The sequence below is a fragment of the Streptomyces sp. CRN 30 genome (genome assembly GCF_034105845.1).
In genome coordinates this window covers 1-53,967 of the sequence record NZ_JAVRHI010000105.1, presented here as the reverse complement: position 1 = coordinate 53,967, position 53,967 = coordinate 1, and the positions used below count along the sequence as shown (strand labels likewise).

The following is a 53,967-nucleotide window of genomic DNA, read 5'->3' as shown; positions in this document are numbered from 1 at the left end:
TGGCGATGTACCCGATGTCGTGCCCGGCGCGCGGTGCGAGGGGGCCGTCCTGGCCCCAGCCGGTCATCCGGCCGTACACCAGCGCGGGGTTGACGGCGTGGCACGCCTCGGGTCCGACGCCGAGCCGTTCGGCGACGCCGGGGCGGTAGCCCTCGATCAGGATGTCGGCGCGGGCGGCGAGGGCGCGCACGGTGTCCGGTCCGTCCGGCGCCTTCAGATCCACCAGCACCGACCGCTTGTTGCGGTTGGTGACGTCGTGCGCCGGGCTGAGCCCGAGGGCGGGGGCGGCGGGCCGGTCGACGCGGACGACGTCGGCGCCCAGGTCACCCAGGAGCATCGCGGCGAAGGGCCCCGGGCCGATGCCGGCCAGCTCCACCACCCGCACTCCGGCCAGCGGTCCGCATCGGGACGTGTCGTCACCCATCAGCTCCCCGTTCCTCGCGACCTACTTAGCGCTCGCTAAGAACGTAGGGGCGCCTTGAGTGCGCGGTCAATGAGCACGACGGAGGGACTTTACTGAGCGATCGATAAGTGGCGTACGATGCTGGTCGTCGGCCTCGCACCCAAGGAGCACCGTTTGAGCGCCCGGTCAGCCCAGGAGATCACCACCGACACCCCGCACTGGCGGGTGTACGGGCCGCTCGGCCTGCACCCGATCCTGGTGCACGCGATGGAGGCGTTCGACGAGCACGGCTACCACGGCACGTCGGTACGGGACATCGCGGGCCGGGTCGGGGTGACGGTCCCCGCGCTCTACTACCACTACGAGAACAAGCAGGCGCTGCTCGCCACCCTGCTGGAGACGTCCATCAAGGACGTCCTGGACCGCTGCCGGGCAGCCGCCGCCGAGGCCGGTGACGACCCGCTGCCCCGGTTCTGCGCGATGGTGGAGTCGATCGTTCTCTACATGGCCCACCGGCAGGGCCTGGCCTTCCTGGACACCGAGATCCGCAGCCTGGAACCCGACAACCGGGCCCGGTACGTGGCGCTGCGCGACTACCTCGAACACATGCTGCTCGACACGGTGGAGGCGGGCATCGCGCGGGGCGTCTTCACCACGCCGATCCCGGCGGACGCGGTCCGTGCGGTACTGATCATGTGTCAGGGCGTCGCCAACTGGTACCGCCCGGAGGGCCCCCTCACCGCCGAGGAGGTGGCGCGGCGCCATGTCCTGCTGGCGCTGGGCACGGTGGGCCGTCCGGGCGGGACGCCGGTCAGTGGTCGGTCGCCAGGTGCAGCCTGAGCAGGTCCACGCCGTAGTCGTTGCCGTTGGGGGTGCGGACGATGGTGTGGATGTGCTGCTGGGTGGGGTCGCCCATCTGTCCGGGGCCGCCCGCGCCGGGCCCGCCGGAGGCGGACGCCGAGGGGGACGCGGTGGCGGAGGCGGAGGGCGAGGCGGACGTGCCGTCCTCGTCCTCGTGGTAGGCGAGCGGCGACTCGGCGTCGTACTCGATCAGCACGACCGGGCTGTGGATCCGGTAGTAGAAGGCGGAGTCGTCCTCGTACTCGCCGATCCAGTAGAAGTACGTGTCGTCGAGGTGCTTCTCGATCTCCCGGAGCCGCACGCGCGCGTGGCCCTGGTCCTGGTAGCCGACGTAGACCTCGGCGAGGTCGAGCAGGAGCTGCTGCTGGCGGCGGTTCAGCTCGGAGCCCTTGACGCCCGCGTACGGGATCTCGGCGTTGTCCTGGCCCGCGCCGGCGATCAGGTCGGTGCCGGACTTCTCGTCGGTGGAGAGCGCGGCGGCGAGCTGTGTGCTGTTCAGCGAGCGCAGCAGCTTCAGGCCGGCGGCGGTCTCCTCGCGGAAGAGGTGGTAGTCGACGCCGTCGTAGGTGATCTTCGTCGGTTCGGAGCCCATGAAGGTCGGGGTCATCACGACCTGATCGCCGAGGACGAAGTAGTTGATGACGAGGTGGTGGCCCTCGAACTGGAAGCCCCAGGCGTCGGTCGCCGACGGGGTGCCCATGACGGTGAACCAGTAGGCGTCCTCGTTGAGCGCCTTGGAGGTGTCGCCGGAGTACTCGCCGAGGAAGTGGTTGAGCTTGCGGATGCTGTCGGCCTGCTTGAGGCCGCGCGCCGACAGCGCCGACTTCAGCAGCTTCGTGCCGAGGGCGTACTGCTTCTCCGTCAGGTCGCGCAGGGCGACGCCGTCGCGGTCGTTGGAGTCGACGTTGGTCCAGTCGAGCCACTGGTCGGCGTCGACGTCGAAGAGGGTGGCGGCCTTCTGGTCGTCGGTGAGCGAGTCGACGAAGGCCGCGGCGGCGCGGATCACCGGCGTGGTGGAGACACCGGTGGAGTGGACCGCGTAGAGGTCCTCGACGACGGTGCCGTCCGTCGTGACGCCGACGAAGTCGTCGTAGGCGATCGTCTGGCCGAAGCCGCCGCCGGCGGGCGGGCCGGACGGCGTGGCGCTCGCCGTGGCGTCCGCCGCGTCTGCCGTCGTCTCGGCGCCCGCCTGGGTGGCGGCGTAACCGCCCATGACCGCGACGGCGGAGACGCCGCCCGCGAGCATGGCCTTGTTCAAGAACCACCGGCGGGAGCGGTGGGCCGCCTGGGTTCGCGGCTTGTGTCCGTGCGTTCCGTTGACCATGAGTAGAACAATTTCGTCAACAATTATGAGAGCGATGGCAGTGACCTGTGCGGAGGGTAGGAACGCTTGCCTCAGCCGGTGCCGACCACGCCCGAATGCGGACGAGTCGGCTCGCGCGGTCTCACGCCGCGCGGGCGTACCACAGGAGCGGCCGGGGCCGTCGGGCCTCCGTGCGGGCGGACGCCGAGCGGGCGGGGACGGCCCGCACCCGGTAGGTGGTCTTCGCCGGGTCGACGACGGGGTCGCCGAGGGTGATCCGGCCGGCGGTGCGCAGTTCCTCGCAGACCTCGGTGGGCAGGGCGACGTAGCAGCCGCCCACGGAGCTGCCCGGCTCCATCGGCCGCCAGTAGCCGTATCTGCGGCGTCCCGTGGCGTACTCGGTGACGAAGACGGGGGTACGTGTGTCGGACATGACTCGCAGGACCTGGACTGCGCCCGTGCTGGACTGATCGGCGGTGTACGGCATCGACGACGGCCTTTCTGCGCGGCGGGACCCGAGACCGCCTACCCGGGTTGGCCGGAGTTGATCTCGCTGTCCCGCATTCTGCGTCACGGCACTGACAACGCCCGGTCCGCGCACTCGTCGAGCAGGGCGGCGACGGCCCGCGGATCGTGAGCGAGGACCACGGTGCCGTCCAGGCCGTGCGGCAGCCGCCCGGCCTCGGCGCCGGCGCGCCGGGCCGCCTCCTCGGGGTCCGCCCGGTCGCGCTCGCCGACGCACAGGACGGGGGTGAGTCCGTTGCGCAGGGCGGCGGCCGTCTTGGCGGCGACGAGCGTGTCGCCCTCGCCGTACAGGCGGCGGCGTTCGGCGTGGCCGACCGGGCCCGGCCTGCCGAACTCCGTCAACACCTGATTGACTTCGGACAGAGCTGCTGGCCATGCCGGTGGACGGCTCCCTCAAGCCCGGTGAGCCACTGCGCACGGAGACGCCGGCCCAGCAGCTCTCGGTGTCGGCGACGCCCGTGCGCGAGGCGCCGGCCCGGCTGGAGGCGACCGGGATGGTGCGCCGGCTCGCGCGGCGCCGGTACCGGGTCGCGGAGCTGCCGACCCGTGAGGAGACGGCCCGGTTCGTGGAGTTGCGGCTGGTGCTGGAGCCGGCCGACGCCGAGCGGGCGTGCGCCCGCGCCGACGACGAGAGCTGCGCGGAGCACGCGGCGGTCCTGGACGCCTTCCGCGACCGCTCCCGAGTGGTGGAATGTTCAACGACCTCGCGTGGTTGAACGCACCGAAAGGGAGGCCACGGTGAGCAAGAGCTACTACGACTACGGAACGCCGGCCGAGCGCTGGGAGCGGGCGGGGATCTTCTTCGGCGCGAAGAACTACACGGCCGCCGCCGGTCTGCTGGAGCGGCTGGTCGAGGAGGCGCCGGAGCAGACCGCGCCGCGGCTGCTGCTGGCCCGCGCCTACTACCACTCGGCGCAGCTGCGCCGCGCCGAGACCGAGCTGCGCGTCATCGTCGAGCGGGACCCGGTCGAGCACTACGCCCGGCTGATGCTCGGCCGGACGCTGGAGCGGCAGGGGCGGCAGGAGGAGGCGGACGGCCACCTGCGCATCGCCGGGGCGCTCGCGGGCGACTTCCCGGAGATCTGAGCCGGCCGCACCCGGGCCCGGTTCCGCGAGGAACCGGGCCCTTCGGCTGTCCTGCGGCGCACGGCGTCGCCGCACCGGACGTCGCCTCAACGGTAGGCGCGGCGGCCCCGGCGGTGGGCGATCTCGCCGAGGACGACGTCGGCGGCCAGGAACGCGGCCAGCGGGATGCCGAGCAGGGGCACGAAGTAGCCGACGACGGCGACACAGGCCAGCAGCGGCACCAGGACGTACGGCGGGACCTGCTGCCACGCGCCGCGCGGGACCGGCCTGCCGAAGGCGCCGCCGCGGCCGCGCTGCCACCACATGCGGTAGCCCAGGACGACGATCCAGATCAGGGCGAGCGCCAGTGCCATCAGGGCGAGCTGGTTGGCCAGGCCGAACAGGTTGCCGGTGTGCAGGTCGATGCCCCAGCGGGTGAGCTTCGCCAGCACGGGGTGGTCCGCGAACCGCAGGACGTCGGTGACCTCGCCGGTCGCCGGGTCGACCGCGACCGCGTCCTGCTTCTCCGGCCAGCTGCGCTGCACCTGCCGGACGACGTACGCGGTGGCCGCGTCGGCGGGCGGGACGATCTCGACGGGGTCGCCGAGGCCCTCGGCGCGCGCGGCGGCCAGCACCTTGTCGAGGCCGACGCCGTGCTCCGCGTCGCCGCCGGTGCCCGCCGCCGCGCCGTGGCCCGCGTGCTCGCCCGCGGCGGCGGCCGACGACACGACGGGGGTGGTCTGGCCGAGCGAGACGCGCAGCTTCTCGACGTTGGCGCCGGCATACGTCGACCAGGTCAGGCCGGTCGCCGAGAGGAAGACGAGCCCGGCCGCGATCCAGGCGCCGGTCGCGCCGTGCAGCCCGAGGGTGCGGCGCCGCCCGGCCGTGCCCCGGACCTTCCGCCGGGCCCGGCGGCGGGAGAACCAGAGCACCAGGCCGCCGCCCGCGATGACCCACAGCCAGCTCGCGGCGAACTCGCTGTACAGGCGGCCCGGTTGGCCGAGGTGCAGGTCGCGGTGGAACTCGTCGATCCAGGTGCGCAGCGGCAGCGCGCCGGTGGAGCCGTACTGTTCGAGGGCGCCGCGCACCTCGGCGGTGTAGGGGTCGACGAAAACGGCGAGGGTGTGCGCGGGGTCGACGCCGGCGACCCCGGAGAGCATGACCCTGGTGGTCGCGTCGTCCTCGGGCGAGGGGCGCACCGCGGCGACGGTCCCCTCCGGGTGGGCCGCGCGGGCGGCGGCCACCTGCTCGGATATCGGCAGCTTGGCGCCGTCGGCCGCGGGGACGGTGAGTTCGTGGTCGTAGACCAGCCTCTCGGCCTGGAAGGAGGCGGCGTAGAGGAGGCCGGTGACGGCGGCGACGAGGAGGAACGGGGCGACGAACACGCCCGCGTAGAAGTGCAGGCGCAGGATCAGGGGGCGCAGCGGGGACCAGCGGCCGGGAGCCGGGGGCGGGGCGGCGTCCGGCTGCGGGGCCTCGTCCGCGGTGGTCGAGGGGGCGGTCGTCATGGGCGGGCCTCCGGGGCGTCGTGGGGCGTGGCGCTCCAGTGGTCGGACGCGGGGTGTCCGGGGTTCCCGGCCGGCTATGTGACCTGCGTCACCCAGGAGTCGGCCGGTGCGACGGGGCGGCCGTGGCATTCTGGCGCGATGGGAATCGGGGCCGGTCGCACACCATTCGCCGAGCAGGTCGAGTCGCTGCTGTCCGCCGGGGGGCCGTTGCCGATCGTGGCGGCCGGTGATCCGGTGCTGCGGCAGGGGGCCGAGCCGTTCGACGGGCAGCTGGAACCGGCGCTGCTGGCCCGGTTCGTGGAAACGCTGCGGCTCACGATGCGGGCGGCGCCGGGGGTGGGCCTCGCGGCCGTCCAGGTGGGGGTGGCGCTGCGGATCGCGGTGATCGAGGACCCGGCGCCGGTCCCGGACGAGGTGCGAGAGGCGCGGGGACGGGTGCCGCAGCCGTTCCGGGTGCTGGTCAACCCGGTGTACGAGCCGGTCGGCGACGCGCGGGCCGCGTTCTTCGAGGGGTGCCTGAGCGTGCCGGGATGGCAGGCGGTGGTGTCACGGCACGCGGCGGTACGACTGACGGGTGCGGACGAGCACGGCCGCGCGCTGGACGAGGAGTTCCGCGGGTGGCCCGCCCGCATCGTGCAGCACGAGACGGACCACCTGGACGGCACGCTCTACCTCGACAGCGCCGAGCCGCGCTCCCTGTCCTCGAACCGGGCGATGACGGAACGCTGGGGCCAGCCGACGCCGGACCGAGCGGCGGAAGCACTGGGGTTCTCACTGGACTGAGACCCGCCCGGCGGGACCGTGTCCCACCGGGCGGGTGCCCGGTGGCCGGGGCGGATGCCCGGTGGCCAGGGCGAGCGCCCGGAGGCCGACACCCCCGCGCCGCCCCACGACCGCGCCTCACGCGTCGCGGACCGCGCCTCACGCGTCGCGGTACGGCCGCGCCTCACCCGTCCCGGTACGACCGTGCCTCACGCGTGCCTCACGCGTCGCGGTACGCCTCCAGCAGCCGCAGCCACACCTCGCTGATCGTCGGGTACGACGGGACGGCGTGCCACAGGCGGCTGAGGGGGACCCGGCCGGCGACGGCGATCGTCGCCGCGTGGATCATCTCGCCGACGCCGGGGCCGACGAAGGTCACCCCGCGGACGATCTCGTCCTCCAGGTCCACGACCATCCGGGCGCGACCCTTGTAGCCGTCCGCGTAGAGGCCGGCGCCGGCCACCGTGGACAGGTCCACGTCGACGGCGCGGACCCGGTGCCCGGCCTGTTCCGCCTCGGCCAGGGTGAGGCCGGCCGAGGCCGCCTCCGGGTCGGTGAAGACGACCTGCGGGACGGCGCCGTGGTCGGCGGTCGCGGCGTGCGCGCCCCACTCCCCCGCGTCGAGGTCGGTTCCGCCGGCGCGCGCGGCGATCGCGGCGCCCGCGATCCGCGCCTGGTACTTGCCCTGGTGGGTGAGGAGCGCCCGGTGGTTGACGTCACCGACGGCGTACAGCCAGTCGTGCCCGGTGACCCGCAGGCTGTCGTCGGTCTCCAGCCAGGAGCCCGGCTCCAGGCCGACGCTCTCCAGGCCGATGTCGTCGGTGCGCGGCGCGCGTCCGGTGGCGAAGAGGATCTCGTCCGCCTCGATCCGCTCCCCGCCGTCGGTGACGGCCACGACCGTGCCGTCCTCCCGGCCGACGGACGCCACGGAGGTGCCCGTACGCACGTCCGCGCCGGCCTCGGTGAGCGCCTCGGCGACCAGTTCCCCGGCGAACGGCTCCATCCGCTCCAGCAGCCCCCCGCCCCGGACGAGCACGGTGACCCGCGAGCCGAGCGCCTGCCAGGCCGTGGCCATCTCCACGGCCACCACTCCCCCGCCGACCACGATCAGCCGTCCCGGCACCTTCTGGGCGCTGGTGGCCTCGCGGCTGGTCCAGGGCCGTACGTCGGCGAGCCCCGGCAGCGGGGGCAGGGCGGCGCGGCTGCCGGTGCAGACGGCGACGGCCTGCCGGGCGGTGAGGACCCGCCGCTCTCCGTCGGGCCCGGTCACCTCCACGGTGCGCGGGCCGGTCAGCCGCCCCTGGCCACGGTACAGGTCGACGCCGATGCTCTCGACCCACTGGACCTGGCCGTCGTCCTTCCAGTTAGAGGTGTAGTAGTCGCGGTGGGCCAGGACCGCGGGAGCGTCGAGCGGCCCCTGTACCGCCCCGCTCAGTCCGGGGGTGCGGCGGGCGTCCGCCTGGGCGATGACCGGGCGCAGCAGGGCCTTGCTGGGCATGCACGCCCAATAGGAGCACTCACCGCCGACCAGTTCGCTCTCCACGATCGCGGTGGTCAGTCCGGCCGCCCGGGTGCGGTCGGCGACGTTCTCGCCGACCGGCCCGGCACCGATCACCACGACGTCGTACACGTTGGATTCCGTTTCCGTCATGACCTCAGTCTGGTGGGTGGTGTGCGCCGGGGCCACATGGGTACGTGCGCGGAATACCCACCCGGCCGGTGCTGTTCGCACGGACGGCCACCGCCCGCGATACGGAAGAGGGATCACGTCATGAGCGCCAGCACAGTGGAGCTGACCAAGGAGAACTTCGACCGGACGGTCACGGACAACGAATTCGTCCTGATCGATTTCTGGGCGTCCTGGTGCGGACCGTGCCGGCAGTTCGCCCCGGTCTACGAGAAGGCCGCGGAGGACAATCCCGACCTCGTCTTCGGCAAGGTGGACACCGAGGCCCAGCCCGAGCTGGCCGCGGCCTTCGGTATCCAGTCCATTCCCACGCTGATGATCGTCCGGGACCAGGTCGCCGTGTTCGCGCAGCCGGGCGCGCTGCCCGAGTCCGCCCTGACGGACGTGATCGGGCAGGCCCGGAAGCTGGACATGGACGAGGTCCGCAAGGCCGTCGCCGAGCAGCAGGCCCAGGCGGAGCAGAACGGCCAGCAGTAGGTGGACGACGGTGGCGGGGGCGGTGGGGCTCAGCTCGAATCGCGGTGCACCACCGACACCCCCAGCACCACCCGCCGCTCGGGAGCGGCACCGGGATCGCGCACCGCGCGGTCGACGAGCGCGGCCAGCTCGCGTCCGGACGGCAGTTCGAGACGCACGGTGCTCAGCCGCGGCCGCAGCAGCCGCCCCAGCATCAGGTCGTCGGCGCCGACGACCGCCGTCCGCGCGGGGATGCGGACGCCCCGGTCCTGGAGGGCGCGGGAGAGCAGCATGGCGTACTCGTCGTTGTACGCGAAGACGGCGTCCAGCCGCAGCGTGTCCCAGCGGGCGGCGAGCCGTCCGGCGGACTCCTCCTCGTAGGAGAGCGGCAGTTCGGTCAGGGTCGCGCCGGTGCCGCGCAGGGCGCGGCGGACCCCTTCGAGGCGCGGCAGCGAGAACGTCTCCAGGCCGGGTTCCTCCGGCATGACGACGCCGATGCGGCGGCGCCCCCGGTCGTGCAGGTGCCGGGCCGCGCCGTGGCCGACGGCCTCGTGGTCCATGATCAGCGCATGGGCGCCTTCGACGGCTTCCGGCCCGAAGGTCACCACCGCGCGTGCGCCGGAGCGCCGGAGCACCTCCACACCGCCCGGACCGAGGCCGGGGCCGGGGACCAGCACGGCGATCGGCCGTAACTCGGCCCAGGCGCGGGCGGCCGCGTCGCCGTAGGGGCCGGCGCCGCCGCCGTACTGCACGACGGTGTAGTCGAGGCGGCCGAGCGCCCCCTGGAGTTCGCCGACGAAGCGGCTGTAGAGCGGTCCCGCGGGGAAGACGGGCGCGGGCATGACGACGGTACGGCTGTGCCCGGCGCGCAGGCTGCGGGCGGCCGCGTGGGGGACGTAGCCGAGTTGTTCGGCGGCCTGCCGGACCCGGACGCGGGTGGGTTCGCTGATCCGGACGGCGCGGGTGTTGTTGAGGACGTAGGAGACGGTCGCGCGCGAGACGCCGGCGAGGCGGGCCACATCGGCGCTCGTGGGCACGGGGCGGGGCGCCGGGGAGGACGCGGGTTTCTCTGGTATCTGCACCATGACGTACGGCATCTTGGCAGAGCCCCCGAGCGGCCGGCCGACCGGGGACCGGTAGTCCGGATCGGACCAAGTCACGTCCGCTGCAAGGAAGTTGACGGAGCGACAGATTCCTCGGCTACTCCGTCGGCGCCGTGCCGGTGGTGCGGGCGACCAGGTCCAGCCAGGCCGCCTCGAGGCGGGCCAGGGGCAGTCCGCACTGCACGGTCAGATGGTGGACGAGCGCCGGGTCGAGGGAGGACATCAGGGTGTGCGCGAGCAGTTCGCTGTCGGCGTCCGGGACCGCCTGGCGCAGCAGCAGCGCCACGTGGGTGCGGTGGAAGCGGCGGGGCGCGACGGTGTAGCGGCGGTCGGGTGCGGGCTCGGCGGCGAGCTGCAGCTCCAGTTCGTCGCGGGTGCGGCGGAGCAGGGCGCTGCCGAAGGCCCGCAGCCGCTCCACGGCGGGCGCTCCGGGGCCCAGCGGCGGCGGGCCGCTGAGCAGCGCGGCCTGGAACTTGCGCTCCGAGTGGTCGAGGAGGGCCGTCAGCAGGCCGGTGCGGTCGCCGAAGCGACGGAAGACGGTCCCCTTGCCGACCTGTGCGGCCGCCGCCACCGCCTCCATGGTGAGGCCCGCCGCGCCGTGCTCGGCAACCAGGCGCGCGGCGGCCTCCAGGAGCCGGGCGCGGTTGCGGGCCGCGTCGGCGCGCAGGCAGGGCTCGTCCGCCGGTCCGGCGGTGCCGAGCTGCAGCAGCTCGGGCGGTTCGACCGGCTCCGGGGGCTTCGGGAAGGGCAGCTTCGAGAAGGGTGGGAGAGCGGCGGACATGTCGTCAGCGTAAAGCATCGGGAAGAAAACTGGACCGCGGTCCGCTTAAGGTGTTACAACTTTAAACGGACCTCGGTCCGGATCGTTTCCGCAGTGTTTCAGCGCCTGGAGTTCACCCATGTCAGTTCGCATCCTCGCCCTCGTCGGCAGCCTCCGTGCCGGTTCGCACAACCGCCAGCTCGCCGAGGCGGCAGGCAAGCTCGCCCCGGAGGGCGCCGAGGTGCAGATCTTCGAGGGCCTGGCCGAGATCCCCTTCTACAACGAGGACGTCGACGTCGAGGGCAGCGTCCCGGCCGCCGCCGCCCGGCTGCGTGAGGCCGCGCAGGCCGCCGACGCCTTCCTGCTGCTGTCGCCGGAGTACAACGGCACGATGACGGCCGTCCTGAAGAACGCCATCGACTGGCTGTCCCGTCCGTTCGGCGCCGGCGCCTTCGGCGGCAAGCCCGTCGCCGTCATCGGCACCGCCTTCGGCCAGTACGGCGGCGTGTGGGCGCAGGACGACACCCGCAAGTCCGTGGGCATCGCCGGCGGCAAGGTGATCGAGGAGCTGAAGCTGTCCATCCCGGGTTCGGTGACCCGCTTCGCCGAGCTGCACCCGGTGGACGACTCCGAGGTCGCCGGTCAGCTGACCGAGGTCGTCGCGCGCCTGCACGAGCACGCCGGCGAGATCACGGCCGCCTGAGCGGTCCCCTCTCCCTCGGCCCGCGGGGCCGGAACCCGACCGACCGGGTTCCGGCCCCGCGGTCGTACCGCCGTGCATCACCGCCGAGCGCCGTCGTACGTGGATTCCGGCGCCGTCGTACGTGGATTCCGGCGAGCCGCTCAGGTGACCACGGCGGAGGCCAGGTCGCGGAGTTCCGCCAGGGCCGCGGCGACCGCCGGGCGGCGGTGGGCGCCGCGCCGGGTGCAGGTCAGCAGCTTGCGGTGCGGGCGGTCCGCGCAGGGCAGCCGGGTGATCGGCAGGTGCGGGGTGAGGTGGGCGAGGCGCGGGATCAGCGCGACGCCCAGGCCGTGCGCGACGAGATGGGCGGTCACGTCCCAGTCGTGCGCGTGGTGGACGACGTCCGGGGCGAAACCGGCGGCGCCGCACGCCGACATCACCTGAAGCCGGCAGGGGCTCTCGGGCACGGGCGCGATCCAGGTCTCCCGCGCCGCCTCCCCCAGGTGCACGCTCTCCCGCGCGGCGAGCGGATGACCGTCCGGGACGACCAGGTCGAACGGGTCGTCCAGCAGCGGCCGCTGATCGAAGCGGGCGTCCGCCATCGACGGGTTCTGCGGAGTGGCCTCCACCACCGCGAGATCCGCCTCCCCCTCGAAGAGCAGGTCGAAGCTCTCCGGCACGACCGCCTCCCGGATGCGCACGGCCAGCCGGGGATGGCGGTCGCGCAGCCGGGCCGCCAGCGGGGCGAGCAGCACCGAGACCGCCACCGGGAACCCGATCACCTGGAGCGGGCCGGCCGGCGCCCCCTCCTCCGCGCGGAGGTCCCGTTCGGCCTCCTCCCAGCGGGCCTGGATGGCGTCGGCGTGCGTGAGCAGGCTCTCCGCGGCCGTGGTGAGCCGCACCCCGCGGCCCTGCGGCTCCAGCAGGTCGACGCCGAGGTCCCGGGCGAGCTGCCGGATCTGCTGCGAGGCGGCGGACGGCGTGAAGTGCAGGGCGCGGGCGGCGGCGGTGACCGTGCCGTAGTGGGCGACCGCCCGCAGGACGTGCAGCCGACGCAGGTCGATCATGAGAGCCCCCCTCGTGCGTGACGCGTGCTCCTCACGCGATCCGCACTGTTAAGTCCACGCTTCACGGTGCCGTGCACAAAGTCAACCTGGACGTGAACGGTGGTCGCGCCGCACCCTGGTCCATGTCGCGACGATCAGTCAGTCATCATGGTCGTCATGGCCATGCCGGTCATTCCGGCCGTTCACCGACAAGGAGCCGCCATGTCCAGCACGACCGGTGCCCTCTGCCCGCACTGCGGGTGGCCGGACGGTGCCGAGCCCTACCAGGTGGTGTCGCGACACCCCACGGCCACCGGGCACACGCTGTGGTCCCGCTGCGCCTGCGGCTCGCTGCAGATGCGGGTCGCCGACGAGCGCGGCACCCGGGTCGTCTCCCGCGGCGGCCCGGCGGCGGCCCACCCGGGCCCGCCAGTGCGCTGACGGGGACGGGGACGGGGACGGCGGAGCGTGCGCGTGGAGCGGGCGGACGGGGTAGGAGTGCCCACGTGCACGCGTGTGAGGGAGAACGATGACCGACGCCCCGCCCCCGTTCGATCCGGAGCTGACCGCCGCGCTCGGCCGGCTCGGACCCGACTCCGGTCCGGGACTCGCCGCGCGGGACATTCCCGGCCACCGGGCCGTCGGCCGGGAACTGGCCGCCGCGCTGGACCCGACGCTGGGCGGGGCGTTCGCGGCGGAGGACCGCCGGGTGCCGGGGCCGCCCGGCGGACCGGACCTCTCCGTGCTCGTCTGCCGTCCCCTCGCCCCGCCCGTCCCCGGGCCGCTGCCCGTCCTGTACCACGTGCACGGCGGCGGCATGGTCGTCGGCACCAACCGGGCCGGCCTGGACGAGCCGCTCGGGTGGGCGCGGGAGCTGGGCGCGGTCGTGGTCTCGGTGGAGTACCGGCTGGCACCCGAGCACCCGCACCCCGCTCCCGTGGAGGACGTCTACGCCGGCCTGCTGTGGACCGCCGGACACGCGGCGGAGCTGGGCGGGGCCCCGGAGCGGGTGGTGACGGTGGGGACGAGCGCCGGCGGCGGGCTGTGCGCCGCGGTGGGGCTGCTCGCCCGGGACCGGGGCGGGCCCCGGGCGGCCGGTCAGATGCTGCTGTCCCCGATGCTCGACGACCGGGACGACACTCCCTCCGCCCGCCAGATGGAGGGGCGCGGCACCTGGGACCGGTCCGCCAACGAGACGGCGTGGACGGCGCTGCTGGGTGAGCGGAAGGGCGGCCCCGACGTGCCGCCGTACGCGGCCCCGGCCCGCGCCACCGACCTCTCCGGGCTGCCCCCGGCCTTCCTCGACGTCGGCTCCGCGGAGACCTTCCGCGACGAGACCGTCGCCTACGCCTCCCGCCTCTGGCGCTCCGGCGGCGTCGCGGAACTCCACGTGTGGCCCGGCGGCTACCACGGCTTCGACGCCATGGCCCCCACGGCGTCCCTCTCCCGCACGGCCCGCGCGAGCCGCCTCGACTGGCTGAGACGGCTGATGGCGGGGTGGTGACCGGGGTGATGACGGGGGTGGTGACGGGGGTGGTGGCCGGGACGGGACGCCGGCCCCCGGCGGACTTTCCGGTCAAGACGGGTGAAACAGGTTGTTTCCGGGTGGGTGGTGCGGGCAACCCGGGTGCCTGCGCAGGCCCGCCCGCCTGAGCACGGACACGGCCGGCGGTCCGGCCGCCCCGAAGCGACGGGAGCCCCCGGATGACCTCAAGCCCTTCGCGTCCGCAGCCCGCCCGGCCCGGCCCCCGCATCGGCGTGCTCGGCTCCTACGGCGGTTTCAACACCGGCGACGAGGCGATCCTCACCTGCGTCCTCGGCTGTCTGCGCGCCCACCGGCCGGACGCGCACCTCGTCGTCCTCAGCCGGAACGCCGAGCACACCCGCGCCCACCACCCCGGCGCCGACGAGGTGGTCGACTGGGAGGGCGTCAGCCGCCGCCGCGTCCTGGACGTACTGACCCACCTGGACCTGCTGGTCCTGGGCGGCGGCGGCATCCTCTTCGACGGCGAGGCCCGCCGCTACCTGCGGCTGGTCCGCGCCGCGCAGGACCGGTCCGTGCCCACCTTCGCCTACGCCATCGGCGCCGGCCCGCTGCGGGAGGCCGACGACCGGGAGGCGGTACGCACCGTGCTGGCCGACATGGACGACGTCGTGGTGCGCGACGAGGAGTCCCGGCTGGTCCTTGAGGAGGTCGGCCTGGAACGCGAGGTCACCGTCACCGCGGACCCGGCGCTGCTGCTGGAGCCCGAGCCGTTCACCGAGTCGATGATGCGCGACGAGGGCGTGCCCACCGGCGCCCGGCTGGTGGGGATGTCCGTGCGCGAACCGGGCCGGGCGGCCGAGAAGCTCGACGAGAGCGACTACCACGCGCTGCTCGCCACGGTCGCGGACTTCCTGGTGCGGCGCCTGGACGCGCACGTGCTGTTCCTGCCGATGGAGCGGCACGACGTACGGCACGCGCACGCCGTGCTGTCGCACATGACCGCGCCGGACAAGGGCCGCATCCTGCACGGCGCCTACAGCCCCGGGCAGGTCCTCGGGCTCATGCGCCACCTGGACCTCGCGGTCGGCATGCGGCTGCACTTCGTCATCTTCGCGGCGCTGACCGGCGTACCGGTGCTGCCGCTGCCGTACTCGGGGAAGGTCTTCGACTTCGCGCGGCGGCTCGGCGCGCCCGCCCTGGTGGGGGTGGCGCGGGAGCAGGCCGGGCTGCTGCTGGCGGAGGTCGACCGGCTCTGGGACGAGTACCCGCGGCGCGAGGAGGACCTGCGGTCGCGGATGCGGGAGCTGTCGGCGGCGGCCCGGGAGACCTGCGTGCGGTGCGGTTCGCTGCTCGACGCGGTGGACGGCGCGCGGGGCGCGGAACGGGCCGGGCAGCCCCCCGCCGCATCCGCGTCCCACCACCCGCTGCGGGTCTGACCGGCCCGGACCCCGGTCCCCGACCACCTCCGCGGCCCCCGATCGCTTCCGCTTGCCGAGGAGAGCGTGATGCCCGTCCTGCGAGAGCCCGGCGAACCCCGTACCGTCACCCTGCCGCCGCCGCGGAGGCCGGTGCCGACGTGGTGCTGGTGGAGCGGTACGGGTTCCTCGGCGGCAACGCGACGGCGGCGCTCGTGATGCCGCTGATGTCGTTCCACAACGAGCACAGGCAGGCGGCGTTCACCGACGCGGGGGACGCCCCGTCCGCCACGGCGACGGTCCGCGGGGTGTGCCGTACCGGTCGGAGCCGTCCGGGGGTGGGTGAGCGAGGTGGTTCGTCCGCGGCGCCGCGGTGGCCGTTCGCGCAGTTCCCCGCGCCCCTTGAAGGGGCGCGGGGAACTGCGCGAGCAACCACGACGGGTGCGCGCCGCGTCACCTGCGGGAGGCCGTCAGACGGCGGTGCACCACCGCCAGATCCGCCGCCGCGATGACGGCGAGCGCCGCGCACGCCGCGGCCAGGGCGATCAGGACGTCACGGTCGGGACGGTCACCGGGTGTCCAGCGGGCCGCCCCGACCGCGAACCCCGCCGCGCCCAGCGCGAAGAGCGGCAGGAACACCGCCGCCAGCACGCGGCGCAGCCGCAGCGGGCTCCGCGCGGTGCGCGGCTCGGTACCGGCGCGGTCCCGCACGGGCGGACGTGCCGCCCGGGTCGAGCCGTGGGCGTGGTGGGCGCTCATGCCGCCGCCTCCCCGAGGAGATCGGCGGCACCGACGACACCGACCGGCGCGCCGTCCGGCTCGACGACCGGAAGGCGGCGGACGGAGTAGCGCCGCATGAGTTCGGCCGCCCGGTCGGTGGTGTCGTGCGGGGCCAGCGCCACGACGGCAGGCGGCGGGCACACGGAGCCGACCCGCGTGCGGTCGGGGTCGTGGCCGCCGGCGACGGCGCGCAGGACGATGTCCCGGGCGGTGAGCACGCCGAAGAGGTCACGTTCGTAGGCGACGAGGACGTCCGTGGCGTCCAGTTCGCGCATCAGCGCGGCCGCCCGGGTCACGGTGGTCATGGGCTCGACGGTGGCCGTCGAGGGCGACATCACGTCGCGGACGGTGCGGTTGGTCATGGCGCCTCCAGGGCGCTGCGGGTACGGGGTTCCTGGGCCGCGTAGCCCGCATCGCCGGCGGTAAACCGGCGGTCAGGGGGCGCTCAGGAGCCCAGCCACGCCCCTTCCAGCAACCGCGCGACCGCGTCGGCCTCCACCGGGCGCGGCGCGGGGTGGGGCCGGGCGGCGACGCGCTCGGCGACGTCCCGCAGTCTCTCGCGGGGGACGCCCAGCGCGGCGAGGGTGGTCGGGCCGTCGTGCGCGCGGGCGATCCGGGCGGTCACGGCGGCGGGGTCGGCGCCGCCGGTGACGCGCCGCAGCCGCGCGTCCGCCTTCGGCGCGGACGGCAGGGTGAACGCCATGACGTGCGGCAGCAGCAGCGCGTGCAGTTCGGCGTGCGGCAGCCCGAAGGTCCCGCCCAGGGCGTGGGCCAGCCGGTGGTGGAGGCCCATGCTGGTCCCGGCGAGGCAGAGCCCGGCCAGCCAGGCCGCCTCCTGGAGGCGCGTCCGGCCGGCGAGGCCGGCCGGGCGGGCGAGCACGGCGGGCAGCGCGTCGAGGATTCCGGCGGCCGCCTCGGTGGCGAGGGCGTCGCTCACGGCGGTCGCGTCCGGCGCCCACAGCGCCTCGACCGCGTGGGCCAGCGCGTTCAGGGCGCTGGTACGGGTCAGGCCCGGCGGCATCGTCAGGGTCAGCTCGGGGTCGTACACCACCGTGCCCGGGACGAGGGAGCGGTCGCGGCGGGTGGTCTTCACGCCGTTCTCGGTCTCGCCGAGGACGGGGGTCACCTCGGACCCGGCGTAGGTGGTGGGGACGGCGAGCTGCGGCAGGCCGGTGCGCGCGGCCAGCGCCTTGGCGAGCCCGACGGCCGAGCCGCCGCCGAGCGCCACCACGGCGTCGGCGCGGGTGTCGCGCACGGTCCGCATCGCCTCGTCGGTCACGGCCACCGGCGTGTGCGCGGCCGGGCGGCCGAAGCGTCCCGCCAGCCGGCCGGCGAGCCGGGCGGCGAGGTCGTCCGCCGCGGTCTTCGCCGAATTGGTGGAGATCAGCAGGACCCGCCGGGCGCCGAGCCGTTCGGCCTCCTCGGGGACGCGGTGCCGGGCGCCCGGACCGGTCAGTACGCGGGACGGGTACGTCTCGTGGACGCTCACGCCGTCGTCGGCGGTCATCTCAGCCCTCCCGGCGGACGGTGACGGGGAAGTCGACGTGCCGGAAGGGGTTGGGCAGGCCGTGCTCGGCGGCCCGCTCCGCGTCGTCCACCTCGGCGAACTCCCTCACCAGGCTCTCCTTCACCCCGAACACGGCGTCGGAGTCCAGGTGGGGCGAGCCGGCCACGAAGAGGTGGGTGGTGAGCGTGACGACGCCGGGGGCGCTCACCTCGACGTGGAGGTGCGCCGCCCGGTAGGGGTGGCGTCCGGTGGCCGCGAGCAGTCCGCCCACGGGGCCGTCCGTGGGGACGGGGTAGTAGCGCGGTACGACGCTGCGGAACCGGAACCGGCCGTCGCCGTCGGCGGTGAACAGGCCGCGCAGGTTGCGCTCGGGGACCTCGCCGGGGCGCTGCACGTCGTAGAAGCCGTCGGCGTCGGCCTGCCACACGTCGATCCGGGCGCCGGCCACCGGTCTGCCGTCGCCGTCGGTGACCCGGCCGGTGACCAGGCACGGGTCACCGCCGCGGGCCGCCTCGTCGATGGTGTCGCCGAGCGCGCGCGGCGGTGACGCCACCAGGTGGAAGGGGCCTTCGACGGTCGACTCGGTGTACGCGCCGTCCGCCGGGTGGGCGAGCGTGTCGACCAGCATGGACACCCCGAGGACGTCGGAGAGCAGGACGAACTCCTGCCGGACGGCGTCGCACTTCTGGCCGGTCCGGGTCAGGAAGTCCACGCCCGCCGCCCACTCCTCGGGGGTCAGTCCGACCTCCTTGACGAAGGCGTGGGTGTGCCGGACCAGGGAGGTGAGCAGCTCTCTCAGCCGCGGGTCGGCGGTGCCGGCCAGGGAGGCGGCGACGATCTCGCCGGATCGCGCCGCGTCGAACGCGCCGGGGGCGGTGGCGGCTGGGTGCTCGGTCATGTCGGCTCCTCCCGGTGCGGCCAGGGACGCCGCCATTGCTTCCCTCCCACCGCCGGACGAAACGACGTCGGCGTCCCGCGTCCCGCGCCCCGCTCCCCACGCCCCGCGCCCCGCGCCCGTCACCCGTCACCCCCGGCCGTCAGGTCCCCCTCCACCCCGCGTGCCGCCGCCTCCAGCGTGCTCACCAGTTCCCGCAGCCGGCGCGGCTCGTACCGCACGCTCGGCATCGACACCGACAGTCCCGCCACCGCCGCGCCGTCCCGGCCGTGGACCGGCACGCCCACGGCCACCAGGCCCCGCTCGGAGCGTTCCCGGTTGACGGCGAAGCCGCTGCGGCGGACCCGGGACAGCTCGCGGCGGAGCACGGCGGGGTCGGGCCGGTCGTCGGGCCGGTCGGCGTGGCGCTCGGGGGCGTAGACGTCGTCCAGTTCCGCCGGGTCGAGGTCGGCGAGGAGGAGCAGCCCGGCCGTGGTGCGGTGGGCGGGGAAGACCATGCCCTCGCGGGAGCCGACCCGCAGCGCCCGGGTCGACTCGACGCTGGCGATGAACCGGGCGGTGTCGCGGGTGCGCACCGTGAGGTTGGCCGTCTCGTCGATCAGGTCGACGACCCGGTGCAGATGGGGCAGCGCGGCGGCCCGCAGCCGGGAGACCTGCGAGCGGGAGTACGCCGCCAGTTCCAGGACGGGTCCCGCGTGGTAGACGCGGTGGTCGTCCTGGACGGCGAAGTCCCGGTAGACCAGCATCGCCAGCAGCCGGTGGGCGGTGGAGCGGGCCACGCCGAGGCGCTCGGCGATCTGCGAGACGGTCTGCCCGCCCTCCAGCTGGAGCAGGGTCGCGGCACGCAGGGCGTGGTCGACGCTGGCGATGGCGTAGGGCGGCGGGTTCTTCAGCGGTTTGTCCACGGGGGTCTCTCTACGGGTGTCTCTCCGACTGTGACGCCGACTGTGACGCCGACTGTGACGTGATTCTGCACTCCAGAATTTACATGTCCGCCCTGCGGACGCGGGAGCACGCTGAGCGCGTGACTTCCTCCATCGCTCAAGACACTGTCGCGGGCTCCCCCGTCCGGCTGAAGGCCGTATCGGCGGCGGACCAGCCCGAGGTCACCCCGGCGCTCGAAGAGCTGTACCGGGGCTTCGAGAAGGAACTGCTCGTCCCGCTGTGGACCGAGATCGGCGACCTGATGCCCGCCCACCCGCGCTCCCGTGCCGTGCCGCACGTGTGGCGCTGGGAGCGGCTGCGCGAACTGGCCGACCGGGCGGGGCACATCGTGCCGGTCGGCCGGGGCGGCGAACGCCGCGCGATCGCGCTGGCCAACCCCTCGCTCGGCGGCCGGCCGTTCGCGACGCCGACGCTGTGGGCGGCGATCCAGTACCTGATGCCCGGCGAGGACGCGCCCGAGCACCGGCACACCCAGCACGCGTTCCGCTTCGTCGTCGAGGGCGAGGGCGTGTGGACGGTCGTCGGCCGGGACCCGGTGGCGATGCGCCGCGGCGACTTCCTGCCGCAGGCCGGCTGGAACATGCACGCCCACCACAACGCCACGGCCGAGCCGATGGCCTGGATCGACGGTCTGGACATCCCGTTCCAGTACACCTCGGAGGCGCAGTTCTTCGAGTTCGGCCGGGACGAGATCAGCGACGCCGAGCGGATCACGCCGGAGCGGTCGCGGGCGGAGCGGCTGTGGGGCCACCCGGGGCTGCGCCCGGTCTCCGCCGCCCCCGGCTCCACCGGTCCGGGCTCGCCGCTCCTCGCCTACCGCTGGGCCCACACCGACCGGGCACTCGCCGACCAGCTGGCGCTGGAGGCCGAGGGCTTCGCGGGGACCGTCGAGCACGGTCACGCCGCCGTCCGGTTCAGCGACCCGGCGACCGGCGCCGACGTGCTGCCGACGATCCGCGCCGAGATGCACCGGGTGGCGCGCGGCACCGAGACCGCGCCGGTCAAGGAGACCGGTTCCTCCGTCTACCAGGTCTTCGACGGCTCCGGCACGGTCACCGTCGGCGAGCGGTCCTGGTCCGTGACGCGCGGCGACCTGTTCACGGTGCCGTCCTGGGAGCCGTTCTCGGTGCGCTCCGAGGCGGGCGCGACCGACTCCGACTCCGGCGCGCTGGACCTGTTCCGGTTCAGCGACTCCCCGATCTTCGAGGCGCTCCGTCTCGACCGTACCCATGTGGAAGGAACCACCCGATGAAGCTCGCCACCCTCCGTGTCGACGGCGCGACCCGTGCCGTGAGGCTCGACGGCGACGTCCTGGTCGACCTCGGCGCCCCCGACCTCGGTGCCCTGCTGGCCGAGGAGGGCTGGGCCGGGCGGGCCGCCGCGGCGACGGGGACGGCGTACCCGCTGGCGGGCGCGGACTTCGCGCCGGTCGTGCCGCGGCCGTCCAAGGTGGTGTGCGTCGGCCTCAACTACCGCAACCACATCCAGGAGATGGGCCGGGACCTGCCCGAACACCCCACCCTGTTCGCGAAGTTCGCGGACTCCCTGATCGGCGCGGGTGACGACATCCAGCGCCCGGTGGAGACCGAGAAGTTCGACTGGGAGGTCGAGCTGGCCGTCGTCGTCGGCGCCCCGGTGCGCCGGGCCCGGGGCGAGGAGGCCGAGCGGGCCATCGCCGGGTTCACCGTGCTGAACGACATCACCTGCCGGGACTGGCAGTTCCGCACCCGGGAGTGGCTCCAGGGCAAGATGTGGGACTCCTCCACCCCCCTCGGCCCGTTCCTGGTCACCCCGGACGAGCTGCCCGGCGGGGTCCGACCCGCCCTCGACGTCACGCTGAGCGTCGACGGCGAGGTCATGCAGTCGGACTCCACCGGTGACCTGCTGTTCGACCCGGTCGACCTGGTCGAGTACGTCTCCACCGTCGTCCGCCTCAACCCGGGCGACATCATCGCCACCGGCACGCCCGGCGGTGTGGGCCACGCCCGGAAGCCGGAGCGGTACCTGCTGGGCGGCGAGACGGTCGTCACCGAGATCGAGGGCATCGGCCGCCTGGAGAACAAGGTCGTCGAGGAGAAGTCCGCCTGATGACCGCCACGCCCTCCCGTACGTTCGAGGAAGCGCGCGACTGGGCGCGGCTCGGTACCGCCCTGCTGATCGGGGCGGCCGACGCCGACGCCGCGGTGCTGGACGCGCCGAGCCTCCTGCCCGGCTGGACCCGGGGGCACGTCGTCGCGCACGTCGCGGCCAACGCCGACGCGCTCGGCAACCTGGTGCACTGGGCCGCGACCGGCGAGAAGACCCCGATGTACGCCTCCCCCGAGGAGCGCGCGGAGGGGATCGCCAGGGGCGCGGTGCTGTCCGCCGCCGAGCTGACGGCGTGGCTGCGCGAGTCGGCCGCGAAGCTGGAGGCGGCGACGGCCGCGCTGGACGCCGGAGCGTGGGCGGCCGAGGTCGTCACCGCGCAGGGCCGGACCGTGCCCGCCACGGAGCTGCCCTGGATGCGCTCGCGCGAGGTCTGCGTGCACGCCGTCGACCTGGGCCGGGGCGTGTCCTTCGCCGACCTGCCGGACCGGTTCCTGGCCGCGCTCTGCGACGACGTCGCGGCCAGGCGGGCCGCCGCCCCCGGCCCGGCCGCGGTGCTGGTCCCGACGGACGCCGAGGTCCGCTGGGAGCTGCCCGGCACCGGCGACCCGGTGGAGGTGACCGGCCCGCTGCACGAACTGACGGCGTATCTGACCGGCCGGCCCGCCTGGCCCACGACCCGCTACGGCGCGCCGGTGCCGGAACTCGGCCCCTGGCTCTGACCTCCCCCTCCGTCCGGCTCCGCGCTCAAGGAAGAGACTCAAGGAAGAGACGATGAAACCTGCACAGCCCTCCACCTCGGACACCCCCGACGTCATCGTCGTCGGCGGCGGTATCGGTGGTCTCAGCACCGCGTTCGCCCTGGCCCGGGAGGGCCTGCGGGTACGCGTCCTGGAGCGGGCCAAGGAGTTCGGGGAGGTCGGCGCCGGCATCCAGATCGCGCCCAACTGCACCCGCATCCTGCACGAGTACGGTCTGCTGGACGAGGCCAAGAGCCTCGGTGTGCTCCCCGAGAACATGGTGATGCGCGACGCGCTCGACGCGCGCGAGCTGACCCGTCTCGACCTCGCGGACCTGGAACGGCAGTACGGCTTCCCGTACATGGTGATCCACCGCAGTGATCTGCACGGCATCTTCCTGCGCGCCTGCCGCGCGGCCGGGGTGGAGCTGGTCAACGACCAGGCGGTCACCGGGTACGAGCAGACCGACGGCGGGGCCCGGGTGCGGCTGGCGGACGGCCGCACCGAAGAGGCGCCGCTGGTGATCGCCGCGGACGGGCTGCACTCGGTGGCCCGCCGGGACCTGATCGGCGACGACGTGGTCAGCTCGGAGTACGTCGCCTACCGGGCGGCCGTCCCGATCGACGCGGTGCGGGGACACGGCGTCGCGGAGAAGGACGTCACCGTGTACGTCGGCCCGCGCTGCCACTTCGTCCAGTACGCGCTGCGCGGCGGCGACATGTTCAACCAGGTCGCCGTCTTCCGGTCGCCGAAGGCGTCGGCGGGGCGGGATGACTGGGGCACACCGGACGAACTGGATGCGGCGTTCGAGGCGACCTGCGACACCGTGCGCAAGGGCGTCCCGCTGATGTGGCGGGACCGCTGGTGGCAGATGCTCGACCGGGACCCGGTGGAGAACTGGGTGCACGGGCGGATCGCGCTGCTCGGCGACGCCGCGCACCCGCCGCTCCAGTACATGGCGCAGGGCGCGATCATGGCGATCGAGGACGGCTGGGTGCTGGCCCGGCACGTCGCCCGGCTCCGCGCCGAGGGCGGCCTGGACTGGGACGCCGCGCTGGCCGCGTACGAGGCGGTCCGGGTGGAGCACTGCCGCCGGGTGCAGACCACGGCCCGCGCCTGGGGCGAGCTGTGGCACCTGGAGGGCGGGGAGCGGCTGCGGCGCAACGCGGTCCTGCGCGAGGTGGACCCGTACGGCTACGCGTTCACGGACTGGGTGTACGGGCCGACCGCGCTGTTCCCGGACGAGGAACCCGCGATGTTCGCTCCCGTCCCGCTGGCGTCCGCCCGGCTCGACGAGCCGTCCGCCGCCGACACGCCGGCCACCGCCGACGCGCCCTCCGTCGCCGACGCGCCCTCCGCCGCCGGGAGCGCCCGGTGAGCGAGGCGTATCTGTACGCGGCGGTCCGTACGCCGTTCGGGCGGTTCAACGGCGCGCTGGCCGGTGTCCGCCCGGACGACCTGGCCGCCACCGCCCTGACCGGTGTGCTGGCCGAGGCCCCCGGTCTCGACCCGGCCGCCGTCGGCGACGTGGTGTGGGGCAACGCCAACGGCGCCGGGGAGGACAACCGCAACGTCGGCCGGATGGCCGTGTTGCTGGCCGGACTGCCGGTGAGCGTGCCCGCGACCACCGTGAACCGGCTCTGCGGTTCGGGTCTGGACGCGGCGATGACCGCCTCGCGCACGCTGGAGTCCGGCGACGCGGACGTGGTCGTCGCGGGCGGCGTGGAGTCGATGACCCGCGCGCCGTGGGTGCTGCCCAAGTCCGACCGGCCGTTCCCGGCGGGGAACGTCACCGCCGTGTCGACGACCCTCGGCTGGCGGCTGGTCAATGAGGCGATGCCCGCCGAGTGGACGGTGTCGCTCGGCGAGAGCAACGAGCTGCTGCGGGAGCGGTTCGACATCTCCCGGGACCGGCAGGACGAGTTCGCGGTCCGCTCCCACAAGCTGGCCGCCGCGGCCTGGGACACCGGCTTCTACGACGGCCTGGTGGTGCCGGTGGCCGGACTCGACCGGGACGAGGGCATCCGTCCCGGCACCAGCATGGACAGGCTGGCGGCGCTGAAGCCGTCGTTCCGGCCCGACGGCACGATCACCGCGGGCAACGCCTCACCACTGAGCGACGGTGCCGCCGCGCTGCTGCTCGGGACCGGGGCGGCGGCCGACCGCATCGGCCTGGAACCGCTCGCCCGGATCGCGGGGCGCGGCGCGCACGCCGTGGAGCCGCCGATGTTCGGATACGCGCCCGTCGAGGCGGCCGAACGGGCCCTGGGCCGGGCCGGGATCGGCTGGGGCGACGTGGGCGCGGTCGAGCTGAACGAGGCGTTCGCGGTGCAGTCGCTGGCCTGTGTGGACGCCTGGGGGATCGACCCGGAGATCGTGAACACGCGCGGCGGCGCGCTGGCGATCGGGCATCCGCTGGGCGCCTCGGGCGGCCGGCTGCTCGGCACCCTCGCCAAGGTGCTGCGCGAACGCCGGGAGCGCTGGGGCGTGGCGGCGATCTGCATCGGCGTCGGCCAGGCGCTGGCGGTCGTCCTGGAGAACGTCACGAACGAGGTGGACCGAGGGATGTGGACCCGAGCATGACGACGACCTTCGCCGACAGCGCCGACGAGGCGGTGGCCGGCATCGCGGACGGCTCGACCGTCCTGGTCGGCGGGTTCGGCCTGGCCGGCATGCCGTTCGAGCTGATCGACGCGCTGATCCGGCAGGGCGCGGGCGACCTGACCGTCGTGTCGAACAACGCCGGCAACGGCGACGTGGGCCTGGCCGCGCTGCTGAGGGCGGGCCGGGTCCGCAAGGTGGTCTGCTCCTTCCCGCGGCAGAGCGACAGTCACGTCTTCGACGGGCTGTACCGCGCGGGAAAGGTGGAGCTGGAGGTGGTCCCGCAGGGCAGTCTCGCCGAGCGGATGCGGGCGGCCGGCGCGGGCATCGGCGCGTTCTACTGCCCGACGGGCGTCGGCACGCCGCTCGCCGAGGGCAAGGAGACCCGGGTCATCGACGGGCGGACGTACGTCCTGGAGTACCCGATCAAGGGTGACGTGGCGCTGATCTCGGCCGACCGCTCCGACGGCATGGGCAACCTTGTCTACCGCAAGACGGCGCGGAACTTCGGTCCGGTCATGGCCACCGCCGCGACGACCGTGATCGCCCAGGTCACCGAGGTCGTGCCGACCGGTGGCCTGGACCCGGAGGCCGTGGTCACGCCCGGCATCTACGTCGACCGTGTCGTGCGGGCCGAGGCCCGCCGGCTGACCGTGCGGGGGGCCCGCTGATGAGCAGCGCACCGACCGAGCCCGCCCGGCTGGGCACCGACGCGCTCGCCGCGCGCATCGCCCGGGACATCCCGGCGGGTTCCTACGTCAACCTCGGCATCGGACAGCCGACCCGGATCGCCGACCACCTCGACGCCGGTGCGGGGATCGTCCTGCACACCGAGAACGGCATGCTCGGCATGGGCCCGGCCGCCACCGGCGACGGCGTCGACCCGGACCTCACCAACGCGGGCAAGGTCCCGGTGACGGAGCTGCCGGGGGCGGCGTACTTCCACCACGCCGACTCGTTCGCGATGATGCGCGGCGGCCACCTGGACGTGTGCGTGCTGGGCGCGTTCCAGGTATCCGGGGCGGGCGACCTGGCCAACTGGCACACCGGCGCCGCCGACGCGATCCCGGCCGTCGGCGGCGCGATGGACCTGGCGATCGGCGCCAAGCGGGTCTACGTGATGATGACGCTGTTCGCCCGCGACGGCACCGCCAAGCTGGTCCCGGAGTGCACCTGTCCGCTGACCGGCACGGGCTGCGTCTCCCGCGTCTACACCGACCACGGTGTCTTCGACACCGGCCCCGACGGGGTGCGGATACGGGAGACGTTCGGCATCACGCACGAGGAGCTGCGGGAGCGCCTGGCGGTGACGTTCCTGGACTGACCTGACCAGACCTGACCGGAGCCGGCCGGTCGCGGTTCAGGCGGGGTGCGTGGCGCCCGGGACCTCTTCGGTGACCCCGTTCAGCGGCGAGGCCGGGTCACTGCCGTACGGGCGGGTGAGGAGTTCCAGGGCGTGGCCCGCGGGGTCGCGGAAGTACACGCCGCGCCCTCCGTCGTTGCGGTTGATCCGGCCCGGGTGCCGGCCGTGCGGGTCGGCCTGGATCGCGATCCCGTCGTCGACGAGCCGGGTGAGGGCCGCGTCGAACACGTCCTCGGAGACGAGGAACGCGTAGTGCTGCACGGTGATGTCGGTGTCGACGGTGGCGAAGTCCAGGGTGACGCCGCCTTCGAGTTCCACGGGGAGGAAGGGTCCGGCCGGTGCGCCGACCTCGAGTCCGAGGAGCGCGGCGAGGAAACGGGCGGACTCCTCCCGGTCCCGGGAGTGGACGATGGTGTGGTTCAGTTCGACTGACACGGTCAATGCCTCCAGGGCATTCCCACGGCGCCTCCATGCCTCACCCTGCCGGTGACCGGCACGCGATGCCGCGGACAAGGAGTGTACGGGAAAGCCGTACCGCGTAAAGGCGTTGGAGCCGTCCGGCCCCGCGTGCTTGCATGGCCGCATGGTGTCCACCGACCGTCTGCTCGCCTTCGCGGCCCTGTCGGCGCTGATCGTCGTGGTGCCCGGTCCCAGTGTGCTCTTCGTGATCGGCAGGGCGCTGGCGCTGGGCCGCCGGGCCGCGCTGACCACGGTCCTCGGGAACACGTCCGGCGCCTGTGTCCTGGTCGGCGCCGTCGCCCTGGGCGTCGGGCCGGTCGTGGAGCGCTCGGTCGTGGCGTTCACCGTGCTGAAGCTCGCGGGCGCCGCGTACCTGGTGCACCTCGGGGTGCGGGCCTGGCGGGACCGGGGTTCGCTGCGGGCGGCGCTCGCCGTCCCGGCGGCGGCTCGCGAGGACCGGCGCACCTTCTGGGAGGGGTTCACGGTCGGGGTGACCAACCCCAAGACGATCGTCTTCTTCACGGCCGTGCTGCCGCAGTTCGTCGACCGCGGAGCGGGGGCCGCCGCCGGACAGCTGCTGCTGCTCGGGCTGGTCTTCAACGTGATCGCGGTGGCCTGCGACAGCGTCTGGGGGCTGCTGGCGGCCACCGCGCGGAGCTGGTTCGCCGGCTCGCCCCGCCGGCTGTCCGCGGTCGGCGGGGCGGGCGGCCTGACGATGATCGGCCTCGGCGTCACGGTGGCCGCGACCGGCCGCGAGGGCTGAGGACGAGGGCCGAGGAGCTAGCTGGACGCCTGGTCGCTGTCCTTGTGGGCGCCCCAGCCGTGCCAGCGCTCGACCTCGATGAGGGCGCTGACCCGGGAGCGCACCCGGTCGGGGTAGGCGTCGCCGGTGTAGTGGGTGGAGAGCCGGTCGATGTCCTTCAGGCCCTCGTCGTCGCGGGTCTCGACCACACGGCCGAGGAGCGTGACATGGGTGTACCAGTCGTCCTCGGCCAGGACGGTGAGGGTGACCCGGGGGTCGCGGCGCAGGTGCTTCAGACGGACACGGCCCTCGTCGAGGCTGATCAGGACCCGGCCGTCGTCCTCCCAGAGGTACCAGGTGGCGGTGGAGACGGGGGCGCCGTCCGAGCGGAGGGTCGCCATCACACACGGGTTGGGGCGGCGCAGCATCTCGACGGCGTCGGCGGGCAGCGGCGGCTTGGACATGCGAACTCCTTGATCGTTTATGGTGCTTCGAGGCTACTCGTCCCGGGCGGGCTTCTCGTCCCGGCCGGCCCTGGCGGGCCGCTCCTCCCGGACGTCGCCGCCGGCCTCGGGGAAGCTGGCGAAGTACGCCGCGGCCATGTCCTCGTCGCCGTGTCCCTGTGCGGCGGCGCGGGCCAGCCGCTCCGCCCCGGCGGCGGCCACGTCGAGGCGTACGCCGCCCCGTTCCCCGGCCTCGACGATCAGCCGGGCGTCCTTGGCGGCCGTACTGACGGCGAACTGCGCGGGGGTGAGCCTGCCTTCGCGGATCAGGGCGGCCTTGGCCCGCAGGTACCCCATGTCGAGTCCGCCGCCGGCGATGGCGTCGAAGAAGTGGTCGGGGTCGACGCCCAGCGCTCCGGCGAGGGCGAGTACCTCGCCGGTGGCGTTGGTGGCGGCGATGACCCAGCTGTTGGCGACGAGCTTCAGCCGGGTCGCGCTGCCGGCGGCGCCGTCCTCGCCGGTCCACACGGTGCGGGAGCCGACCGCGTCGAAGACCGGCGTCACCGCGGCGCGGGCGTCGGCCGGTCCGGCCGCGAGGACGAGCAGCTGTCCGGCCTCGGCGGGCTGCCGGGTGCCGAGCACCGGGGCGTCGAAGAAGACCAGGCCGTGGTCGCGGGCGAAGCCGGCCAGGTCGTCGAGGGCGGTGAGGCCGGCGGTGGTGGACTGGATCCAGGCGGTACCGGGCCGCAGGGCGGGCGCGGCCTCGCGCATGACGTCCAGGGCGGCGGGGCCGTCGTAGAGCATGGTCAGTACGGCGTCGGCGTCCTGGACCGCCTCCTCGGGGGTGCCGGCGACGCGGACGCCGTCGGCGGTGAGGGGTTCGGCCTTGGCGCGGGTGCGGTTCCAGGCCCGGACGGTGTGTCCGGCGCGGGCGAGGTTGCGCGCCATCGCGGCGCCCATGATGCCGGTGCCCAGGACGCTGACGGTGAGCTGTGCGGTCATGAGGTGATCCTCCTCGTCGGTCGGCCGTGTTCGGCGAGGGGAGTCAGCCTGCCACCCGGCCGCGGGCGGCGCGGACCAGCCCGTCCAGCCAGGACTGGTGGCCGTTGAGCATGGGGTTGGGGGTCTGCCCGGCGAGGTCGGCGGCGGGCTTGCCGAACTGCGACTCCTGGGTCAGGACGCGGACCCGGCCGCCGGGCAGGTCCTCCACCAGCCAGGCGTGCAGCACGTCGAGGCGCTCGTCCGGGCCGCCCTCCTGGAGCGCGGTCCACGACAGGCGGCCCGGGGTGCCGTCGCCGGGCTCCTCGCAGGCGATGACGTGCGCGTCGAGCGGCGGGAAGCCGAAGGTGCCGAAGCCGAAGCGGGTGCCCTCGGCCAACCGGGGGCCGCCGCCGTCCGGGAAGGAGATGTCGGAGACGTTGTCGTAGTACGACTCCCAGGCGGAGGTGTCGACGAGGAGCCGCCACACCCGGTCGGCGGTGAGGCCCTGGACGATCACCTCGTTCGAGACGAAGTTGTCGCCGGTTCCCGGCAGGTACTTCTCGGGCCAGTCGATGGCGTGCTGGGTGCTCTCTCCGGTGGCCATGGGTATCTCTCCTTCGTGCTCCTGGCTGCATGCTGGCCGCCCGCGCGGCGCGCTGCCACTCGGCGGTCCGTCCGACGGTAGGCCGGTGGCCATCGGCGTACCAATAGGAAGACCGATCGCTGCCATCGGAGCACCGATGAAGGAGTTGATCATGACCGGGGGGCGTCCCGTACGGTACGCCCCGTGACGACCTTCACCGATGAGAACGTCCCCGGCCGCCGGGGCCCCACCGCCACCACCGAGGCCGACGCCCGGTCGGTGGGCCGGGTACGCACCGAGTACTCCCCCGCGCACGACGGCGACCCCGACCCGGGCGAGATCGTCTGGACGTGGGTGCCCTACGAGGAGAACGACGGCCGGGGCAAGGACCGGCCCGTCCTCGTGGTCGCCCGCGAGGCGGCCGGGACCGTGCTCGCCGTGCAGCTCTCCAGCAAACGGCACGACGCCGACCGGGACTGGGTGCCGATCGGCAGCGGCCCGTGGGACCGTTCGGGGCGGGACTCGTGGGTGGACGTCGACCGGGTGCTGCGGCTGCACGAGGACGGGATGCGCCGGGAGGCGTGCGCGCTGGACCGGATGCGGTTCAACCTCGTGCGGCACCGGCTGCGGGAGCGCTACGGCTGGAGCTGAAGCTCGTCGAACGTCCGCTCGAAGGCAGTGCGGACCCCGGCCCCCGGGGTCCGGTCCAGGACCGCGAACGCCACGTGCGCGAACGCGGACGCGAACCGTCCGCCCGGCCCGAGCAGCGTCCGGAACGCCCCCGCCACCCGGGCGGGGTCGTTGCGGAAGACGCCGCAGCCCCACGCCCCGAGGACCAGGGTGCGGTGCCCGTGGGCCGCGGCCGTCTCCAGGACGCGCTCGGCGCGGACGGCCAGCGCGGACGGCAGCTCCGCGGCCCGCTCGGGCGCCGTGCGCAGCACCACCCCGGCGTTGGGCGCGGCGGCGGTGAGGAAGGCCGCGGTGAACGGCTCGTCCAGCAGGCGGCCCCGGTCGTCCCGGAAGACGGGCACGCCGGGCGAGTGGACGACGCGGTCGGAGTAGAACGGGTCGCGGTGGGCGCGGTGGTGGTCGTAGAAGTCCCGGGCCCGCAGCAGGCAGGTGTAGAGGGCGGAGGCCCGGCAGAGCGCCTCCTCCTGGGCCTGGGCACCGCCCAGGTAGCCGCCGCCGGGGTTGCGGGCCGAGGCGAAGTTCAGCACCGCGACGTCGCCGCCCAGACGGCGGGCCGCCTCCAGGCTGCTCTCGCCGGTCACCTCGAACGAGGTCCGCAGGGAGGGGAGGCCGACCGGGCCGACGGGCCCCGGACCGTGCGTCCGGGTGCCCGCGCGGGCCGCGTCGACGGCCTCCGCGATCCGTACCGCGCGACCGTCGGACGCGCGGTACGCCCCCGCGGCGACGATCTGTTCCGTCATCTGTGCGATGCCCCGCAGGCGCGCGCTCACGGCGCCACCCCCGTGGGTGCCGTGGCCGCGCGCCGTGCGGCCTCCCCCGTCGTGCTCATAGGTCCATCGTGGTCGATGCTGGTGTCGCGCCGCAACGCGGTTTCCGGCAGCGGAACGTCCCGGTATGTCCCCTTGTCCCGCGGCGCGTGAGGGTCTTGGGTGGGACGAGTGTGCCGACCCGGCCGGCCAGGCCGGACCCGGCGGCATGGTGGAATCTCAGGAAGGTCCCGACATGTCAGATTCGGTCGGCGGCTGTAGCAGGCCGCACACCGCCATGAGCGAGGCGGAGGTCGCGGCCCTGGTACGCGGCATCGCCTTCAAGACCGGCCCGCCCCGGCGCCTCGGGGTGGAAGTGGAATGGCTCGTCCACGAGCTGCGCGACCCGCGGCTCCCGGTCACCTCCGAACGACTCGACGCGGCCTACGCCGCACTGCGGTCCGTGCCACTGAAGTCGGCACTCACCGTGGAACCCGGCGGCCAGCTGGAACTCAGCTCGCCGCCCGGCGCCTCCCTCACGGAGGTCGTCCGCACCGTCTCCGCCGACCTAGACGCCGTACGCGCGGTCCTCGACGCGCGGGACCTCACCCTGGTCGGCCTCGGCCACGAACCGTGGCACCTCCCCCGCCGCTTCCTGCGGCAGCCCCGCTACGACGCCATGGAGGCCTGTCTGGACCGCACCGGTCCCGGCGGGCGTTCCATGATGCGCGCCACCGCTTCGGTGCAGGTGTGCCTCGACGCGGGCCTTGAGGAACCCGGCCCGCTCGGCCACGTACGGCGCTGGTGGCTCGCCCACCGGCTCGGTCCTGTGCTCGTGGCCGCGTTCGCCAACTCGCCGCTCGCCGGGCGGCGGCCCACCGGCTGGCGGTCCACCCGGCAGCTGCGCTGGGAGCAGATCGGTCCGGGCCGGGCGGGCGCGCCCGTGCTGGACGCCGACCCGGCCGGCACCTGGGCGCGGCACGTGCTGGACGCGCCGGTGATGTGCGTACGGCGGGCCGAGGGCCCGTGGGAGGTCCCCGAGGGGCTGACCTTCCGGGAGTGGACGCGGTCCTCGCCGCCGCCCACCAGGGAGGACCTCGACTACCACCTCACCACGCTGTTCCCGCCGGTCCGGCCGCGCGGCCACCTGGAGCTGCGCATGATCGACGCGCAGCCAGGGGACGACGGCTGGATCGTCCCGCTCGCCGTGACGGCGGCGCTGTTCGACGATCCGGAGGCCGCCGAGACCGCCTACCGGGCGGTGAAGCCGCTCGCCGAGCGCACCGGCGGTCTGCCCGCTCCGCACAACCCGCTGTGGCGGGACGCGGCGCGGCTCGGCCTGACCGACCGGGAACTGCGCGACGCGGCCACGGCGTGCTTCACGGCGGCGCTCGGCGCGCTGCCCCGGCTGGGCGCGGGCACCGAGGTGACGGACGCCGTCGCCGGGTACCTGGACCGCCATGTCGCGCGGGGCCGCTGCCCCGCCGACGACCTCTTGGACGAGCTGGACGGCGGGAGCCGTCACGACCACGGGAAGGACGTCCGCCCATGACCGACCCCGCTTACGACGCCGAGTCCCTGCGCGAGCGGGCCCTGACCCACCTGCTCGCCGCCCGCGACCGCACCACGCTGCTGACGAGCTGCGTGGAGGAGCCCGACCTGACCGCGCAGCACTCGCCGCTGATGTCCCCGCTGGTGTGGGACCTCGCCCACATCGGCAGCCAGGAGGAGCTGTGGCTGCTGCGGGCGGTCGGCGGGCAGGAGGCGATACGCCCCGAGATAGACACCCTGTACGACGCCTTCGAGCATCCCCGTGCGGAGCGTGTGAAGCTGCCGCTGCTGTCGCCGGAGGAGGCCCGGCGGTACGCGGCCGACGTGCGCGGCCGGGCCCTGGACGTGCTGGAGAAGGCCGCGTTCCACGGGACGAGGCTGACGGAGGCGGGCTTCGCCTTCGGGATGATCGCGCAGCACGAGCAGCAGCACGACGAGACGATGCTGATCACGCACCAGCTGCGCCGGGGGCCGCGGGCGCTCACCGCGCCCGACCCGGAGCCGGTGCCGCTGTTCACCGGGCCGTCCGAAGTCCTGGTTCCGGGCGGCCCGTTCACGATGGGCACGTCCGGCGAGCCGTGGGCGCTGGACAACGAGCGGCCCGCGCACCGGCGGGAGGTGGCGCCGTTCTTCATCGACACCACCCCGGTGACCAACGGCGCGTACCTGGCGTTCGTCGAGGACGGCGGCTACGACGACCCGCGCTGGTGGACCGCCGACGGCTGGGACCACGTCCGCCGGGCCCGGATCACGGCCCCGCTGTTCTGGCGCCGCGACGGCGGTCAGTGGCTGCGCCGCCGGTTCGGCGTGACCGAGGCGGTGCCGCCCGAGGAGCCGGTGGTCCACGTGTGCTGGTACGAGGCCGACGCCTACGCCCGCTGGGCGGGGCGGCGGCTGCCCACCGAGGCCGAGTGGGAGAAGGCCGCGCGGTACGACCCGGCCACCGGCGGCTCCACGCGCTACCCGTGGGGCGATGCCGATCCGGGTCCGGAACACGCCAACCTCGGGCAGCGGCACCTGCGGCCGGCGCCCGCGGGCAGCTACCCGGCCGGCGAGTCGCCGCTCGGGGTACGGCAGTTGATCGGCGACGTGTGGGAGTGGACGGCGAGCGACCTCGCGCCGTACCCGGGGTTCCGGGCGTTCCCGTACAAGGAGTACTCGGAGGTGTTCTTCGGACCGGGGCACAAGGTGCTGCGCGGCGGTTCGTTCGCGGTGGACGCGGTGGCCTGCCGGGGGACGTTCCGCAACTGGGACCTTCCGGTGCGGCGGCAGATCTTCTCCGGGTTCCGCACGGCCCGCTCGGAGCGCGGCTGATGTGCCGTCATCTCGCCTACACGGGACCGGCGCTGACCCTCGGCGAGCTGCTCGTGGCGCCGGCGCACGGTCTGTACCGCCAGTCGTGGGCGCCCAGGCGGCAGCGGTACGGGACGGTCAACGCCGACGGTTTCGGCGTCGGCTGGTACGCCGAGGGCGACCCGGTGCCCGCCCGGTACCGGCGGGCCGGGCCGATCTGGGCGGACCGGTCCTTCGCCGACCTGGCACGGGTGGTGCGCTCCACGGCGGTGCTCGGCGCGGTGCGGGACGCCACCCTGTCGGGGGCGGACGCGGAGGCCGCGGCGGCGCCGTTCGCCGCGGACACCTGGCTGTTCAGCCACAACGGGGCGGTGCCCGGCTGGCCGGGTTCGCTCGCCCCGCTGGTCTCCTCGCTGGCGCCGCGGGACCTGCTCTCCCTGGAGGCCCGCAACGACTCGGCGTTCGTGTGGGCGCTGGTCCTGCGGCGGCTGCGGGCGGGTGTCCCGGAGGCGGAGGCGCTGGCCGGGACGGTGCTGGAGATCGCGGCGCTGGCCCCCGCCGCCCGGCTCAACCTGCTCCTCGCGGCCGGTGACACGGTCGCCGCCACCGCCTGGGGCGACTCCCTGTGGTACCTGGCCCGGCCCGGCGGCGGCACCGTCGTGGCCTCGGAACCGTACGACGACGATCCGCACTGGCAGGAGGTGCCCGACCGCACCGTACTGGCGGCGAGCCGCACGGACGTGCTGCTGACGCCGCTGAAGGAGCCCTCGCCCGAGGCGCCGGACGACGCCTTCACCCCCGCACCCGCCGAGGAGTCCCGCCCGTGAGTCCGTTCCGTGTCACCCGCATCATGCCCGAGGACGCCACGGACGCCGCGCTCCGCGCCGACGTCCTGGCCGGCCTGACGGGCACGCCCCGCGCCCTGCCGCCGAAGTGGTTCTACGACGCGCGCGGCAGCGACCTGTTCGAGCGCATCACCGCGCTGCCCGAGTACTACCCGACGCGCGCCGAGCGCGAGATCCTCGCCGTCCGGGCCGGGGAGATCGCGGCGGTGTCCGGCGCGCGCTCCCTGGTGGAGCTGGGTTCCGGTTCCTCGGAGAAGACCCGGTACCTGCTCGACGCGCTGAGCGGGCTGTCGGCCTACGTGCCCGTCGACGTCAGTGAGAGCGCGCTGCGGCAGGCGGGGCGGGCGATCACCGCCGAGCGTCCCGGTCTGGACGTGCACGCGCTGATCGCCGACTTCACCGCCGACCTGGAGCTGCCGGAGACACCGGGTCCGCGGCTGGTGGCGTTCCTCGGCGGCACCGTCGGCAACCTGCTGCCCGAGGAGCGCTCGGCGTTCCTCACGTCCGTGCGGGTGGCGCTCGCCCCGGGCGACACGCTGCTGCTCGGCACCGACCTGGTCAAGGACGAGCGGGTGCTGGTCCGGGCGTACGACGACGCGGCGGGCGTGACGGCCGCGTTCAACCGCAACGTCCTGTCCGTCATCAACCGGGAGCTGGCGGCCGACTTCGACCTGGAGGCGTTCGAGCACGTCGCGCGGTGGAACGCCGAGCGGGAGTGGATCGAGATGCGGCTGCGCGCGCGGACGGCGCAGACCGTGAAGATCAAGGAGCTGGACCTGGCCGTGGACTTCGCGGCGGGCGAGGAGCTGCGCACCGAGGTGTCGGCGAAGTTCCGCGAGGAGCGCGTACGCGCCGAACTGGTGGCGGCGGGCCTGGAACCGGTCCGCTGGTGGACGGACGAGGCACACCGCTTCGCACTGTCCCTGGCCCGCCATCCGTGAGCGGGGCACCGCCGGGGCCCGGGGTACGTCCGGGGCCCGGCACGCACCCCGGGTCCGGCACGCGTCCGGAGGCTGGCACACGTCCGAAGTCCGGCGCGCGCCCAAGGTCCATCGCCCCGCCGGGGCCCGGCATGCGCTCGGAAACCGGCGCGCATCCGGAAACCGGCGCGCGTCCGGAAACCGGCGCGCGTCCGGAGACCGGTGCGCGTCCGGGCCCCGGGCCCGGGGGCGTGGTGCCCGGGGCTCGGCGCGTGGCCGAGGGCCGAGGGCCGGTGTTCGGGTTTCAGCGTGTGTCCGGGTCCAGTAGGGCCGTGATGCGGGACGAGGCACGGCGGGCCTCCGTCGCGGGGTCGGCCCCGGTGAGCACCGCCGTCATGTAGTCCTTGATCGGGTTGTCCGCCTCGACCGCGCCCCACCGGGCCGTGGTCGGGGTGGCCCGCCCCCGCGCGGCCCCGGCGGCCATGGCGGCGACGCCCTCCTCCCCGGTGACGGCCTTCGCTAGGGACTCCTTGTTCGGGACGCAGTTCATGGCGCGGGCCAGTTCGGTGTTCCACTCCGCGCCGGTCAGCGCCTCGACCACGGCGACGGCGGCGTCCCGGTCGTCGGTGTTCTTCGCGACGACCAGGTCGGAGCCGCCGGTGAAGACGGCGCCGGGCGTGCCGGCCTTCTTCCCGGGGACGGGGAAGAAGCCGAGCTTCCCCTTGAGGTGGGGGTTCTCCTGGACGATGGTCGCGGCGAGCCCCGGCACGGCCACGATCTGCGCCACACCGCCCTCGGCGAACACCCCGGCCTGCGGCGGGTGTTCCTCGTCGGCGGCGGCCGGCCCGTCGCCGAGCGCCTGGAGCCGGCGGTAGAAGTCCATGCCGCGCAGGGCGGCCGCGCTGTCCAGCGTGCCCTCCCAGGAGCCGCCGCCGCGCTGCCGGGCCAGGTCGCCGCCCTCCTCCCAGATGAATCCGGCGAGGGTGTACCAGTCCTGTCCGGCGAGGTAGATGCCCTGGTCCCCGTCGGCGCCGAGCCGTTCGGTGATCTCCAGCCACTCGTCCCGGGTGCGGGGCGGTTCGCTGATCCCGGCCCGCTGGAAGAGGTCCTTGCGGTAGATGACGACGCGGTTGGCCGCGTACCAGGGGATGCCGTACTGCTGGGACTGCCACTGGCCGGGCTCGGCGAGGCCGGGGAGCCAGTCGTCCTTGCCCCAGTCCCGCATCGACTCCAGGGTCAGGTCGAGCAGGCCGCCGCCCTCGGCGTAGGCCGGGACCTGGGTATTGCCGACCTCGATGACGTCGGGGCCGCCGCCCTCGCCCTTCAGCGCGTTCTGCACCTTCTCGCCGACGCCGGTCCACTCCTGGACGCGCACGTCGAGGTCGATGCCGGGGTGGGTGTCGGTGAAGTCCGCGGTGAAGCGGTCCAGGTACTCCTGGGTGGCGCTGCCCTTCATCAGCCACACCGTGACGGTGTGCTCTCCGGAGGCGGTGCCGTTGTCCGGGAGGAGACCGCAGCCGCCGAGCAGGAGGGCGGACGCGGGGACGAGGGCGAGGAGGCGACGACGTCTCACGGGGTGTCCTGTTCTGTCCGGCGCACGGCGAAAAGAGGACCCGGCGTGGGGGACGAGCGAGTGGCTCGTGCGGGTGCCTGGATTTTGGTATGTACCAATGCTTTGGTCAAGGGTTTCCGGAGCATCACGGGTTTCCGCGGCCCTCGCCCGCCGTCTCGCGCACCCGGACCGGGTGAGGCACCGTGGAGTGACCCGCGACACACAAGGAGCATGCGATGTCGAACCACACCTACCGCGTCACGGAGATCGTCGGCACCTCGCCCGACGGGGTCGACCAGGCCGTGCGCAACGGCATCTCCCGGGCCTCGGAGACCCTGCGCAACCTCGACTGGTTCGAGGTGACCCAGGTGCGCGGGCTGATCGAGGAGGGCCAGGTGGCGCACTGGCAGGTCGGCCTGAAGGTGGGCTTCCGTCTGGAGGACTCCGCCTGAGCAGCCGACGGGCGGGAATGCCGCGCCCCGGCCGGTGTTGAACCGGGTGTGACCCCGACGATCTCCCGGACCCGTTTCTCCGTCCTCGACCGCTCCCGCACCCGGGCCGGGCGTCCGCCCGGCGAGGCGCTGCGGGACACCGTGCTGCTGGCCCGCGAGGCCGAGCGGCTCGGGTACCACCGGTTCTGGGTGTCGGAGCACCACGGCGTGCCCGGGGTGGCCGGCTCCGCGCCGACGGTGCTGGCCGCGGCGGTGGCGGGCGCGACCCGCACGGTCCGGGTCGGCACCGGCGGCGTGATGCTGCCCAACCACCGGCCGCTGGTCGTGGCCGAGCAGTTCGGCGTGCTGGAGTCCCTGTTCCCGGGGCGGATAGACATGGGGCTCGGCCGCTCGGTCGGCTTCACCGACGGGGTGCGCAGGGCGCTGGGCAGCGAGAAGGACGCCGCCGACCGCTTCGAGGAGCAACTGGCCGAGCTGCTCGGCTGGTTCCGCGGCACCTCCCCCACCGGGGCGCACGCCCGCCCCGCGGAGGGACTCGACGTGCCGCCGTTCGTGCTGGCCATGGGCGAGGGCGCGGCCGTCGCCGCCCGCGCGGGCCTGCCGATGGTCATCGGCGACCTGCGCGACCGCGACCGGATGCGGCGCGGCATCGACCGCTACCGCGACCTGTTCCGGCCCTCGCCGTGGGCGGCCGAGCCGTACGTCGTCGTCTCCGGGACGGTCGCCGTGGCCGGAACACCCGAGGCCGCGCGGCGGCTGCTCCTGCCGGAGGCGTGGTCGATGGCGTACTCCCGCACCCACGGCACCTTCCCGCCGCTGCCGCCCGCCGAGGAGGTCGGCTCCCGGCCGATGACCGCGAAGGAGCGCGGCTTCTACGAGGCGGGGCTCACCGGGCACCTCGCGGGCACCGAGGACCAGGTCGCCGACGCGCTGGAGACGCTGCTGAAGGAGACGGAGGCGCAGGAGGTGCTGGTCACGACGAGCACGTACGACCGTACGGCGCTCCTCGACTCCTACCGGCGGCTCGCGCGGATCTTCACGGCGGTCGACGCGTAGAATCGCGGCGTTTGTCCCCCGGTACCTGGTACGGAGTTCCGCATGCACGACCCCCGCCACGCTCATGACCCGTACGTCCGTGTCCGCGGCGCCCGCGAGCACAACCTCAAGGGGGTCGACGTCGACGTGCCGCGGGACGTGGTGGCCGCCTTCACCGGGGTCTCCGGCTCGGGCAAGTCCTCGCTGGCGTTCGGGACGGTCTACGCCGAGGCGCAGCGGCGCTACTTCGAGTCGGTCGCGCCGTACGCCCGCCGGCTGATCCACCAGGTCGGCGCCCCGAAGGTCGGTGAGATCACCGGGCTGCCGCCCGCCGTCTCGCTCCAGCAGCGCCGCTCGGCGCCGGGGTCACGGTCGTCGGTCGGCACGGTCACCAACCTGTCCAACTCGCTGCGGATGCTGTTCTCCCGCGCCGGGAGCTATCCGCCGGGCGCGGAGCGGCTCGACTCGGACTCCTTCTCGCCCAACACGGCGGCCGGCGCCTGTCCCGAGTGCCACGGCCTCGGACGCGTCCACCGCACCACCGAGGAACTCCTCGTCCCCGACCCGTCGCTGTCGGTCCGGGACGGCGCGGTCGCCGCCTGGCCCGGCGCCTGGCAGGGCAAGAACCTCCGCGACGTGCTGGACGCCCTCGGGTACGACGTCGACCGGCCCTGGCGGGAGCTGCCCGCCGAAGAGCGCGAGTGGATTCTCTTCACCGACGAGCAGCCGGTCGTCACCGTGCACCCGGTCCGCGAGGCCGGCCGCATCCAACGGCCCTACCAGGGCACGTACACGAGCGCCCGCCGGTACGTCCTCAAGACGTTCTCGGACTCCAGGAGCCCGGCGTTGCGGGCGAAGGCGGAGTCGTTCCTGACCAGCGCCCCGTGTCCCATCTGCGGCGGCGGGCGGCTGCGGCCGGAGGCGCTGGCGGTGACCGTCGGCGGCCGGAACGTCGCCGAGCTGGCCGCGCTGCCGCTCACCGAACTGGCCGCCGCGCTCCCCCGGGACGGCGAGACCGCCCGGGTCCTTTCCGACGACCTGACCGCCCGGATCGCGCCCGTCGTGGAGCTGGGCCTCGGCTACCTCAGCCTGGACCGCGCCACGCCCACCCTCTCCGCCGGGGAGCTCCAGCGCCTCCGCCTCGCCACCCAGCTGCGCTCCGGCCTGTTCGGTGTCGTCTACGTCCTGGACGAGCCGTCGGCCGGGCTGCACCCGGCGGACACCGAGGCGCTGCTGACGGTGCTCCAGCGGCTGAAGCGGGCCGGGAACTCGGTGTTCGTGGTCGAGCACCACCTGGACGTGGTGCGCGGCGCCGACTGGATCGTGGACGTCGGTCCGGGGGCGGGCGAGCACGGCGGACGCGTGCTGCACAGCGGCCCCCCGGCCGGGCTGGCGGACGTGCCGGAGTCGGCGACCGCGCGGTTCCTCTTCGGCCGCTCCCCCGCCCCTGCCCGTGCTCCGCGCACCCCGAGCGGCACTCTGAAGGTCGGCCCCGTCACCCGGCACAACCTGCGCGGGGTGACCGCCGAGTTCCCGCTCGGCGTGTTCACCGCGGTCACCGGCGTCTCCGGCTCGGGCAAGTCCACCCTGGTCGGCGAGATCACCGAAGGGCTGCCGGGCGTGGACCGGCTGGTCTCCGTCGACCAGCGGCCGATCGGGCGGACCCCGCGCTCCAACCTGGCCACGTACACCGGCCTGTTCGACGCGGTGCGCAAGGTCTTCGCGGCCACCGACGGCGCGCGGGAGCGGGGGTACGGCGCGAGCCGCTTCTCGTTCAACGTCACCGGCGGGCGCTGCGAGACCTGCCAGGGCGAGGGGTTCGTCAGCGTGGAGCTGCTGTTCCTGCCGAGCACCTACGCGCCGTGCCCGGAGTGCGGCGGGGCGCGGTACAACGCGGCGACGCTGGCGGTGACGTACCGGGGGCGGACCATCGCGGAGGTGCTGGACCTGACCGTCGAGGCCGCAGCGGAGTTCTTCGCGGACGTCCCGGCGGCGGCGCGCAGCCTGGCCGCGCTGCTCGACGTGGGACTCGGCTATCTGCGGCTCGGCCAGCCGGCGACGGAGCTGTCCGGCGGGGAGGCGCAGCGCATCAAGCTGGCGAGCGAACTGCAGCGCGGGCGCCGGGGCCACACGCTGTACCTGCTCGACGAGCCGACGACCGGTCTGCACCCGGCCGACGTGGAGGTGCTGGCGCGGCAGTTGCACGGGCTGGTCGACGCCGGCCACACGGTGGTGGTGGTCGAGCACGACATGTCCGTCGCCGCGGGCGCCGACTGGGTGATCGATCTCGGTCCCGGCGGCGGTGACGCGGGCGGCCGGATCGTCGCGGCGGGGCCGCCCGCCGAGGTGGCGGGGGCGGCCGGCAGTGCCACCGCCCCCTACCTGGCGCGGGCCGTGGGCGGCACGGCACACCTTTGAGGGGTGCCGTGCCGCGGGTTCCGTGCCACGGGTTCCGTGCCGCCTACAACGGCCGGGTCATTCGCGTCCCGGCCGTCGCCGGACGTCCTCGTCCAGGTCGATGCCCTCCGTCTCGATGCGCTCCTTGCGGACCTGACCGCGCACCGTCCGGTCGTCGACGTGTTCCTCGGTGGTCAGCCGGACGCGTTCCACCGCGACCGCCTCGGTCTCCACCACGGGGGTCTCCTCGTGGAGGGTGACCTCGTGCTCGGCCTCGGTGAACTCCGGCCCGGCGTACGCGGCGTCACGGTTGGCGTCCGTGATCGGCTCGCGCTCCACGCGTACCTCCTCGTGGCGCACCGGGACAATCTGCTGCACCTCCTCGGTGACCACGTACTTGCGCAGCCGGGCGCGCCCGGTCTCGCGCCGCTCGACACCGACGTGCATGCGCTCCTCGGAGAGCGTCATGGCATCGTCGTCGTCGCGCAGCGACCTGCGTCCGGTGCCCTCGTAGCCGGCAGTACCGGCAACACTGGCCGTTCCCGCGACACCGGCCGTGCCGGCCGCCGCGGTGGTGTCCGTGGTGGTCGTGTCCGTGCCCATGCCGCCGTCGCCGGACATCCCGTCGTCGGACAGTACGTTGTCCCAGTTGACGCCGTAGTACTCGTAGAGGCGGTGTTCCTCACTCGCCGACAGGTGCCCGCCCGCGTCGATGTCGACGTTGGGCGCGCCCTTGACCTGGTCCTTGCGGTAGGGAACCTCGAGGTGGTCCTCAACCAGGGTCGCGTCGTGAATGGGGATGAACGACTCGTTGGAGCCGAACATTCCGGTCTTCACGCTGACCCACTCGGGGCGCCCGGTCATGTCGTCGAAGAAGACGTGCTTGGCGTCGCCGATCTTGTGGCCCTCGCCGTCGTAGACGGGATGGTCCAGAAGCATCGTGATCTCTTCGCGGGTGATCATCTGGCCTCACCCTCCTTCCGAGTGACACTCCTACGGCTAACCTCATCACCGGGAAAGAAACGGGACATATGCCTTAAATTCCATTTATTTTTCCATTTCCTCGGCGGCCCGTGCGAGGGCGCGCCGGTCGGGACAGGTGCCCGCGCGCAGGGCGGGCCGCACCCGTGCCTCGGCCACCAGACCCCGCGCCGACACCACCCGCCACACCGAGGCGAGCAGCGTGTCCTCCCCGACGAAGGCGGGCGCCGTGCTCACTGTCCGGCCGTCCGCCAGGTACCGGATGCGCACCGGCTGGACCGGCACGTCCGCGTCCAGGGCCGCCTGGAACACGGCCCGTCTGAAGGGCCCGCGGGCCTGCCCGCACCAGGTGCTGCCCTCGGGGAAGACGGCCACCGAGGCCCCCGACCGCAGGACCGCCGTCAGGTGGGCGACGGTCTCCGGCAGGGCCCGCAGCCGGTCCCGTTCGATGAAGAGGGTGCCGCCGAGGGCGGCCAGCCGGCCGGCCACCGGCCACCGCCGTATCTCGGCCTTGGCCACCGTCCTGGCCGGGCGGACGGCGGCGAGCAGCGGCACGTCCAGCCAGGAGACATGGTGGGCGACGAGCAGCACTCCGCCCGCGGGCACGGCGGCGCCGGTGATCCGCACCCGGACGCCCGCCGCCCGTACCAGTGACCGGCCCCACCACCGCACCAGCGCGACGGGGAGCCGCCGGCCGAGCGGCGCCGCCGCCACCCCGGCGAGCAGCAGGACGACGAGGCCGGTGAGCCGCAGCACGGCCCGCGGTACGGCCGCCGCGGCGCGGGCCCGCTCCACGCACGCTGCGGGGGTGCAGGGCGCGGCGGGCAGCCAGGCGCTCACCGGCCGGCGGGGACGAGCGAGAGGAAGTGGCGCAGGTAGCGCGGGTCGACGCGGTCCATGGGCAGCAGGACGTAGAGGTCGGCCACGCCGAAGTCGGGGTCGTGCGCGGGCTCGCCGCAGATCCAGGCGCCGAGCCTCAGGTAGCCGTGGAGCAGGGCCGGCAGCTCACGGCGCCCGGCCGGGGCCCCGGCCCCGGGGATCCACGGCAGCAGCGGCCGCACCCGGTACTCCTCGGGGGCCAGGTTCCGCTCCCGTACGCGGTTCCAGGCGGCCGAGGCGGAGGCGCCGCCGTCGGCGAGCGGGAGCGAGCAGCAGCCGGCCAGCCAGCCGTGGCCGCGGTCGGTCATGTACCGCGCTATACCGGCCCAGATGAGGCCGATGACGGCGCCGTCGCGGTGGTCGGGGTGGACGCAGGAGCGGCCCACCTCGACCAGGTCGGAGCGGATCGGGGCGAGCCGGGACAGGTCGAACTCGCTCTCCGCGTACAGCCGCCCGGCGACCGCGGCCCGCTCGGGCGGCAGCAGCCGGTAGGTGCCGACGATCTCTCCGCTCACCTCCTCGCGGACGACGAGGTGGTCGCAGTAGGCGTCGAAGGCGTCGCTGTCGTGTCCGGGCCGCGCCCCGGTGAGGAGGGCGCCCATCTCCCCGGCGAACACCTCGTGCCGCAGCCGCTGGGCGGCCCGGACCTCGGCCTCGTCGCGGGCGAGGGAGACGGAGTAGCGGACGGGTGCCGCGGGCGGGCGGGGACGGTCTACGGTCAGTACGCCGCTCATGGGTGCTCTCCTGGTCGGTGGCCGGATCCGGCGTCACAGTTCTTCCGACACCGCCTGTCCGCCGCGTGACCGCCACAGGGAGCCCGGATGTGCGCTCGCTGAACGCGAGACGGGGCCGGAAGGAGCACCTCTCCCGACCCCGCCCGTCCGCACCGACCGGCGAACGTTCTTTCCCTCTGTGCGGTGCTACCGCTTCCCGGCCTTCCGGGTGGCCCGCAGCCACTCCTTGTTCATCCCGGTGATGGACATCAGCGGAATCCCCTTGGGACAGGCCGTGGCACACTCCCCCGCGAGGGTGCACCCACCGAACCCCTCCGCGTCCATCTGCCCCACCATGTCCAGCACCCGCGACTCCCGCTCGGGCGCCCCCTGCGGCAGCACGTTGAGATGATTGACCTTCGCGGAGGTGAAGAGCATCGCCGCCCCGTTGGGGCAGGCGGCGACACACGCCCCGCACCCGATGCACTCGGCGTGCTCGAACGCGAAGTCCGCGTCGGCCTTGGGGACGGGCGTGGCATGGGCCTCCGGCGCCGCTCCGGTCGGCGCGGTGACATAGCCGCCGGCCTGGATGATCCGGTCGAAGGCCGACCGGTCGACGACGAGGTCCTTCACGACCGGGAAGGCCGCCGCGCGCCACGGCTCGATGTCGATGGTGTCGCCGTCCCGGAAGGACCGCATGTGCAGCTGGCAGGTGGTGGTGCGCTCGGGCCCGTGCGCGTCGCCGTTGATGACGAGGCTGCACGCGCCGCAGATGCCCTCGCGGCAGTCGTGGTCGAAGGCGACCGGGTCCTCGCCCTTGAGGATCAGCTCCTCGTTGAGCGTGTCGAGCATCTCCAGGAACGACATGTCCTTCGAGATGCCGTCCACCTCGTACGTGGACATGGTGCCTTCGGCGTCGGCGTTCTTCTGGCGCCAGACGCGCAGGGTGAGCTTCATGCGTAGCTCCGCTGGGTGGGGTGGACGTACTCGAAGACCAGGTCTTCCTTGTGCAGAGCGGGAGCCTCGCCGGTGGCGGTGAACTCCCAGGCGGCGGCGTAGGAGAACTCCTCGTCGCGCCGGGCCGCCTCGCCGTCCGGGGTCTGGGACTCCTCGCGGAAGTGGCCGCCGCAGGACTCGGCGCGGTGCAGCGCGTCGAGGCACATCAGCTCGGCCAGCTCCAGGTAGTCGACGACGCGGTTGGCCTTCTCCAGCGACTGGTTGAACTCCTCGCCGGTGCCGGGCACCTTGATCCGCCGCCAGAACTCCTCGCGGATCTGCGGGATGCGCTCCAGGGCCTTGCGCAGTCCGGCGTCCGTGCGGGCCATGCCGCAGAACTCCCACATCAGCTCGCCGAGTTCGCGGTGGAAGGAGTCCGGGGTGCGGTCGCCGTCGACGGACAGCAGCAGGTTGAGCCGGTCCTGCGTCTCGGCCAGCACCTCCTGCACCACCGGGTGGTCGTCGCCGACCTTGTCCCCCAGCGGGTTGCGGGCGAGGTAGTCGTTGATGGTGGCCGGCAGCACGAAGTAGCCGTCGGCCAGGCCCTGCATCAGCGCGGAGGCGCCGAGCCGGTTGGCGCCGTGGTCGGAGAAGTTGGCCTCGCCGACCGCGAACAGACCGGGCACGGTGGTCTGGAGGTCGTAGTCGACCCACAGCCCGCCCATCGTGTAGTGCACGGCGGGGTAGATCCGCATCGGTACCTCGTACGGATCCTCGTCGGTGATCCGCTGGTACATGTCGAAGAGGTTGCCGTACTTGGCCTCGACGGCCTTCCTGCCCATGCGCGAGATCGCGTCCGCGAAGTCCAGGTAGACGCCCTGCCCGCCGGGGCCGACGCCCCGCCCCTCGTCGCAGACGTTCTTCGCGGCGCGCGAGGCGATGTCGCGGGGGACGAGGTTGCCGAAGGAGGGGTAGATCCGCTCCAGGTAGTAGTCGCGCTCGTCCTCGGGGATCCTGTTCGCGGGGCGGTCGTCGCCCTTGGCCTTCGGCACCCAGATCCGGCCGTCGTTGCGCAGCGACTCGCTCATCAGCGTCAGCTTGGACTGGTGGTCGCCGGTGCGCGGGATGCAGGTGGGGTGGATCTGCGTGAAGCAGGGGTTGGCGAAGTACGCGCCGCGCCGGTGCGCCCGCCAGACGGCGGTCGCGTTGGAGTTCATGGCGTTGGTCGACAGGTAGAAGACGTTGCCGTACCCGCCGCTCGCCAGGACGACGGCGTCGGCGTAGTAGGTGTCGATCTTCCCGGTGATCAGGTCGCGGGCGACGATGCCCCGGGCCCGGCCGTCGACGACGATCACGTCGAGCATCTCGGTACGGGGGTGCAGCTCGATGTTCCCGGCGGCGACCTGGCGGCTCAGGGCCTGGTACGCGCCGAGCAGCAGCTGCTGGCCCGTCTGGCCGCGGGCGTAGAAGGTCCGCGACACCTGGACGCCGCCGAAGGACCGGGTGTCGAGGAGGCCGCCGTACTCGCGGGCGAAGGGAACGCCCTGCGCCACGCACTGGTCGATGATCTCCACCGAGATCTGCGCGAGGCGGTGGACGTTGGACTCGCGGGCGCGGAAGTCGCCCCCCTTGACCGTGTCGTAGAACAGGCGGTGCACGGAGTCGCCGTCGTTGCGGTAGTTCTTCGCGGCGTTGATGCCGCCCTGCGCGGCGATGGAGTGGGCGCGGCGCGGCGAGTCCTGGTAGCAGAACTGGACGACGTGGTAGCCCTGTTCGGCGAGGGTGGCGCCGGCGGAACCGCCCGCGAGCCCGGTGCCCACCACGATCACCGTGTGCTTGCGCCGGTTGGCGGGGTTGACCAGCTTGGCCTCGAAGCGGCGCGTGTCCCAGCGCTCGGCGACGGGGCCTTCGGGGGCCTTGGTGTCGACGACCGGCTCTCCGGTCGTGTAGTCGGCGTAGGAAGTCATGGGTCAGCTCACCACTCCGGTCATGACGCCCACGGGGACGGCGATGAAGCCGGCCGTGAGCAGCACTGCGAGGACGTTCGCGATCGTCTTCAGGGCACGGTCCCGGCTGCGACTGCCGGCGCCGAGGGTCTGGGCGGCGCTCCAGAAGCCGTGCTGGACGTGCAGGCCGACGGCGAGCATCGCGACGATGTAGATGACGTTGCCGTACCAGGTGGAGAAGGTGTCCACCACGTTCTGGTAGGGCTTGCCGGACTCGAAGCCGCCGGAGTGCACGGTGCCGGTGGTCAGGTCCAGGATGTGCCAGACGATGAACAGGGCGAGGATGATCCCGCCGTAGCGCATGGTGTTCGTCGCGTAACTGGCCCGCTTGCGCCGGTGCGCGTACTTCGTGGGCCGGGCCCTCAGGTCGCGGCGGCTGAGCTGGTACGCGGAGACGGCGTGCGCGACGACGGCGACGACGAGCACGACGCGGACCACCCACAGCGTCCACTCGTAGTGCATGAACGGCTCGCCGACCGTGCGCAGCCAGTGGGCGTAGTGGTTGAACTCCTCCAGCCCGAAGAAGATCTTCAGGTTGCCGATCATGTGGACGACCAGGTACAGGAGCATGATCAGTCCGCTGACCGCCATCACGGTCTTCTTGCCGACGGTCGAGTCCCACACGGTGCGTGCCATGGACGGCCGTCGGTCCGTCCGCGTTGCCAGAGCCATGTCACCAGACGCTAGGGCCGAACGGCCCCATCGGTCCAAGACATGATGTGCCTCGTTTCGATAGGTGTTGCCTATGACGGTCCTATGCTGGCGTGGTGCACTTCCAGCAGCTTCAGTACTTCGTGGCCGTCGCCGAGACCCGGCACTTCACCCGGGCCGCCGACCTCGTCCACGTCTCCCAGCCCTCGCTGTCGCAGCAGATCAAGGCGCTGGAGCGGGAGCTGGGCGCGGACCTGTTCCAGCGGGCGCGGGGGAACATCACACTGACCGACGCCGGGGAGGCGCTGCTGCCGCTGGCCCGGCGCATCCTCGCCGACGCGGAGACCGCCCGGCACGAGGTGCGGGAGCTGGTGGAGCTGCGGGGCGGGCGGGTGCGGCTGGGCGCGACCCCGAGCCTGTGCACCGGGCTGCTGCCGGACGTGCTGCGCGCGTTCCACGACCGGTATCCCGGCATCCGGCTGCTGATCGAGGAGGGCGGCAGCCACGACCTGGTGCGGGAGCTGGCGCGCGGCGCGCTGGATCTGGCGCTGGTCGTCCTGCCGCTGCCGACGCCGTCACCGGCGCTGACCACGGTGGAGCTGCTCCGGGAGGACCTGGTGGTGGTGTCCTCGCCCGAGGCGCCCCGGCCCGGCGCCGGACGGCGGGCCGTCGACATCGGGGACCTGGAGGGCGAGCGGCTGGTGATGTTCCGGCACGGGTACGACCTGCGGGAGCTGACGGTGGCGGCGTGCCGGGCCGCCGGGTTCGAACCCGACTTCGCGGTGGAGGGCGGCGAGATGGACGCCGTGCTCGGCTTCGTGCGGGCGGGGCTGGGGATCGCGGTCGTGCCGCGCATGGTCGCGGCGCGGTCGGGGCGGGGGTTGCGGGTGACGCCGCTGGCGCGGCCCGGCCTGCACCGGACGATCGCGCTCGCGCACCGCAGTGACGTGGCTCCGCCACGGGCGGCGCGGGAGCTTCAGCGGATGCTGCTGGAACGGTGACCGCGCCCCTCAAAGGGGGGCATTCGTGGACGCCAGTCGGAGGAGTTCGTCCACCGGCCACTGGTCGTCCGCGTGCGCGCCGTGGTGCGCCGCCAGGACGCGGCCGTCCGGTGCGATCAGGAAGTCCGCCGGCAGGCCCAGGCGGCCGTTCGGCTGGCGCCGGGACGGGAGGCGCTGCCTGCCGCGCAGCACGTGCCACGCGCCGCTCAGCACGGCGCGAGCGACCGGCAGCCAGGCGCGCGGGTCGAGGAGCGCGCGCGGCGCCGACTCGACGCCGAACTCCCGGTACAGGTGCTTGTCGGGGTCGGCCACCACCGCGAACGGCAGGTCGGTCACGTGTTCGCGCAGCTCCTCAGGCGGTGAGTGGAAGACCACCACCTCGCGGACGCCGGCCGCCTCGATCTCCGCGTGGCGGCGGACGATCGAGCGCAGGTGCAGATGGCACACCGGGCAGCCGGCGAAGCGGCGGAACTGGAGGTGGACCAGCCGGTCGACGGCGGGGACGGCCACCGGGCCGCCGGTGACCGTGCCGAGGTCACGGCGGGCGACGACGGATCCGGGCCGCAGGAGGGTGCGGGACGCGGTGCGGGACGGTGCGCTCACGAGGGCTCCTCTGCGTAGGCGTACGCCGTACACCCACCAGCGTAAGCGTATGGCGTACGCTGTCAATCGCCATGCCGAGACCACGTTCGCTCAGCCATGCCGGGCTCGCCGCCGCCGCCCTCGCCGTGATCGACCGCGACGGGCTTGCCGGGCTCTCGATGCGCACCGTCGCCAAGGAACTCGGGATGAGCACGATGGCGCTCTACCGGTACGTGCGCGACCGCGCCGAACTGGAGCTGCTCGTCGTCGACCTCGTGCTCGGCCGCGTCGACAGCACCCCGCCGCCCACCGAGCTGTCCTGCCGGGAGCGGATCGAGGTGATGGTGCGGCGGCTGCGCGACACCGTGGGCGCGCACCCCGAGATCGTCCCCCTGACCGTCGTCCACCGGCACCGCTCCACCGCCGGGCTGCGCTGGACGGAGACGGTGCTCGGGCTGCTCGCCGAGGCCGGGGTCGAGGGGCACCGCCGGGTCGTCGCGCTGCGCGGCCTGATCGGCTACATCACCGGCGCGATCCAGCTGGAGCACCTCGGCCCGCTCGCCGGGGCCGGTACGGTGGCCCTCGCCGAACTGCCGCCCGAGGAGTTCCCGCACCTGCGGCAGACCGCCCGGCACGCCCGGGAGGTCGGTGCCGACCGGGAGTTCCTGGGCGGTCTCGCGCTGCTGCTGCGCGGGCTGGGCCTCTGAACCGGGCTCAGCCCGTGGCGTCCACCAGCGCCAGTTGGTGGAGCCGCTCCGGCGGGCCGGGACGGGCGTAGTACCAGCCCTGGGCCGTGTCGCAGCCGAGTATCCGCAGCTGCTCGGCCTGGGCGCCGGTCTCCACGCCCTCGACGGTGACCGTGAGGTCCAGGCCGTGGGCCAGGGAGACGATGCCCTCGACGATCCTCAGGTCCACCGGGTCGGCCGGGAACTGCTGCATGCTCTGGGTGAAGGAGCGGTCCAGTTTCAGGACGCTGACCGGGAGTCGGCGCAGGTTGGCGAGGTTGGAGTAGCCGGTGCCGAAGTCGTCCAGGGCGATGTCGACGCCCATCTCCGCCAGCCGGCGCAGCGGCTTGAGCAGGTCGTCGTCGGCGCCGATCAGCGCCGACTCGGTCACCTCCAGGCAGAGCGCGTCGGGTTCGACGCCGGCCCGCTCCAGGATGTCGACGGTGTCCTGGACCAGCCCGGGGTGGGTGAGCTGGCAGGGCGAGAGGTTGACGTTGACGCGCAGCGGGCCCGCGGCGCCGCCGTCGCCGTACAGCTCCCGCCAGGCGCGGGCCTGACGGACGGACTGCTCCAGGACCCAGCGGCCCAGCGGGACGATCAGGCCGGTGTGCTCGGCGAGCGGGATGAACCGGTCCGGGCCGAGGAGGCCGTGCTGCGGGTGCAGCCAGCGCACCAGCGCCTCCGCGCCGCGCACGCTGCCGTCGCCGAGGTGGACCAGCGGCTGGTACTCGATGAAGAACTCGCCGCGCTCCAGGGCCGCCGGCAGCGCGGTGGTCAGCCCGTGCCGGGTGATGGCGCGGGCGTCGGCCTCCGGGTCGGCCAGTTCGTAGCGGTTGCCGCCCGCCGACTTGGCCCGGTACATGGTGATGTCGGCGCTGCGCAGCACCTCGGCCGCGCTGCGCTCCCCCGCCGGTCCCTCGACGATGCCGATGGAGCCGCGCACGGTCAGCTCGCGGCCGTCGATGCTGATCGGCGCCAGCAGGGCGTTCATGATGCGGCCGGCCAGCTCGTCCACCTCGTAGGCGGTGTCCGGGCCGGTGGTCAGCGCCACGAACTCGTCGCCGCCGAGCCGGGCGACCATCTCGCCCGGCGCGGTGGCGCAGCCCTGCAGCCGGTCGGCGACCTCCACCAGGAGCCGGTCGCCGGCCGCGTGCCCGAGGCTGTCGTTGACGGTCTTGAAGCCGTCGAGGTCGAGGTAGCACAGGCCGAACCGCTGGCCCTCGCCGGCGCCGAGCGCCTTCTCCAGCCGTTCGAAGAAGAAGCTGCGGTTGGGCAGGCCGGTGAGCGCGTCGTGGGTGGCCTCGTAGCGCAGCCGGAGGTTGAGCAGCCGGCGCTCGGTGGTGTCCTCCATGAGGGCGAGCTGGTAGCGCGGCACGCCGTCGGCGTCGCGGAGCAGGGAGACGGTCAGGTTGGTCCACAGGACCGTGCCGTCGGGCCGGTAGAACGCCTTTTCCAGGTGGTAGTGCTCGCGCTCGCCGCGGACCAGCTCGTCGTAGAGCCGCCAGGTCTGGGGCGCGTCGTCGGGGTGGGTCCAGTCCCGCACGTTGCCGCGCCGCATCGTCGGGTCGGTGAGGCCGAACATACGGGTGAGCGCCTGGTTGACCTGGAGGACCTGGCCGTCGAGGTCGGCGATGCCGATGCCTATGGCGGCGCCCTCGAAGACCGCGCGGAAGCGGGCCTCGCTCGCGTGCAGCGCGGCGGCGACCACGCCCTGGGCCTTGAGGGCGGCCTGGGCGATGGACTCCTGCTCGGACAGGGTGCGGGCGCGCAGGGCGTGGGCGAAGCCCGCCGCCATCGCGTGCTGCATCCGGGACGAACGGGCCCGCAGGTCCTCCTGGTCGCCCTCTCCGCCGCAGTACAGCACCAGGTAGGCGTCGACGCAGTCGAGGGTCCGGCTGAGCGCCTCGGGGTCGGTGCAGTGCGCGTCCACGAGGGCGGCGCCGACCGCCTTGGCCTCCTCCGCCTCGAAGGTCCGGGCGCGCAGCACCTCGCTCAGCCGCCGTGCCAGCGGCAGGAGTTCGGCCTCGAACTCGGGGCGGGTGGACGAGGTCGTGGTGACCGGGAACACGGCCCGGCTCCAGATCGTCGCGAACCGGCGCAGTCTGTCCTCCGGCCCGTCCGGCTGCGCGGTCACGCCGCGCGTCCCACGCCGGCGAATCCGGAGAACGCATAGGGGTCCTCGTCCTCCGGCGCCCCTTCGGGCCGCCAGCGCGCCATCGGCACCAGTCCGGGTTCCACCATGTCGTACCCCTCGAAGAACCGCGCGATCTCGTCGCGCGTGCGCATGATCAGCGGGTTGCGGATGTCCTTGTACACGTCGACCGCGCCGCCGGCCCGCTCCGGCGGCAGCGGGATGCCCTCGTACGCGGCGTGCGTGAGGACCAGCACGCTGCCGGGCGCGAGCGCTCGGCTCAGCTCGGCCACCGCCCGGTACGGGTCCTCCGTGTCGTCCACGAAGTGCAGTATGGCAATGAGCAGCAGCGCCACCGGACGATTCAGGTCGATCAACCGCTCCACCTGGGGACTGGCGAGGATGTCCCGGGGCTTGAGGAGATCGGCGGCGACGACGTCCGCGTCCGCGTCGTCCGCCAGGACGGCCTGGCTGTGCGCGACCGCCACCGGGTCGTGGTCGACGTAGACGACGCGGGAGCCGGGCCGGGCCCGGCGGGCCACCTCGTGGACGTTGCCGAAGGTGGGGATGCCGGAGCCGACGTCCAGGAACTGGTCGATGCCCTCGGCGGCGGCGAAGCGTACGGCGCGCCGCATGAACGCCCGGTTGGCCTGCATGACCTTGGGGAGGCCCGGCATGAACTCCATGGCTCTGCGGGCGGCTTGCCGGTCGACCTCGAAGTTGTGCGAACCGCCCAGGTAGAAGTCGTAGATCCGGGACACGCTCGGCACCGAGATGTCGATGCTCCGCGGGGCCCAGGCGGGACGCTCCATCTGGTTCTCCAAGGTGTGCGGGCGGTCCGGTGTTCGAGCAGAGGCTACTGATCGCCCGCCGAAGGGGCGAGCCGAAACGGAAATTGACCGTCCGTTCCCGGTCACTGCCCTTGGCACGTGCCGGGTCCGCGGGGGTGTCCGGACAGCACAGCGGGCCGCCCCTCCGCCTGGGTGCGGAGGGGCGGCCCGTCGGCCCGCGCGCCGCGGCGTGCGCGGTACTTCCCGCTCGCCCGTGTCCTCGTCTGTCCCGCTGGTCCTGCCGGACCTGCCTCGGGTGTTTCCCGCTCCTCCCTTCGCGTGCGGCGGTGTGCGGGGGCGAGGGGGGTACCGGCGCCCCTGGGGAGAGCTACTGCTTCGGCGCGCCGACCGGCTTTCCGTCGGGTGCGACGGCGTACCACGTACCGCCGACGCCCTGACCGTTGGTGTCGCCGGGCTCCTCGTCGCCGGCGAAAGTGTAGATGGGCCAGCAGTCGATGGTCTGCTGCTTCTCGCCGTCGGGCCGGGTGAAGCTCATCAGGCCCTTCTTCTCGACGCCCTTGGTCTCGTTCGCCTCGACCGGCGCGACGACCGGCCACTTCTCCAGGCACTCGCCGGTGCAGGCCGACACCGGTTCGGGCCATGCCTCGTCCTTCATGAACCGGTAGACCGTCATCCCGTTCCGGTCGACGACGATCTCTCCCAGTTCCGGGTCCTCGCGGGTGTCGAGGCCCGGCCGTTCGGCGCCGGCCTTCTTGCCGTCGGCGGCGAGCGCGTACCACTTGCCGCCCACGCCCTGGCCCTTGACGTCGCCCGCGGCCGTGTCCTTGGCGTAGCGGTACGCCGGCCAGCCGCCGATGGTCAGCTGTTTGGTGCCGTCGGCGCGGGTGACCTCGCCGAGCAGCTTCTCGTCGACGCCCTCACCGGCGATGGCGTCGTCCGCGGCCACCGGCGGCCAGGCCGTGGCGCAGTCCGCCTCGCAGGTCGACGCGGGCGGCTCGGCGGTGTCCGCGTCGAACCGGTACAGGGTGTGGCCGGTGCCGTCGGTCACCAGCTCGCCGAGCTTCTTGTCGGCGGTGACGGACACCTTGCCCGCGGCGGCCGGCGGGCTGGCCGACGCCGCGTCCTTGGCGCCCGCCCCGAGTCCCTGACCGGCACCTACGGTGCCCACGTCGCCGGGCTGGGCCGAGGCGCCCACGTTCTGGCTGCCGCCGGCGGTGCCGCCGCTCTGACCGCACGCCGTCGTCAGCGCCAGCACCACCGCGGCGCTCGCCACGAGTGAGGCGTTCCGCCACGAGGTCCTCATCGTCAACTTCCCTTCGATGGATAGGTGTCGCTGCGTCCTGCCGCTCCTTCGCACGGCATGGGGTACGGACGGGGGCGACGGTTGTGTTCAACGGGAGCGCGGTTTTCTTCGGCCGCCCGGTGGGCCCCACGCCGCACGCCCCCTCAGCCGTACACCTGCGCGAGTCCACGGACATGCGACCGGCCCGCGGGGGACCCGTCGACGGGCCGCCGTCCCTCCTTCGGGGCAATCACCGGGGAGCGGGGCGTGCCCCGGCGCGGCGCGCTCCATGATTCGCGACGTGCATGGACCCGAACCGACCCGATCCGCCGTCACCGTACGGGCGTTGGCCCTGGTGACGCTGGTGTTCACACTCGGCGGCGCACCGGTGGGCACCGCGCACGCGGACGCCTGCGCCTACGTGTCGAACGACCCGGGCGACCTCAGGACCACGGCGGTCGCCGGGAGCCGCACCTGGCCGACGTTCCCGCCGATGCCGCCGTGCCCGAGGCCCACCCCGACCCCCACCCCGACCCCGACGCCACCGCCCGCGCCGACACCCACACCCGCGCCGCCCGATCCGGAACCCCCGTCGCCCCGGCCGCCGGCACCACCGCCGCCG

58 protein-coding genes (1 of these 58 only partly in view) are annotated in these 53,967 nt (G+C 73.9%); 28 read left to right on the top strand and 30 right to left on the bottom strand.

Annotated elements, in window-relative coordinates; genetic code table 11:
• A protein-coding gene (locus UW392_RS10215) for a CaiB/BaiF CoA-transferase family protein (RefSeq protein WP_320774597.1) crosses the window boundary here: on the bottom strand, window positions 1-424 show its start. 788 nt of this gene lie to the left of the window's left edge; the window shows 424 of its 1,212 coding nt (coding positions 1-424); the start codon lies at window positions 422-424; the stop codon falls past the left edge of the window.
• A gap of 153 nt (window positions 425-577) precedes the next feature.
• Between UW392_RS10215 and UW392_RS10210 the strand changes: the two genes are divergently transcribed.
• The gene (locus UW392_RS10210) at window positions 578-1,243 is read left to right on the top strand and encodes a TetR/AcrR family transcriptional regulator (protein ID WP_320774596.1); all 666 of its coding nucleotides are present in this window, start codon (window positions 578-580) and stop codon (window positions 1,241-1,243) included.
• Here UW392_RS10210 and UW392_RS10205 read toward each other — a convergent pair.
• From UW392_RS10205 to UW392_RS10195, 3 genes are all read right to left on the bottom strand, one after another.
• Window positions 1,215-2,588 (bottom strand): DUF3500 domain-containing protein, encoded by a 1,374-nt coding sequence (locus UW392_RS10205; RefSeq protein ID WP_320774595.1) that lies wholly within the window; start codon window positions 2,586-2,588, stop codon window positions 1,215-1,217. The genes UW392_RS10210 and UW392_RS10205 overlap by 29 nt on opposite strands.
• A 121-nt stretch (window positions 2,589-2,709) precedes the next feature.
• Window positions 2,710-3,000, bottom strand: coding sequence for a hypothetical protein (locus UW392_RS10200; protein WP_320774594.1), 291 nt, complete (start codon window positions 2,998-3,000; stop codon window positions 2,710-2,712).
• 137 nt (window positions 3,001-3,137) lie between these two features.
• Window positions 3,138-3,434 carry a triose-phosphate isomerase gene (locus tag UW392_RS10195; protein WP_414495881.1) on the bottom strand — a complete coding sequence of 99 codons (297 nt, stop codon included), beginning with the start codon at window positions 3,432-3,434 and terminating at the stop codon, window positions 3,138-3,140.
• Between the two features lie 32 nt (window positions 3,435-3,466).
• Here UW392_RS10195 and UW392_RS10190 point away from each other — a divergent pair, with 32 nt between their 5' ends.
• Together UW392_RS10190 and UW392_RS10185 are read left to right on the top strand one after the other, a co-directional pair.
• Window positions 3,467-3,808: a GntR family transcriptional regulator gene (locus tag UW392_RS10190; RefSeq protein ID WP_320774593.1), complete on the top strand. Its 342-nt coding sequence runs from the start codon at window positions 3,467-3,469 to the stop codon at window positions 3,806-3,808.
• A gap of 22 nt (window positions 3,809-3,830) precedes the next feature.
• The gene (locus tag UW392_RS10185; RefSeq protein ID WP_320774592.1) at window positions 3,831-4,178 is read left to right on the top strand and encodes a tetratricopeptide repeat protein; all 348 of its coding nucleotides are present in this window, start codon (window positions 3,831-3,833) and stop codon (window positions 4,176-4,178) included.
• Between the two features lie 86 nt (window positions 4,179-4,264).
• On the opposite strand, the gene UW392_RS10180 is transcribed toward UW392_RS10185, so the two are convergent.
• Window positions 4,265-5,665, bottom strand: a complete 1,401-nt coding sequence (locus UW392_RS10180; RefSeq protein ID WP_320774591.1) for a PepSY domain-containing protein — start codon at window positions 5,663-5,665, stop codon at window positions 4,265-4,267.
• 138 nt (window positions 5,666-5,803) lie between these two features.
• Between UW392_RS10180 and UW392_RS10175 the strand changes: the two genes are divergently transcribed.
• Window positions 5,804-6,448 (top strand): peptide deformylase, encoded by a 645-nt coding sequence (locus UW392_RS10175; RefSeq protein WP_320774590.1) that lies wholly within the window; start codon window positions 5,804-5,806, stop codon window positions 6,446-6,448.
• Between the two features lie 199 nt (window positions 6,449-6,647).
• On the opposite strand, the gene UW392_RS10170 is transcribed toward UW392_RS10175, so the two are convergent.
• A complete protein-coding gene (locus tag UW392_RS10170) occupies window positions 6,648-8,078 on the bottom strand; it encodes an NAD(P)/FAD-dependent oxidoreductase (RefSeq protein WP_320774589.1) in 1,431 nt (476 codons plus the stop codon).
• A gap of 120 nt (window positions 8,079-8,198) precedes the next feature.
• Here UW392_RS10170 and trxA point away from each other — a divergent pair, with 120 nt between their 5' ends.
• The gene (gene trxA / locus UW392_RS10165; RefSeq protein WP_320774588.1) at window positions 8,199-8,591 is read left to right on the top strand and encodes a thioredoxin; all 393 of its coding nucleotides are present in this window, start codon (window positions 8,199-8,201) and stop codon (window positions 8,589-8,591) included.
• Between the two features lie 29 nt (window positions 8,592-8,620).
• Here trxA and UW392_RS10160 read toward each other — a convergent pair whose 3' ends face one another.
• Together UW392_RS10160 and UW392_RS10155 are read right to left on the bottom strand one after the other, a co-directional pair.
• A complete protein-coding gene (locus UW392_RS10160) occupies window positions 8,621-9,655 on the bottom strand; it encodes a LacI family DNA-binding transcriptional regulator (RefSeq protein WP_320774587.1) in 1,035 nt (344 codons plus the stop codon).
• Window positions 9,656-9,770: 115 nt separating this feature from the next.
• Complete coding sequence (locus tag UW392_RS10155; RefSeq protein WP_320774586.1) at window positions 9,771-10,454, bottom strand: helix-turn-helix domain-containing protein; 684 nt, start codon at window positions 10,452-10,454, stop codon at window positions 9,771-9,773.
• Window positions 10,455-10,572: 118 nt separating this feature from the next.
• On the opposite strand from UW392_RS10155, the gene UW392_RS10150 reads away from it, so the two are divergent.
• On the top strand, window positions 10,573-11,136 hold the full coding sequence (locus UW392_RS10150; RefSeq protein WP_320774585.1) for an NAD(P)H-dependent oxidoreductase: 564 nt from the start codon (window positions 10,573-10,575) through the stop codon (window positions 11,134-11,136).
• Window positions 11,137-11,276: 140 nt separating this feature from the next.
• On the opposite strand, the gene UW392_RS10145 is transcribed toward UW392_RS10150, so the two are convergent.
• Window positions 11,277-12,182 carry a LysR family transcriptional regulator gene (locus UW392_RS10145; RefSeq protein ID WP_320774584.1) on the bottom strand — a complete coding sequence of 302 codons (906 nt, stop codon included), beginning with the start codon at window positions 12,180-12,182 and terminating at the stop codon, window positions 11,277-11,279.
• A gap of 201 nt (window positions 12,183-12,383) precedes the next feature.
• Here UW392_RS10145 and UW392_RS10140 point away from each other — a divergent pair, with 201 nt between their 5' ends.
• The 4 genes from UW392_RS10140 (at window position 12,384) to UW392_RS10125 (ending at window position 15,574) form a co-directional block, all read left to right on the top strand.
• Complete coding sequence (locus UW392_RS10140; protein ID WP_320774583.1) at window positions 12,384-12,602, top strand: hypothetical protein; 219 nt, start codon at window positions 12,384-12,386, stop codon at window positions 12,600-12,602.
• 88 nt (window positions 12,603-12,690) lie between these two features.
• Complete coding sequence (locus tag UW392_RS10135; RefSeq protein WP_320774582.1) at window positions 12,691-13,665, top strand: alpha/beta hydrolase; 975 nt, start codon at window positions 12,691-12,693, stop codon at window positions 13,663-13,665.
• 200 nt (window positions 13,666-13,865) lie between these two features.
• Window positions 13,866-15,083 carry a polysaccharide pyruvyl transferase family protein gene (locus tag UW392_RS10130; protein ID WP_320774581.1) on the top strand — a complete coding sequence of 406 codons (1,218 nt, stop codon included), beginning with the start codon at window positions 13,866-13,868 and terminating at the stop codon, window positions 15,081-15,083.
• Complete coding sequence (locus UW392_RS10125) at window positions 14,984-15,574, top strand: FAD-dependent oxidoreductase (RefSeq protein ID WP_320774580.1); 591 nt, start codon at window positions 14,984-14,986, stop codon at window positions 15,572-15,574. Before UW392_RS10130 ends, UW392_RS10125 begins: the two co-directional genes overlap by 100 nt.
• Here UW392_RS10125 and UW392_RS10120 read toward each other — a convergent pair.
• From UW392_RS10120 to UW392_RS10100, 5 genes are all read right to left on the bottom strand, one after another.
• Window positions 15,516-15,821: a DUF6343 family protein gene (locus UW392_RS10120; RefSeq protein ID WP_320774579.1), complete on the bottom strand. Its 306-nt coding sequence runs from the start codon at window positions 15,819-15,821 to the stop codon at window positions 15,516-15,518. The two genes, UW392_RS10125 and UW392_RS10120, sit on opposite strands and share 59 nt — an antisense overlap.
• Entirely contained in the window at window positions 15,818-16,204 is a 387-nt protein-coding gene (locus UW392_RS10115; RefSeq protein ID WP_320774578.1) for a CBS domain-containing protein, read from the bottom strand. Before UW392_RS10115 ends, UW392_RS10120 begins: the two co-directional genes overlap by 4 nt.
• Window positions 16,205-16,287: 83 nt before the next feature.
• Window positions 16,288-17,349, bottom strand: a complete 1,062-nt coding sequence (locus UW392_RS10110) for a maleylacetate reductase (protein WP_320774577.1) — start codon at window positions 17,347-17,349, stop codon at window positions 16,288-16,290.
• A gap of 1 nt (window position 17,350) precedes the next feature.
• Window positions 17,351-18,247: a dioxygenase gene (locus UW392_RS10105; protein WP_320774576.1), complete on the bottom strand. Its 897-nt coding sequence runs from the start codon at window positions 18,245-18,247 to the stop codon at window positions 17,351-17,353.
• Window positions 18,248-18,366: 119 nt separating this feature from the next.
• Window positions 18,367-19,149 (bottom strand): IclR family transcriptional regulator, encoded by a 783-nt coding sequence (locus UW392_RS10100; RefSeq protein WP_320774575.1) that lies wholly within the window; start codon window positions 19,147-19,149, stop codon window positions 18,367-18,369.
• A 119-nt stretch (window positions 19,150-19,268) separates the two neighbouring features.
• On the opposite strand from UW392_RS10100, the gene UW392_RS10095 reads away from it, so the two are divergent.
• Genes UW392_RS10095 through UW392_RS10065 form a run of 7 tightly spaced genes read left to right on the top strand, consistent with a single transcriptional unit; the run spans window position 19,269 to window position 25,939 of the window.
• On the top strand, window positions 19,269-20,441 hold the full coding sequence (locus UW392_RS10095) for a cupin domain-containing protein (RefSeq protein ID WP_414495875.1): 1,173 nt from the start codon (window positions 19,269-19,271) through the stop codon (window positions 20,439-20,441).
• Window positions 20,438-21,277, top strand: a complete 840-nt coding sequence (locus tag UW392_RS10090; RefSeq protein ID WP_320774574.1) for a fumarylacetoacetate hydrolase family protein — start codon at window positions 20,438-20,440, stop codon at window positions 21,275-21,277. The genes UW392_RS10095 and UW392_RS10090 overlap by 4 nt, the downstream gene beginning before the upstream one ends.
• Window positions 21,277-21,996: a maleylpyruvate isomerase family mycothiol-dependent enzyme gene (locus tag UW392_RS10085; RefSeq protein WP_320774573.1), complete on the top strand. Its 720-nt coding sequence runs from the start codon at window positions 21,277-21,279 to the stop codon at window positions 21,994-21,996. The genes UW392_RS10090 and UW392_RS10085 overlap by 1 nt, the downstream gene beginning before the upstream one ends.
• A gap of 52 nt (window positions 21,997-22,048) precedes the next feature.
• Window positions 22,049-23,392 (top strand): FAD-dependent oxidoreductase, encoded by a 1,344-nt coding sequence (locus UW392_RS10080; protein WP_320774572.1) that lies wholly within the window; start codon window positions 22,049-22,051, stop codon window positions 23,390-23,392.
• A complete protein-coding gene (locus tag UW392_RS10075) occupies window positions 23,389-24,597 on the top strand; it encodes a thiolase family protein (RefSeq protein WP_320774571.1) in 1,209 nt (402 codons plus the stop codon). Before UW392_RS10080 ends, UW392_RS10075 begins: the two co-directional genes overlap by 4 nt.
• Window positions 24,594-25,286, top strand: coding sequence for a 3-oxoacid CoA-transferase subunit A (locus tag UW392_RS10070; protein ID WP_320774570.1), 693 nt, complete (start codon window positions 24,594-24,596; stop codon window positions 25,284-25,286). Before UW392_RS10075 ends, UW392_RS10070 begins: the two co-directional genes overlap by 4 nt.
• Window positions 25,286-25,939: a 3-oxoacid CoA-transferase subunit B gene (locus UW392_RS10065; protein WP_320774569.1), complete on the top strand. Its 654-nt coding sequence runs from the start codon at window positions 25,286-25,288 to the stop codon at window positions 25,937-25,939. Before UW392_RS10070 ends, UW392_RS10065 begins: the two co-directional genes overlap by 1 nt.
• A 36-nt stretch (window positions 25,940-25,975) precedes the next feature.
• On the opposite strand, the gene UW392_RS10060 is transcribed toward UW392_RS10065, so the two are convergent.
• A complete protein-coding gene (locus tag UW392_RS10060) occupies window positions 25,976-26,413 on the bottom strand; it encodes a VOC family protein (RefSeq protein ID WP_320774568.1) in 438 nt (145 codons plus the stop codon).
• 148 nt (window positions 26,414-26,561) lie between these two features.
• Between UW392_RS10060 and UW392_RS10055 the strand changes: the two genes are divergently transcribed.
• Entirely contained in the window at window positions 26,562-27,200 is a 639-nt protein-coding gene (locus UW392_RS10055) for a LysE family translocator (RefSeq protein WP_320774567.1), read from the top strand.
• 17 nt (window positions 27,201-27,217) lie between these two features.
• Here the strand turns inward: UW392_RS10055 and UW392_RS10050 are convergent, their stop codons facing one another.
• The 3 genes from UW392_RS10050 to UW392_RS10040 are packed head-to-tail and all read right to left on the bottom strand — an operon-like array spanning window position 27,218 to window position 29,207.
• Complete coding sequence (locus tag UW392_RS10050; RefSeq protein ID WP_320774566.1) at window positions 27,218-27,643, bottom strand: PPOX class F420-dependent oxidoreductase; 426 nt, start codon at window positions 27,641-27,643, stop codon at window positions 27,218-27,220.
• A 33-nt stretch (window positions 27,644-27,676) separates the two neighbouring features.
• Complete coding sequence (locus tag UW392_RS10045) at window positions 27,677-28,624, bottom strand: NAD(P)-dependent oxidoreductase (protein WP_320774565.1); 948 nt, start codon at window positions 28,622-28,624, stop codon at window positions 27,677-27,679.
• Window positions 28,625-28,667: 43 nt separating this feature from the next.
• Complete coding sequence (locus UW392_RS10040; RefSeq protein WP_320774564.1) at window positions 28,668-29,207, bottom strand: SRPBCC domain-containing protein; 540 nt, start codon at window positions 29,205-29,207, stop codon at window positions 28,668-28,670.
• A gap of 183 nt (window positions 29,208-29,390) precedes the next feature.
• Here UW392_RS10040 and UW392_RS10035 point away from each other — a divergent pair, with 183 nt between their 5' ends.
• Window positions 29,391-29,837, top strand: a complete 447-nt coding sequence (locus UW392_RS10035) for a type II toxin-antitoxin system PemK/MazF family toxin (protein ID WP_320774563.1) — start codon at window positions 29,391-29,393, stop codon at window positions 29,835-29,837.
• On the opposite strand, the gene UW392_RS10030 is transcribed toward UW392_RS10035, so the two are convergent.
• Window positions 29,822-30,646, bottom strand: a complete 825-nt coding sequence (locus UW392_RS10030; protein ID WP_320774562.1) for a TIGR02452 family protein — start codon at window positions 30,644-30,646, stop codon at window positions 29,822-29,824. The genes UW392_RS10035 and UW392_RS10030 overlap by 16 nt on opposite strands.
• A 232-nt stretch (window positions 30,647-30,878) precedes the next feature.
• On the opposite strand from UW392_RS10030, the gene egtA reads away from it, so the two are divergent.
• From egtA to egtD, 4 genes are read left to right on the top strand one after another with little or no spacing between them, the layout of a single operon-like run.
• Entirely contained in the window at window positions 30,879-32,174 is a 1,296-nt protein-coding gene (gene egtA, locus UW392_RS10025; protein ID WP_320774561.1) for an ergothioneine biosynthesis glutamate--cysteine ligase EgtA, read from the top strand.
• The gene (egtB, locus tag UW392_RS10020) at window positions 32,171-33,487 is read left to right on the top strand and encodes an ergothioneine biosynthesis protein EgtB (protein ID WP_320774560.1); all 1,317 of its coding nucleotides are present in this window, start codon (window positions 32,171-32,173) and stop codon (window positions 33,485-33,487) included. Before egtA ends, egtB begins: the two co-directional genes overlap by 4 nt.
• Window positions 33,487-34,293 (top strand): ergothioneine biosynthesis protein EgtC, encoded by an 807-nt coding sequence (egtC, locus tag UW392_RS10015; RefSeq protein WP_320774559.1) that lies wholly within the window; start codon window positions 33,487-33,489, stop codon window positions 34,291-34,293. The genes egtB and egtC overlap by 1 nt, the downstream gene beginning before the upstream one ends.
• Window positions 34,290-35,252 (top strand): L-histidine N(alpha)-methyltransferase, encoded by a 963-nt coding sequence (gene egtD / locus UW392_RS10010; protein WP_320774558.1) that lies wholly within the window; start codon window positions 34,290-34,292, stop codon window positions 35,250-35,252. Before egtC ends, egtD begins: the two co-directional genes overlap by 4 nt.
• A 283-nt stretch (window positions 35,253-35,535) precedes the next feature.
• Here the strand turns inward: egtD and UW392_RS10005 are convergent, their stop codons facing one another.
• Window positions 35,536-36,804, bottom strand: coding sequence for an extracellular solute-binding protein (locus UW392_RS10005; protein WP_320774557.1), 1,269 nt, complete (start codon window positions 36,802-36,804; stop codon window positions 35,536-35,538).
• Between the two features lie 215 nt (window positions 36,805-37,019).
• On the opposite strand from UW392_RS10005, the gene UW392_RS10000 reads away from it, so the two are divergent.
• Genes UW392_RS10000 through UW392_RS09990 form a run of 3 tightly spaced genes read left to right on the top strand, consistent with a single transcriptional unit; the run spans window position 37,020 to window position 40,688 of the window.
• Window positions 37,020-37,235 (top strand): dodecin, encoded by a 216-nt coding sequence (locus UW392_RS10000; RefSeq protein WP_320774556.1) that lies wholly within the window; start codon window positions 37,020-37,022, stop codon window positions 37,233-37,235.
• A 48-nt stretch (window positions 37,236-37,283) separates the two neighbouring features.
• Window positions 37,284-38,291, top strand: a complete 1,008-nt coding sequence (locus UW392_RS09995) for an LLM class flavin-dependent oxidoreductase (protein WP_320774555.1) — start codon at window positions 37,284-37,286, stop codon at window positions 38,289-38,291.
• Window positions 38,292-38,333: 42 nt separating this feature from the next.
• Window positions 38,334-40,688 carry an excinuclease ABC subunit UvrA gene (locus tag UW392_RS09990; RefSeq protein WP_320774554.1) on the top strand — a complete coding sequence of 785 codons (2,355 nt, stop codon included), beginning with the start codon at window positions 38,334-38,336 and terminating at the stop codon, window positions 40,686-40,688.
• Window positions 40,689-40,745: 57 nt separating this feature from the next.
• On the opposite strand, the gene UW392_RS09985 is transcribed toward UW392_RS09990, so the two are convergent.
• From UW392_RS09985 to UW392_RS09960, 6 genes are all read right to left on the bottom strand, one after another.
• The gene (locus UW392_RS09985) at window positions 40,746-41,630 is read right to left on the bottom strand and encodes a PRC and DUF2382 domain-containing protein (protein ID WP_320774553.1); all 885 of its coding nucleotides are present in this window, start codon (window positions 41,628-41,630) and stop codon (window positions 40,746-40,748) included.
• 84 nt (window positions 41,631-41,714) lie between these two features.
• Complete coding sequence (locus UW392_RS09980) at window positions 41,715-42,488, bottom strand: lysophospholipid acyltransferase family protein (RefSeq protein ID WP_320774552.1); 774 nt, start codon at window positions 42,486-42,488, stop codon at window positions 41,715-41,717.
• The gene (locus tag UW392_RS09975) at window positions 42,485-43,261 is read right to left on the bottom strand and encodes a GNAT family N-acetyltransferase (RefSeq protein ID WP_320774551.1); all 777 of its coding nucleotides are present in this window, start codon (window positions 43,259-43,261) and stop codon (window positions 42,485-42,487) included. Before UW392_RS09975 ends, UW392_RS09980 begins: the two co-directional genes overlap by 4 nt.
• 186 nt (window positions 43,262-43,447) lie before the next feature.
• Complete coding sequence (locus UW392_RS09970; protein ID WP_320774550.1) at window positions 43,448-44,197, bottom strand: succinate dehydrogenase/fumarate reductase iron-sulfur subunit; 750 nt, start codon at window positions 44,195-44,197, stop codon at window positions 43,448-43,450.
• Entirely contained in the window at window positions 44,194-46,143 is a 1,950-nt protein-coding gene (locus tag UW392_RS09965; protein ID WP_320774549.1) for a fumarate reductase/succinate dehydrogenase flavoprotein subunit, read from the bottom strand. The genes UW392_RS09970 and UW392_RS09965 overlap by 4 nt, the downstream gene beginning before the upstream one ends.
• Before the next feature lie 3 nt (window positions 46,144-46,146).
• Window positions 46,147-46,818, bottom strand: a complete 672-nt coding sequence (locus UW392_RS09960; RefSeq protein WP_320774548.1) for a succinate dehydrogenase — start codon at window positions 46,816-46,818, stop codon at window positions 46,147-46,149.
• 131 nt (window positions 46,819-46,949) lie between these two features.
• Here UW392_RS09960 and UW392_RS09955 point away from each other — a divergent pair, with 131 nt between their 5' ends.
• Entirely contained in the window at window positions 46,950-47,834 is an 885-nt protein-coding gene (locus tag UW392_RS09955) for a LysR family transcriptional regulator (protein ID WP_320774547.1), read from the top strand.
• A 9-nt stretch (window positions 47,835-47,843) separates the two neighbouring features.
• Here the strand turns inward: UW392_RS09955 and UW392_RS09950 are convergent, their stop codons facing one another.
• Window positions 47,844-48,437 carry a peroxiredoxin-like family protein gene (locus UW392_RS09950; RefSeq protein WP_320774546.1) on the bottom strand — a complete coding sequence of 198 codons (594 nt, stop codon included), beginning with the start codon at window positions 48,435-48,437 and terminating at the stop codon, window positions 47,844-47,846.
• A 71-nt stretch (window positions 48,438-48,508) separates the two neighbouring features.
• On the opposite strand from UW392_RS09950, the gene UW392_RS09945 reads away from it, so the two are divergent.
• On the top strand, window positions 48,509-49,123 hold the full coding sequence (locus tag UW392_RS09945) for a TetR/AcrR family transcriptional regulator C-terminal domain-containing protein (protein ID WP_320774545.1): 615 nt from the start codon (window positions 48,509-48,511) through the stop codon (window positions 49,121-49,123).
• A 7-nt stretch (window positions 49,124-49,130) separates the two neighbouring features.
• On the opposite strand, the gene UW392_RS09940 is transcribed toward UW392_RS09945, so the two are convergent.
• From UW392_RS09940 to UW392_RS09930, 3 genes are all read right to left on the bottom strand, one after another.
• Window positions 49,131-51,275 carry a putative bifunctional diguanylate cyclase/phosphodiesterase gene (locus tag UW392_RS09940; RefSeq protein WP_320774544.1) on the bottom strand — a complete coding sequence of 715 codons (2,145 nt, stop codon included), beginning with the start codon at window positions 51,273-51,275 and terminating at the stop codon, window positions 49,131-49,133.
• On the bottom strand, window positions 51,272-52,084 hold the full coding sequence (locus tag UW392_RS09935) for an SAM-dependent methyltransferase (protein ID WP_320774543.1): 813 nt from the start codon (window positions 52,082-52,084) through the stop codon (window positions 51,272-51,274). The genes UW392_RS09940 and UW392_RS09935 overlap by 4 nt, the downstream gene beginning before the upstream one ends.
• Before the next feature lie 346 nt (window positions 52,085-52,430).
• Window positions 52,431-53,366 (bottom strand): SCO0930 family lipoprotein, encoded by a 936-nt coding sequence (locus tag UW392_RS09930; protein ID WP_320774542.1) that lies wholly within the window; start codon window positions 53,364-53,366, stop codon window positions 52,431-52,433.
• Between the last annotated feature and the right edge of the window lie 601 nt (window positions 53,367-53,967).

Excerpts from the sequence above, each read along its gene's own strand:
- UW392_RS10205 (WP_320774595.1), bottom strand. The coding sequence starts at position 2,588 with ATGGTCAACGGAACGCACGGACACAAGCCGCGAACCCAGGCGGCCCAC.
- UW392_RS10200 (WP_320774594.1), bottom strand. The coding sequence starts at position 3,000 with ATGTCCGACACACGTACCCCCGTCTTCGTCACCGAGTACGCCACGGGA.
- UW392_RS10190 (WP_320774593.1), top strand. The coding sequence starts at position 3,467 with ATGCCGGTGGACGGCTCCCTCAAGCCCGGTGAGCCACTGCGCACGGAG.
- UW392_RS10180 (WP_320774591.1), bottom strand. The coding sequence starts at position 5,665 with ATGACGACCGCCCCCTCGACCACCGCGGACGAGGCCCCGCAGCCGGAC.
- UW392_RS10175 (WP_320774590.1), top strand. The coding sequence starts at position 5,804 with ATGGGAATCGGGGCCGGTCGCACACCATTCGCCGAGCAGGTCGAGTCG.
- UW392_RS10170 (WP_320774589.1), bottom strand. The coding sequence starts at position 8,078 with ATGACGGAAACGGAATCCAACGTGTACGACGTCGTGGTGATCGGTGCC.
- trxA (WP_320774588.1), top strand. The coding sequence starts at position 8,199 with ATGAGCGCCAGCACAGTGGAGCTGACCAAGGAGAACTTCGACCGGACG.
- UW392_RS10160 (WP_320774587.1), bottom strand. The coding sequence starts at position 9,655 with ATGGTGCAGATACCAGAGAAACCCGCGTCCTCCCCGGCGCCCCGCCCC.
- UW392_RS10155 (WP_320774586.1), bottom strand. The coding sequence starts at position 10,454 with ATGTCCGCCGCTCTCCCACCCTTCTCGAAGCTGCCCTTCCCGAAGCCC.
- UW392_RS10150 (WP_320774585.1), top strand. The coding sequence starts at position 10,573 with ATGTCAGTTCGCATCCTCGCCCTCGTCGGCAGCCTCCGTGCCGGTTCG.
- UW392_RS10145 (WP_320774584.1), bottom strand. The coding sequence starts at position 12,182 with ATGATCGACCTGCGTCGGCTGCACGTCCTGCGGGCGGTCGCCCACTAC.
- UW392_RS10140 (WP_320774583.1), top strand. The coding sequence starts at position 12,384 with ATGTCCAGCACGACCGGTGCCCTCTGCCCGCACTGCGGGTGGCCGGAC.
- UW392_RS10135 (WP_320774582.1), top strand. The coding sequence starts at position 12,691 with ATGACCGACGCCCCGCCCCCGTTCGATCCGGAGCTGACCGCCGCGCTC.
- UW392_RS10130 (WP_320774581.1), top strand. The coding sequence starts at position 13,866 with ATGACCTCAAGCCCTTCGCGTCCGCAGCCCGCCCGGCCCGGCCCCCGC.
- UW392_RS10120 (WP_320774579.1), bottom strand. The coding sequence starts at position 15,821 with ATGAGCGCCCACCACGCCCACGGCTCGACCCGGGCGGCACGTCCGCCC.
- UW392_RS10115 (WP_320774578.1), bottom strand. The coding sequence starts at position 16,204 with ATGACCAACCGCACCGTCCGCGACGTGATGTCGCCCTCGACGGCCACC.
- UW392_RS10110 (WP_320774577.1), bottom strand. The coding sequence starts at position 17,349 with ATGACCGCCGACGACGGCGTGAGCGTCCACGAGACGTACCCGTCCCGC.
- UW392_RS10105 (WP_320774576.1), bottom strand. The coding sequence starts at position 18,247 with ATGACCGAGCACCCAGCCGCCACCGCCCCCGGCGCGTTCGACGCGGCG.
- UW392_RS10090 (WP_320774574.1), top strand. The coding sequence starts at position 20,438 with ATGAAGCTCGCCACCCTCCGTGTCGACGGCGCGACCCGTGCCGTGAGG.
- UW392_RS10085 (WP_320774573.1), top strand. The coding sequence starts at position 21,277 with ATGACCGCCACGCCCTCCCGTACGTTCGAGGAAGCGCGCGACTGGGCG.
- UW392_RS10080 (WP_320774572.1), top strand. The coding sequence starts at position 22,049 with ATGAAACCTGCACAGCCCTCCACCTCGGACACCCCCGACGTCATCGTC.
- UW392_RS10070 (WP_320774570.1), top strand. The coding sequence starts at position 24,594 with ATGACGACGACCTTCGCCGACAGCGCCGACGAGGCGGTGGCCGGCATC.
- UW392_RS10065 (WP_320774569.1), top strand. The coding sequence starts at position 25,286 with ATGAGCAGCGCACCGACCGAGCCCGCCCGGCTGGGCACCGACGCGCTC.
- UW392_RS10055 (WP_320774567.1), top strand. The coding sequence starts at position 26,562 with ATGGTGTCCACCGACCGTCTGCTCGCCTTCGCGGCCCTGTCGGCGCTG.
- UW392_RS10050 (WP_320774566.1), bottom strand. The coding sequence starts at position 27,643 with ATGTCCAAGCCGCCGCTGCCCGCCGACGCCGTCGAGATGCTGCGCCGC.
- UW392_RS10045 (WP_320774565.1), bottom strand. The coding sequence starts at position 28,624 with ATGACCGCACAGCTCACCGTCAGCGTCCTGGGCACCGGCATCATGGGC.
- UW392_RS10040 (WP_320774564.1), bottom strand. The coding sequence starts at position 29,207 with ATGGCCACCGGAGAGAGCACCCAGCACGCCATCGACTGGCCCGAGAAG.
- egtA (WP_320774561.1), top strand. The coding sequence starts at position 30,879 with ATGTCAGATTCGGTCGGCGGCTGTAGCAGGCCGCACACCGCCATGAGC.
- egtB (WP_320774560.1), top strand. The coding sequence starts at position 32,171 with ATGACCGACCCCGCTTACGACGCCGAGTCCCTGCGCGAGCGGGCCCTG.
- egtC (WP_320774559.1), top strand. The coding sequence starts at position 33,487 with ATGTGCCGTCATCTCGCCTACACGGGACCGGCGCTGACCCTCGGCGAG.
- UW392_RS10000 (WP_320774556.1), top strand. The coding sequence starts at position 37,020 with ATGTCGAACCACACCTACCGCGTCACGGAGATCGTCGGCACCTCGCCC.
- UW392_RS09990 (WP_320774554.1), top strand. The coding sequence starts at position 38,334 with ATGCACGACCCCCGCCACGCTCATGACCCGTACGTCCGTGTCCGCGGC.
- UW392_RS09985 (WP_320774553.1), bottom strand. The coding sequence starts at position 41,630 with ATGATCACCCGCGAAGAGATCACGATGCTTCTGGACCATCCCGTCTAC.
- UW392_RS09975 (WP_320774551.1), bottom strand. The coding sequence starts at position 43,261 with ATGAGCGGCGTACTGACCGTAGACCGTCCCCGCCCGCCCGCGGCACCC.
- UW392_RS09970 (WP_320774550.1), bottom strand. The coding sequence starts at position 44,197 with ATGAAGCTCACCCTGCGCGTCTGGCGCCAGAAGAACGCCGACGCCGAA.
- UW392_RS09965 (WP_320774549.1), bottom strand. The coding sequence starts at position 46,143 with ATGACTTCCTACGCCGACTACACGACCGGAGAGCCGGTCGTCGACACC.
- UW392_RS09960 (WP_320774548.1), bottom strand. The coding sequence starts at position 46,818 with ATGGCACGCACCGTGTGGGACTCGACCGTCGGCAAGAAGACCGTGATG.
- UW392_RS09945 (WP_320774545.1), top strand. The coding sequence starts at position 48,509 with ATGCCGAGACCACGTTCGCTCAGCCATGCCGGGCTCGCCGCCGCCGCC.
- UW392_RS09935 (WP_320774543.1), bottom strand. The coding sequence starts at position 52,084 with ATGGAGCGTCCCGCCTGGGCCCCGCGGAGCATCGACATCTCGGTGCCG.
- UW392_RS09930 (WP_320774542.1), bottom strand. The coding sequence starts at position 53,366 with ATGAGGACCTCGTGGCGGAACGCCTCACTCGTGGCGAGCGCCGCGGTG.